The organism is Nesterenkonia marinintestina (assembly GCF_025420485.1).
GTDB classification, from domain to species: domain Bacteria; phylum Actinomycetota; class Actinomycetes; order Actinomycetales; family Micrococcaceae; genus Nesterenkonia; species Nesterenkonia marinintestina.
Genome location: NZ_JAOEFD010000005.1, coordinates 113,111 through 169,045, shown reverse-complemented (window position 1 = coordinate 169,045; position 55,935 = coordinate 113,111). Strand labels below are relative to the sequence as shown.

Sequence of the window (55,935 nt, the reverse complement as noted above, 5' to 3'; positions counted from 1 at the left end):
CAGCATCGAGTCGAAGTGGGGGCTGATCTCGGCGCCGGTGTAGACGGTGCCGCCGTCCAGGCGGATGCCCGAGCCGCCGGCCGAGCGGTAGACGGTGACGGTCCCGACGTCGGGGCGGAACTCGTTGGCCGGGTCCTCGGTGGTGATGCGGCACTGCATCGCCGAGCCGCGCACCGAGAGCTCGTCCTGTCGGATGCCGAGGTCCTCGAGGGTCTCGCCGGCGGCGATGCGCATCTGCGCGGAGACCAGGTCGATGTCGGTGATCTCCTCGGTCACGGTGTGCTCGACCTGGATGCGGGGGTTCATCTCGATGAACACGTGCTGGCCCTCCCGCTCGCCGGCGGTGTCCACCAGGAACTCGACGGTGCCGGCGTTGCGGTAGTCCATGGCCTTCGCGAAGGCGACGGCGTCGCGGTAGAGGGCCTGACGGATGTCCTCGTCGAGGTTCGGGGCAGGGGCGATCTCCACGACCTTCTGGTGGCGGCGCTGGATCGAGCAGTCCCGCTCGAAGAGGTGGACGACGTCCCCCGCACCGTCGGCGAGGATCTGGACCTCGATGTGCCGGGGACGGACCACCGCCTGCTCGAGGAAGACCGTGGGGTTGCCGAATGCGGTGTCGGCCTCGCGCATCGCCGCGTCGAGCGCGTCGGGGAGGTCCTCGCGGCGCTCGACGCGGCGCATGCCGCGTCCGCCGCCGCCGGCCACGGCCTTGACGAAGATGGGGAAGCCGATGCGGTCGGCCTCGCCGAGCAGCTGGTCGCGGTCGTCGGAGGGGTCCGAGCTCTCCAGCACCGGCACTCCGGCGGCCTTCGCCGCACGCAGCGCGCGGACCTTGTCTCCGGTGGACTCCAGCACGTCGGCGGGCGGGCCCACGAAGGCGATCCCGGCCTCCTCGGCCGCGCGCGCCAGCCCCGCGTTCTCGGAGAGGAAGCCGTAGCCGGGGTAGATCGCGTCGACCTCGGCCTCCACGGCCACCCGGATGATCTCGTCGACGTCCAGGTAGGCCCGGACGGGGTGCCCCTCCTCGCCGATCCGGTAGGCCTCGTCGGCCTTCTGCCGGTGGAAGGAGTTCCGATCCTCATGCGGGTAGACGGCGACCGTCTTGGCCCCCAGCTCGACGCCGGCGCGGAGCGCCCGGATCGCGATCTCGCCGCGATTGGCGACCAGGATCTTCGAGAACATGCGGGAACGTCCTTCCTCCACTGATCAGGTGGACGGGTCAGGGGATGTCGCTGAGCTGCTCGTCGCGCCAGAATACCCCGCAGCCCACCGGAGCGAGTGCACCGGACCACATACTGAGCATCATACTGAGCATCGTCGTGAGCACCCGCAGAGGGGGAGAATCGCCGAGAATCGGCGGAATCTCAGGGATTCCGGCAGAACTGCGTGGTAGGTTGCCGTTCGAAAGCCCCAGATCACGGGGACTGATACCGATCGACGTCCAGGAGGACATCACCATGGCCATGAACCGCAGCGAACTCGTCGCCGCCGTCGCCGAGAAGTCGGGCAACTCCCAGGCCGCCGTCAACGGCGTGCTGGACGCCGTCTTCCAGGTCTTCACCGAGGAGGTCTCCCGCGGCGAGAAGGTCACCATCCCGGGCTGGCTGGCCGTGGAGCGCACCGAGCGTGCCGCCCGCACCGGTCGCAACCCGCAGACCGGCGAGACCATCCAGATCCCGGCCGGCCACTCGGTCAAGCTGACTGCTGGTTCCAAGCTGAAGAGCGCCGCCACCGGCAAGTGAGCCGACGCCTCCTGCTGAGTCAGGCCCCCGATCCGGACCGCGGGTCGGGGGCCTGACCCGTCTCAGGGGCGTCTCAGGGCTGTGTCAGGGCTCGTGTGAGGTGCGGGTGGGATGATGGAGGCATGAACGACGACGGCCGCTCCCACGGTCACTCCCACGGCCCCTCGCCGGCCGAGGCGGCCGCGGCGCCCGAGCTGCGGCGGCGGTTGGCGATCGCCTGCGGCCTCGTCCTGGGGATCGTGGTGCTGCAGGGCGTCGGCGCGGTGGTCACCGGAAGCCTGGCGCTGCTGGTGGACGTGGTGCATTCGCTCACCGACTCCATCGGACTCTTCGTGGCCCTGATCGCCGCGGTGCTCATGTCCCGCCCGGCGGGGGCGCGCAGCACCTGGGGCTTCCGACGGATCGAAGTCCTGGCGGCCCTCGGCCAGGCGCTGCTGCTGATGGGCATCAGCGTCTACGCGCTGCTGGAGGCCTACAGCCGGTGGGCCGATCCGCCCGAGGTGGCCTCGCTGGAGCTGCTGTTCGTGGCCTCGGCGGCGCTGCTGCTCAACGGTGCGGCGGTGTGGGTGCTCGCCGCGCGCCGCGGGGCGAACCTGAACATGCGGGCCGCCTTCCTGGAGGTGCTGCTGGACGCGTTGGGCACCCTGGCGGTGATCGTCTCGGCGGTGGTGATGATGACCACCGGATACCAGCGAGCCGACGTGCTGGCCGCGGTGGTCATCGCCCTGATGATCGTGCCGCGTGCGGCCCTGCTGATCTCGGAGACCGTGCGGGTGCTCATGGAGTTCGCACCCAGGGGGCTCGACGTGGAGGAGGTCCGCCGCCACCTGCTGGCCCAGGAGCACGTGGTCGACGTGCACGACCTCCACGCCTCCACGGTGGCCACCGGGCTGCCGGTGCTCTCGGCCCACGTGGTGCTCGAGGACGAGTGCTTCCACGACGGCCATGCCATGGAGATCCTGGAGGACGTCCGCCGGTGCACCGCCGAGCACTTCGACGTCGGCGTCGAGCACACCACCTTCCAGCTGGAGAACCGCACTGTGAGTGCGGGAGAGCCGCACCACGTCTCACACCCGTGACGGGACTCCGTGCCGCCCCGCCGACATCCGGGATCCCCGCGCTTCTACGCGGCGTAGAATCGGGGGCGGTCCCCGTACACCGACCAGGAGGTCCCATGCCGCATCCGATCGCCGTTCCGACGTCCGCCCCCGCTCCTTCGGCCCTGCGCCGACTGGCCGCGGCCACCGCCGTCGGGACCCTCACCCTCGGTGCCGGCATGCTCACGGCCTCGCCCGCCTGGGCCCATGACACGCTCATCAGCTCCACCCCCGAGGACGGGGCGGAGGTGACCGAGCCCCTGGATGAGGTCACCCTCGAGTTCTCCGGCGACGGGCTGACCACCGGCGAGGGGATCACCAACGAGATCCGGGTGACCGACGAGGACGGCGACGACCTGGCGACCGAGACCGAGGTGGACGGCGCCACCATGTCCACCACCTTCGACGAGCCTCTGCCCGACGGCGAGTACGACGTCGTCTACCGGGTCGTGTACTCCGACGGCCACGATGAGGAGGGCGAGCTCTCCTTCGCCGTGGACGCCGGCATCGAGGACGGGGCCGACGCCGAGGGCGAGGACGCCGAGGCTGACGAGGCCACTGACGACGACGCGGCTGACGACGACGCGGCGGCCGACGAGGAGGAGGCCGGCGCTGAGGCTGAGGCCGACGAGCTGCAGGACCCCGTCTCCGAGGAGGGCGACGCCTCCGGCTGGATGGTCATCCTGCTCGGGATCGGCGGAGTGCTCATCGTGCTGCTGGCCGTGATCATGATGCGCCGCAAGGTCAACCAGGTGGAGGAGTGGAAGCAGGGCCGCCGGGAGCCGGGAGGCTCGGGCGGACCCGCCGACGGTCGGGACTCCGGTGCGACCGATCCGGATGACCCCGAGGGCCCGGACCGCACCCCGTGACGCAGACCCGCCGAGCCTCCGCCCCCCTGCTGTGGACGGCCGCCGCCCTGGCGGCGGGGCTCGTCGCGCTGGTGGTCGCCGGACTCCTGTCCGGACTCGGCTCCGCGGACCAGATCTCCGACCCCGGCCCCGCCACCCGGTGGGGCCTGCCCGTCGCCCGGTTCCTCCACCACCTGGCGATGGCCACGGCCGTCTCGGCCGCACTGCTCGCCGCCGTGGCGATGCCCCACCGTCGCGGCCCGCGGCGCCGGGTCCGTCGACGCGACGCCGCTGAGGCCGCACCGGAGCCGGAGCACCCCCTCTACACGCAGGCCCTGCGGATCGCCGGCGCGGCCGCGGTGGTCTGGACGCTGGCCGCCCTGGCCGTGCTGGTCCTCACCTACTCGGCGGTGGCCGGACAGCCGATCACCGGGGACGAGGGGTTCACCCAGGGCCTCATCAGCTTCATCGCGTCCATCCCGACCGGTCAGGCCTGGACGGCGATGGTGATCATCTCCGCGGTCTTCGCCACCCTGATCGTCGCCGTGCGCGCACCCGGCGGGGTGTTCGTCCTCACCCTCCTCGGTCTGACCGGGATCATCCCGATGGCGCTGGTCGGACATTCGGCCTCCGGGGACGACCACACCGCCGCGGTCAACTCCCTCGGACTCCACCTGCTCGGCGTCATCGTCTGGGTGGGCGGGCTCATCGTGCTGGCCCTGCTCTTCGGCGAGATCCGACGACGCACCCCCGAGGAGCCGCACCTGGTCGGTACGGTCCTCAGCCGGTACTCCACCCTCGCCGGCATCGCCGTCGTCGTGGTGGCCGGGTCCGGGACGGTGAACGCGGCGCTGCGCATCGAGGCCTGGTCCCAGCTGGTCACCACCGCCTACGGCACCCTGATCCTGCTCAAGGGCTTCGCGATCGTGGCGCTGGGCCTGATCGGGTGGATGCACCGCAGCCTGATCATCCCGCAGCTCACCGCCGAGGAGCCGCCCCCCGGCCGCGACCGCGTCATCGGGCTGCTGCGGCGCCTGGTGCTGGTGGAGGTCGCGATCATGTCCGCTGTGGTCGCACTGTCGGCGATCCTGGGCCGCACCTCGCCGCCGGCCTCGGAGGACCTGCCCCCCGATGCGACCCCGGCGCGCATCCTCACCGGCTACGACCTCCCGCCGGCGCCGGACCTGGCGAACTACTTCGTGCTCTGGCGCCCTGACTGGCTGTGGGTGACGCTCTGCGTGTTCCTTGCGGTCTGGTACGTCCTCGCCGTGGCGCGGGTCAGGCGTCGGGGGATCCGGTGGCCGATCATGCGCGCGGTCAGCTGGCTGTTCGGACTCGCCGGACTCTTCTGGGTGACCTCCGGCGGGCCGGCGATCTACGGGATGGTCCTGTTCTCCGGGCACATGGTCCAGCACATGACCCTGACCATGGTGGTGCCGATCTTCCTGGTGATGGGCTCCCCGGTCACCCTGGCGCTGCGCGCCCTGCCGGTGCGCACCGACGCCAGCCGGGGACCGCGCGAGTGGATCCTGTGGCTGGTGCACTCGCTCTGGTCGAAGATCGTGACCCACCCGCTGGTCGCCGCGGCGAACTTCGCCGGCTCCATCCTGCTGTTCTACTTCACCCCGATCTTCGGGCTCGCCCTGGAGTTCCACATCGGGCACGAGCTGATGATGGTGCACTTCCTGCTCACCGGCTACATCTTCGCGCTGGTGCTCATCGGCGACGACCCGCTGCCGCAGCGGCCCGCCTACCCGATCCGGCTGCTGATGCTGCTGGCGACGATGGCCTTCCACGCCTTCATCGCCATCGCGCTGACGAACATGGAGATCCTCATCGAGGCCTCCTGGTTCGGGAACATGGGCCACGACTACGGATTCACCGCACTGGAGGACCAGCGCTCCGGCGCGGAGATGATGTGGGGGCTCGGTGAGATCCCTGCGATGCTGATGGCCGTGATCGCGGCGATCCAGTGGTCCCGCGACGACACCCGCGAGATGCGGCGCACCGACCGTGAGGCCGACCGGACCGGGGACGCCGAGCTGCAGGACTACAACGAGATGTTCGCCCAGATGGCTGAGAGGGACTCCCGACGATGACCCACCCCCACCGCTCCCGCCCCTCCGCGGTCGGCACCTCTGCGGTCAGCCCCGTGCTCGCTGCCGGCGCCGTCCTCGCTCTGGTGCTGACCTCCTGCGGGGCCTCCGACGAGGACACCGCGCAGAGCGAGCGGGCCGGCGGCGACCGGCTGGTGACCTCGGCGGAGGCCGGGATGGAGCGGGCCTCGAGCTTCGGCTTCGACTCGGCCGGGTTCTTCACCGAGGACGCGGTCCAGGAGTTCCGCACCCAGATGGAGGACTCCATGGCCGAGGGCGCCGACGACGCCGAGGTGGACCCGGCCGAATGCGCCGAGCCGCTGGCCGCCGTGGACTGGGCCCCGCTGCTGCTGGGCACGGACGCGGCCCGGGTGGACTTCGGCTCCGAGACCTTCACCGGCACCGGCTCCATCGAAGTCGCCTCGGTCTCCGACGGGGAGGACTCTGAGCGGGTGGACGAGCACTTCGACCACGTCCGCACCCTGGTGGAGTCCTGTCCGGAGCTCGAGTTCTCCCGGCACGGCTCGGACTACGACCTCGAGGTCTCCGAGGTGGAGCTCGACCAGCTTGAGGCCGCCGAGTCCGGCCATCAGGGCACCATCGCGTACTCCTGGGAGCGCGGGTTCGAGGGCGAGGACCAGGACGGCGACGAGGACGGCGACCAGGACGGGGAGGAGACCGAGGTTCCCGAGGGCGCTCCCGACGACGAGGCGCACCGCGGCGGGGGCGGAACAATCGTGGCCCAGATCCTGTTCACGCGGATGGACGACGACGTGGTCATGGTCTCCTTCATCGGGGAGACCGCGGCCGGGTCGTCGGAGTTCACCGAGATGGCCGAGTCCATCACCGACCACACCCTGGACTCTCTGGAGGAGACCCGATGACGGAGACGATCCGCCGCACCGACAGGATCCGCGCCTCGGAGCTGGTCGGCCGCGGGTGGCTGAACACCGGTGGCCGGGAGGTCACCCTGGAGGACCTGCGCGGCAAGGTCGTCATCCTCGACTTCTGGACCTTCTGCTGCATCAACTGCCTGCACGTGCTCGACGAGCTCCGCCCGCTGGAGGAGCGGTTCGACGACGTGGTGGTCACCGTGGGCGTCCACTCGCCGAAGTTCGAGCACGAGGCGGACCCGGAGGCGCTCGCCGCCGCGGTGGAGCGCTACGAGATCGCCCACCCGGTCCTGGACGACCCCCATCTGACCACCTGGCAGGCCTACTCGGCCCGCGCCTGGCCGACGCTGGTCGTGATCGATCCGGAGGGGTACATCGCCGCCCACCTCTCCGGGGAGGGCCACGTGGCCGGACTGACCTCCCTGGTGGAGGAGCTGGTGGCCGAGCATGAGGCCAAGGGCACCCTGCACCGCGGGGACGGGCCCTACGTCCCGCCGGAGCCGGTGTCCCGGACGCTTCGCTTCCCCGGAAAGGCCGTGCCGATCACCCGCCCGCTCGGCGGGGACGAGTCCTCGGTGGGCCGGTTCCTGGTGGCCGACACCGGTCACCACCGGATCGTGGAGCTGGACCAGGACCTCGAGACCGTCGTGCGCACCTACGGCGGGGGAGCGGCGGAGACCCCGGAGAAGGGCCACCGCGACGGCGACGCCGAGGCCGCCCGCTTCACCGAGCCGCAGGGGCTGGCCGTGATGCCCGCCGAGGTCGCCGAGCAGGTGGGCTTCGACGTCGTCGTCGCCGACACCGTGAACCACCGCCTGCGGGGGATCGACGCCGCCTCCGGGCAGGTCACCACCCTGGCGGGCAACGGCGTGCAGCGCCTCATCGACTCCGAGCGGGTGACCCGGGGGCAGGACGGCCCGGCAACCGGCTCGCTGGGCACCGACCCGCTGGAGGTGTCCCTGTCCTCGCCGTGGGACGTCGTCTGGTCCGAGGCCGCCGACCGTCTGGTCGTCGCCATGGCCGGCACCCACCAGATCTTCACCTTCGACCCGCGGACCTCGGAGCTGGCCGTGTGGGCCGGCACCGGCCTGGAGGGCCTCACCGACGGCGACGCCGAGGAGTCGTGGTTCGCCCAGACCTCGGGGCTCTCCGTCGACGCCGCCGGGGACGTCTGGATCGCCGATTCGGAGACCTCCTCGCTGCGCGTGCTGCGCGTGGCCCAGAACCCGCAGGCCCCGCGTGTGGAGACGATCGTCGGCGAGGGGCTCTACGACTTCGGATTCCGCGACGGCGCTCCGGAGCAGTCCCGCCTGCAGCACCCGCTGGGGGTGGCCGCGCTGCCCGACGGTTCGGTGCTGGTGGCCGACACCTACAACGGTGCGGTGCGGCGCTACCACGGGGAGCACCTGGCCGCAGACGGCACCACGGTCGCCGCGGAGGTCTCCACGGTGGCGCGCGGGCTGAAGGAGCCGGCCGACGTGCTGCTGGACTCCGACGGCGCCACCCTGCTGGTGGTGGAGTCCAACGCGCACCAGCTGGTGCGCATCGCCGTGCCGGAGCAGTACCTCACCGTGGACGAGGGGGCCCTGCAGACCCAGCGGCCCACCACCGCGGTGGCCGCGGGCGACTTCGACCTCACCGTCGGCTTCGCCGCCCCGACCGGGCAGAAGCTCGACGACCGGTGGGGCGACCCGACCCAGCTGAAGGTCTCGGCCTCGCCGGAGGAGCTGATCCTCGACGGCGCCGGCTCCTCGGAGGGACTGCACCGCACCGTGCGGCTGAACCCCGAGGTCGGCGAGGGCGTCCTGCACATCACCGCGCGCGCAGCGGCCTGCGACGGCGCGCCGGGGGAGGAGATCCCGATGCACGCCGCCTGCCACCTCTACCAGCAGGACTGGGGCATCCCGGTCACGGTGGAGTCCGGCGGAGACACCGGCCTGCAGCTGGATCTGCGCGGAGTGAAGTAGGGGCCCGCGGGGTGAAGTGGACGCCCGCCGGGTGAAGTAGGCTCGTGACCAGCAGTCATGTCGCATCGAAAGGCGGAGGACCTATGACCACGATGGTCGTTGTGGCGAGCACCCATGGCTCGACGACGGAGATCGGCGAGCGCATCGCCGCCACGCTCAGCTCACGCGGCGTCCGCGCCCACACCAAGGACGTGTCCGAGGCGGGCCGATGGCTCCACGACGCCTCGAACGTCGTCATCGGCATGCCGGTGTACAAGCAGAAGCTGCTGGCCGACGGCCCCATGTTCCTGGAGTCCCACCGCACCGAGCTGCAGGGCAAGCCGCTGTTCGCCTTCGCCGTCGGCGGCGCCCCACGCCTGGACGGGGAGCTGGCCTCGCAGCTGCGGCGGTACGGCCCCCGCGAGATCGCCTACTTCCGGGGCGCGATCGACTCCGAGAAGCTCGGCTTCGTCGAGAAGCTGATGCTCCGCATCTCCAAGTCCCCGCTCGACGCCGACTGGCGCGACTGGCCCGCCGTCGAGGACTGGGCCCGCGAGCTGGTCTCCTACGGGGTCAGCTGAGCCACTCCTGAAGCCGGTCGACCAGCTCGGGTGCGTCCGGGGCGGTCGTCGGGCCGAAGCGGCGGAACCGGCCGTCGGGGGCTATGAGGAACTTCTCGAAGTTCCACCGGATCCGCCCGCTGCGACCGTCGACGTCCTCGGCGTCTGTGAGCGTGCGGTAGAGCGGGTGCGCCCGCCGGCCGTTGACCCGCACCTTCTCCGTCATCGGGAAGGTCACGCCCCACCGGGACGCGCAGGTCTGCGCGATCGACTCCTCCGAGCCCATCTCCTGGAGGAACTGGTTCGAGGGCAGGCCCAGCACGGTGAACGAGTGGTCCCGGTAGGTGCGCTGGAGCTCCTCGAGCTGTTCGTACTGCGGGGTGAACCCGCAGCGCGAGGCCACGTTGACCACCAGTACCGCCCCGTCTCCTGTGAGGTCTCCGAAGGTGGTGTCCTCACCGGAGAGGGTGCGCAGCGGGACCTTGCGGAGCCTGTCGACGTCGAGCATGGACGCTCCCCTCACATCAGCTTCCGCAGCAGTCCGCGCTTGATCCGGCCCAGCGGCGGCATCGCGAAGGCCAGGGTGTCCGGGGTGTAGGGCTTCTCCACCACCGGCTTGTAGTGGCTGAACCGCCGGAACGACGCCTCGCCGTGGTACGCACCCATCCCGGACTCTCCGACGCCGCCGAAGGGGATGGTCACCGCGCCGGCCTGGATGAGTCCGGCGTCGTGGACCACACCGCCCGAGGAGGTCTCCTCCTCGAAGAGCTCCCGGGTCTCGTCCGAGTCCGAGTACACGTACAGCGCCAGCGGCTTCTCCCCGGACCGGATGAGCTCGACGGCGTCCTCCGGCGACTCGACCGGGACGATGGGCAGCACGGGTCCGAAGATCTCCTGACACATCAGGGCGTCGTCGCCGCGCGGACCGGCGGTCAGGTCCAGTCCCTGCGGTCCGCGGCGCGGGGCGGGGGAGTGGACCACGGTCGGGGCGAAGTACCGCTGCTCCCGATCGTGGTGTCCGCCGAAGGCCACGGCGGCCCCGGCTCCGGCGCGGTTGGGCGCGGTGTGCTCCTCCAGGGCCGCGGAGAGGCGGTCGAAGTGCTTCTCGTCGACGATCCGCCCGTAGTCCGCGCTGGCCTGCGGGTCACGTCCGTACATCTGCCGGCAGGCCTTCTCCAGGGCGTCGGTCAGCGGCTGCACCCGGTCGTGGGTGGTGAGCACGTAGTCCGGAGCCACACAGGTCTGTCCGGCGTTGGTGAACTTGGTCCACGCGATCCGACGGGCGGCGGCCTCGAGGTTCTCGTCGTCGTCGAACCAGGTCGGAGTCTTGCCGCCAAGCTCCAGGGTCACCGGGGTCAGATGCTCGGCGGCGGCGCGCATCACGATCCGACCCACATGGCCGTTTCCGGTGTAGATGATGTGGTCGAAGCGCTGCTCGAGCAGCTCCGTAGTCTCCTCGACCCCGCCCTCCACCACCTGGACGGCGTCCGGGGAGGTGTGGCGGGGCAGCAGCTCGGCCAGCGCCTCGGAGGTGTGCGGAGCGACCTCGCTGGGCTTGACCACCGCGGTGTTGCCGGCGGCCAGGGCACCCACCAGCGGGGACAGGCACAGCTGCACGGGGTAGTTCCAGGGCGAGATGATCAGGACCACGCCGAGCGGCTGGGGCCGAAGCCTGGCCTTGGCCGGACGCAGGAACGTCGGGACCCCGAGCCGCTTCGGAGCCGCCCAGGACTCCAGGTGCTTGAGCATATGGTCGATCTCTGAGACGACCACGCCCATCTCGGTCAGCTGGGACTGCGCCGGGGACTTGCCGAGGTCGGCCTCCAGGGCCTCGGTCAGCCGGTCGGCGTCCTCGGTGAGCATCTCGCGGATCCCGGTGAGCTGCCGGCGACGCCAGTCCAGGCGTCGGGGTTCTCCGGTCTGGGCGAGGCGACGGGCTGCGGTGACGGCTGCTGCGCTCATGGGCACAACATAGCAGTGAGCACCTGTGCAGAGGCACCATCACCCCTGGCCACGCGCCTCCAGGGCGTCTCCGACGTCGTCGGCGTAGTGCAGGGCGAGCACCAGCACCGGCACCACCCACGACCACGGCGGCAGCCGCACTCCGCGGCTGCGCTGGGCGTCGCGGACCTGGGCCACGAAGACGCTGAGCTGCCCGATCGCCGTGAGCACCAGACCCATCGCCAGCCCCACCCGTTCGGGCCGGACGCCGAACCGCCGCAGCGGTCCCAGGAACCGTTCGGCCGTCTCGACCATCGCCGCGATCGGTGTGGTGCGGGTGACGCACTGGGCGAGCAGCACGATCGACACGATGCGCGCGGTGTTCGTCGCCGCGGTCAGCGGATCCAGGAAGATCAGCTGCACCAGGGTGACCGCCAGGAACAGCACCAGCAGCTGCCGGATGTCGGCCAGCACGGTCGAGGGACGCAGCCGGGCGAGGGCGACGACCGCGGCCGGGGCGGCCAGCGCGGCGATGATCGTCCACACCGAGGCCGGCGCGACCGAGAGCGCGAGGGCGACCACAGCAAGCAGTCCCACCTTCGACGCGGGCGGTGCTCGGTGCACCACCGAGGTGCCGGGCACATAGAGGGAGATCACCGCAGCGACATCCGGTACGTCTCGATGACCTCGTCCGGAACGCCGTGGCCGGCCACGCGCCCCTCGGCGATGAGGACGGCCTCGTCGCAGCGGGAGGCCAGCTCCAGATCATGGGTGACCAGTACGACCTGCTCGGCCGCCGGGGCCAGCAGCCGGGAGGCGAGGATCTCCCGGTGCCTCAGGTCCATCAGGCTGGTGGGCTCGTCGGCCAGCACGACCGATGGGCCGCCGACGAGCACCGAGCACAGCGCCAGGCGTTGGGCCTGGCCGGAGGAGAGCGAGGCGCAGGGACGTTCGGCGAGCTCGGTGAGGTGGTGCTCGGCCAGGGCCGCATCCACCCGCGCGGCGATCTCCCGTCGGTTCAGCCCGCGCCCCCGCAGGGTCAGCGCCACATCCTCGCGCACCGTGGGCATGATCGCCTGGGCGCCGGGGTGGGAGAAGACGAATCCGAGGCGTCGGCGCAGCGACTTCACATCCTCGACCGTGTCGAGCCCGTCGACGAGGACGCGGCCGGCGGCGGGGCGGACCAGCCCGGCCACCGCACGCGCCAGGGTGGACTTCCCGGACCCGTTCTCTCCGATGACCGCGGTGCGTGGGGCGTCCAGGCGCAGGGTGACGTCGTCGAGGAGCACTGCGGTGCCCTCAGGCCCGGAGGCCTCCACCCGCAGGGCGTCGATGCTGATGGACATGAGGCTTCCTCAGGCTTCCCAGGCAGACTTCTCAGGCGCGGAAGGCCCGCGGGTAGGCCTTCCAGAGCTGCATGGTGATCACCGCGGCCAGCACACCCTTGATCAGGTCTCCGGGGACGAAGGTCAGGGTCGTGATCATCGCCTCGCGGGCTCCCAGCCCCAGGATCAGAGCCATCACGGGGACGCCGACCGCGTACATGGTCACCATGCCCGCGACCACCGTGGCCAGCAGCGTCCGAGGCCAGGTGGGGAGGACGTCCCGACGGCGCAGCCCTCCGTGGACGATGAGTCCGACGACGAAGGCGGTGAGGACCCAGGACACCAGGAACCCGACCGTGGGCCCGGCGAACACGCCGAGCCCGCCTCGGAACCCGGACAGCAGCGGGAGCCCGAGGGCGACCAGGCCCAGGAACAGGGTCACCGAGGCCGCGCCGCGCAGCGGTCCCAGGACGGCCCCGGCCAGCAGCACGCCGAGGGTCTGCAGCACCACGGCCACCGGCCCGCCCAGCGGGATGCCGGGAATCATGCCGAAGGCGGCGATGACGGCGGCGAACACGGCGATCTGCGCCAGCGTCCGCGCCGACGAGCCCCGGCCCGATGAGCTCCGGCCTGAAGAGCTCCGGCCTGATGAGCGGGGCGCCGGGGCGCGGTGGACGGTCTGCTGGTCCATGGGGTCCTCCCGAAGACGGCGGGGAAACACCTGAACGGCGTTCAGGTGAGCGCTGTGGATATCGTAGACCCATGTCTGCGCACATGCCGAATCCCGGCTCCCCGCAGCCGACGGCGTCGTCGCCGCATGCGCGGAACAGCTACGGCGACGTCGTCGCCGCCGCGCTGGCGATCCTCGACGAGTACGGCCTGGCGGACCTGTCGATGCGCCGGGTCGCGGCCTCCCTCGAGGTGCGGCCCAGCGCCCTGTACTGGCACGTGCCGAACAAGCAGCGGCTGCTCGCCGCGGTGGCCGATCAGATCCTCGACGGCACCGATCGGGTGCCCCTGACCGGAGACCTCCGGCATGACGTGGGCACCCGGGCGGCCGCGCTGCACGAGGCCATGCTGGCCCACCGCGACGGGGCCGAGGTGGTCGCCTCCACGGTGGCCCTCGGCGTCGGCGGGCGCCGGCTCGCCGATTCGATCCGTGAGGCTGCGGCCCAGACCGACGACGGTGCGGCCGACCCCGTCCTCGTCGAATCGGTGTGCTCCCTGCTGCTCGGCGCCACCACGGTGATCCAGCAGCGGCGCCAGGCCGCCGCCCTCGGTGTGGAGCTCGGTGAGGAACCGGCCGTGACCGGCGGCGGCGTCGAGTTCGGGCAGATGCTGGAGATGCTCCTGAGCCGGTCATAGACTGAGCCCGCAGGCTCCAGAGCGGAGGTGCCGCCATGCCGTTCCGATTCGGGACACTGCTTCTCGTCACGCTGGGATTCGTCGCGCTGCTGGTCTTCGGACTCCACCAGGTCGGCACCGTCAACGACGCCGGCCGCAACTATCTGCTCGCCGCCATGGCGCTGATCGCCCTGGGGTACGGGGTGCTGCGCGTGCTGCAGTCCGTCAGCGAGAGGGACTGAGCGGCGCAGCTCCGGCGACCCGCCGTCCCGTCGGCCCGTGGCCCGCTAGAGTGGGCGGCGATGACCGACGTGCTGGTGACGATCGCGCCCCTGACGGCGATGATCGTCCTGGGCTTCGCCGCCGGATGGTCCTCCCGGCTGGCCGCCGCCGAGTCCGGTCTCAACGTCTTCGTCCTGCACATCGCGCTGCCGGCCTTCCTGTTCAGCGCCGTGGCCGGGGCCTCCCTCGAGGGCGGGCTTCCCGTCCCGTTCCTGCTGATCGCGCTGCTGGTGCCCACCGCCGTCTCCGGCGCGGTGCTGGTGGTCGCCCGGGCCGTGCCGGGGCTGCGGGAGCGCCGGCTGGCCGGACCGCTGGCGCTGACCGGCGGCTACGGCAACGTCGGCTACCTCGGGGTGCCTCTGGGGATCAGCCTGCTCGGCGCGGAGGCCGCGCTCGCGGTCGGCATCGGGCAGCTGCTGCACAACCTGGTGTTCATGATCGGATACCCGCTGCTGGCCGAGGCCGGCACGAGCCTCCGGCGCACCCTGGTCTCAGCCCTGCTGCTGAACCCGGTGGCGCTGAGCATCTTCGCCGGTCTCGCGGTCGCCGCCGTGCCGCGGTCCCTCCCGGGGCCCGTCGACGAAGCCGTGGAGCTGCTGGCCGGGGCGGCGGTGCCGGTGGCGCTGTTCGCCGTGGGTCTGGCTCTTCACCAGGCGCTGACGGGTCTGCGCTCCGGGCAGGTGCCGCTGGGCGCTCTGACGGCGGCCACCGCGGTGAAGATGCTGCTGCTGCCCGCGGCGACCTGGGGCGCGGCGATGCTGGTGGGGCTGGAGGCGCAGCCGACCGCCGTGCTGGTCCTGTTGGCGATCATGCCGACCTCGACGACGGCGTACCTCTTCGCCCACGCCTATGACGGTCACGGCCCCTTCGGCGCGGCGACGATCTTCGTGACCACCGTGCTGTCCGTGGGCCTGATCCCGCTGGCTTTCGTGCTGGTGCAGACCTGACGCGCTGACGTGCCCATGGGCCTGACCGTGGGGTCCGGTGCTCGTCAGCGACCAGGTGGGCTGAGGTCGATGGTCGTCGAGTGATCCGATTCCCCGAGCAGCTCGATCATGTCCTCCTGACGTGGCTGTCCCAACGTCATCCGGTAATGGGTGAGGAGGTCGCGCAGGTGTTCGTATCGTGGGACCTCGCGGCTGTGCGGGTAGGCCATGAGGACCCGCTGGATGCGTGCGGGGCCCGGGTAGATCCACCACGGGGAGAAGGCGCCATGCGTGGTCGGAGACCTCTCGGCCTCCTCGAAGGCGGAGTACCAGGGGTTCGTCGGGGACGAGGTGTCGCGCACGAGTGCCTCCGCGCCGTGATGATGCGCGACGTTCTTGCGGACTGCATGACCTCCGAACCGATTGACCCGTCCTTCGCGCTGTTCGAAGTCGACGGGGTTCCACGGGAGGTTCCAATGCACGACGCGGTGACACCACCAGTGGAAATCGATCCCTTCCTGGCCCACCGACGTGCTGGCCAGCACGAACGGCGCGAACGGCGAGTTGAACGAGCTGCGGACCTCGGCGAGGCGGTGGGCCGCACTGTCCGACGTCTCGCTCTGCTGGTGGGAGCCGTATCGCAGCGCGTACCGGACGGAGAAGGGAACCTTGGGGTCCTCTGCGGTGTAGTCGTGCCCCTCGTAGATGGCAGGGCGCAGGCTCATTCCGGTGACGGCGCGCTCAGCCAGGTCGATGACCTGGTCCGCCGCAGTTCCGGTCGGACCTCGGTCGCAGGCGAGTTGGAAGAGGTACTCGTCCAGCACGGATTCCAGGCCGCCGTCTGCGCAGTAGTCCGCCACCTGACGCCAGTACGGGCGCGATGGGTCGGGGGCCCCGTAGAGCGCGGAGAGGATCCGCGCCGTCTCGGGTCGGTTGAAGAGGTTCCGCAGGCCCAAACTGAGCGTCCAGGCGGCTCGTTGGACGACCGTCCCGTCCGTATCGTCGGAAGCCACGCGCGACATGCATCGACGAGCGATGCTGCCGGGGGAGAAGGCGGCGAGCACAGGCAGGTCGTCGTGCCATCCGAGCTGCGAGGTGTCCTCGGCCGCTCGTGCGAGATGTCGCTCCCAGTTCTGACTCGTCTCCCGACCCTGCCGGCCCGCGTCCCTCAGCCAGACCGTGCGTGCTTCGGCCGCTGCGGTCTTCGACGCTCCCAGGAAGGCCTCCCAGGGCTGAGCGACACGGTCGGGCATCGGGTCCAGAAGCTGGTGCAGACGTCGTGTGGTGTAGGCGAGATGCTCGTCGACGCTCGGCTGTGCCCCGGCATGTTCGCGGACCGTCGACAACGGGTCTCCGGCACGGGCGAGCTGGGGTTCGGGCCAGAACAGTGCCAGAGTGTTCATCGCGGAGGGTGAGCCGTCCGGTCGGACTGCCCATCCCAACCGCGAGGTGAAGGCGGTCCCTTCGCCGCGCGACCCGTCGCTGCGCCGGAGTTCGGCGACCGCGCGGCGGTGTGCTTCGTAGCTGAGGAGGCAGGCCACCGCGGTGGGGACGGACCGCCAGGCGGAGAATATGAGGCGCTTCGTGGGGGCCTGCTCGGAGAGGTCGGAGTAGACGCACCCCGGCCGCAAGTAGGGCATCGACGGCGGCAGCCAGAGCATCTTCCACCAGCCGAGGTCCACCGTCTGGTCCACCATGCGTCGCAGGTAGCCGTGACCGAGGTCCACTTCGCCGAAGCTGTCGACCTGTCGACGGGTGATGCGTCTGGAACGTCGGAGGAGGTCGCGCAGCTGCGGCTCTCCGTCGGCGATCCGATCGCGGACTCGGTCACCGAAGGCATACCCCTCCATGAACGTGGGGAAGTGGGGTACCGACTTCCAGTAGTCCGCCGTGATGTGGGTTCCGACGATGTCGCCCAGGCGTCGCAGGACGATCCAATCGTGGAAGTCGGCCGCGTGCGGGGCCTCAGCTTCCTGCCACAGGACCTCGACCATATCCGTCTGTTCGGTCAGAGGCGGACGTTCGGAGCGGGAGATGATGGGAAGCAGTGCCTCCCTGACCTGCTGCGCCGCCTCTCCAGGGTCGGCGTCTGTCGTGGGATCGATCAGCGCACGCCGGAATCGCTCGAGCGTCTGCGTCAGCTCCCGTCGTGGTGCAGGCTGATGCCGATTCAGGAAGTCGATGGTCCGGAGGAAGTCCGACTGGTGGGAATCGTCTCCTCCCGAACGGGTGAACGGCGTGTAGGGCGTCGCCGAGAGCAGCAGGATCTTCGCATGGGGGTGGTTGAACAGTGTGTGGGCGAGCTCCAGGTCTTCACCGCTTCCCGGTTCGTCCTCCGCGGCGAGGAGGTCCCGGAAGCGTTGGAACTCGTCGAGCACGATCAGATCAGGCTCCAGAACCTTCGCCCCGGCGCGGGCGAGCTCTCGACGGAGGTGCGCGATCAGGTTCCACAGTGCGTGCCACGCCTCGGGGCTTGGGTCCCGTGCTCCGGAGCGCAGCACATCCGTACGCATGCGGACGAAGTCGCTCTGCAGCCCGGAGGCGCGGACGGCCTCGGCGAACTCGTCGATGATCCGCCGGTCCAACGGTTTGTCACGTGTGCTCTGCCGCATGTGCTCGACCTCGCGGGAGAAACTCTCCTCGCCGGCTGCCCCGCGCAGCAGGGTGAGACCGGCCCGACGTTCCGTCTCGTCTGCATCGGTCAGTCGCTCGAGGATCACGGCGAGCAGAGCACGCTCCTCCTTCCGGCCGCTGCGCCAGGCTCCCTTCGTCGGTTGGAGTGATGTGGCAGGAGTCAGGGGGATGAGGTTGAGAGAGGCGGAACCCACTGCGACGCCGCCGTCCAGGAGATCACCCTGAGTGGCGAGCATCGAGAGCCTGGTGTTCAGCTCGGCCTGCGGCTCACCGGTGATGTTGAGGCGTCTGATGTTCTGCTGGGCCAAGTCCCGATTGCTGCACACGTAGAGGACGGTGATCCGTCGGCGGCCGGCGGCCTCCAGATGCTCGACGGTTCGGGCGATCACCCCGCGGGCCACGATGCTCTTGCCCAGTCCGGTCTCATCTGCGACGAGGAACCGGCCGCTGCGTCCGCTGCCGTCCTGGTCCCCGTAGAACCGATCGAAGACATGGTGCACCGTGCGCAGCTGGAACTCCTTGAGACCACGGAGATGCGGTGCGGCTCGGAACGTCACGTGGTCTCCTCCGATTCGGAGTGCTGCCGGTGGGCCTGCCACGCGGCTTCCCAGAGGGCCAGGAAGTTCGGAGGAAGGTGCGGAGGCTCGTCGTCGGCCATGACATACTCCACGAGCTTCTTGGCTTCGTCGAGGCCCTCAGCATCGGCGGCCAACGCCTGCAGCAGGGTCTCGAGGAGACCCGGGAACGTCGGTGCTGCCGAGGCCGGACCCTGCGCGCCGGTGCTGCCGAGGGGGCCTGCGGGCAGAAGTCCTGCAGTGTTGATGTCGAGCAGGACCATCAGCAGTTCGATGAGCTTCGAGGGGTCCCGGAGCTGCCGCGCGACGACGGCATGGCGTCGGCCGGGTGGATCGCCCATGAGGTCGGCCATGAGGACCGTCGACCGTCGTTCTCCTTCGGGAGACTCCACAGTCAGTCGGACGAAGGCTGTGATGTCGGTGAGTTCGACGCCGTCGAACACTGTGGCGTCGTCGCCGTCGCCGGGAAGCTGATCAGCCCCCAGGTCCTCTGCTGAGCAGGTGCCAGGTGAGCTTTCCGATCTCCGGTGTCGATGCCACCGGGGGATCGTCCCGGGTGACCGTCAGGCGGTACGGCCCCTCGCCGGTGATCGCGATGCCGAAGGGGACTGCTGCGAGTCTGTGGAGTCGGTGTTCGAGAGCGCTGAGCCCATCCTCCTCTACCTCCGGGGTCGGTTCCTCCGACAATGGGTATTCCACCAGCATGGAAGCCAGGGATCGGCGGATGGCATCGGGTCCCAGCTCGTGGCGGCGCCCCTCGAGCTCGACCATGACTTCGACGTTCCGGTTCCAGGCCGCCTCGGTGGCGTTGGCAGATCCGATGAACAGACGTGCTCGATGGTCGAAGGCGCACGAGATGACCTTGGCGTGAAGGCCCGTCAGTGTGACCTCGTCGGACTCGGCTTCGCCGTCGTCGTCGGCCTGGCCGTCCATGACCCATGAGCGGAATGCGGACCGGCGCAGAGACGACGTGGTCGAGAGCCCGTCCAGCGTCGTGGTCCGGGAGATCAGGTCCACCTGATGCGTTCGGTCGGTGATGGTCCGCAGCCCCTGTTCGGTCACGAAGGGCGACGCGACCAGAGTGTGCGTCGCCGTGAAGTCCGGTGTCGTCGAACCGGGGAGGCCCAGCACGTGGAACGTCAGGTCGAAGTGTTGGTCGACGTCCCAGACGGTGTGACGGAGTCTGGTCGCGAAGTCGAGGAGGTGCCGTCTGCGCCCCTCGGGCAGTCCGGGGCGGGAGCGCCCGATCATGTACTCCACCAGCTCGGCGAGGGGATCGGCGATCCGCTGGTCCGCCGGCTCCACGCCGGAGGCGGGAGCTCCGTCGATGCTGATGAGAGTGTCCCAGCTGTGATCGAAGGTCAGGTTCCGACTCGAGGAGATCATCCGGTACCGATGTGCCTCTCCATCGGTGAATTCCATGAGCCAGATCTTGGGGTGGAAGATCCCTCGGATGGGGTTGACCGGGTGGAGGGCGGGTTCGAGGAGCGTGACCAGGTCTGTGGGCCCGGTGAGGCTCCACGCCCCGGACTGGGCGAAGATGTCGATCCTCTCGCTCACGCCCATGAGAGCACCGATGATGCCGGCCTTCTCGGGTTCCTCCTCGAGCCCCGCCGCGGTGAAGGCCATGGGGATCGACAGCGCGGCCGTCAGGTCGAGCGTGAACGAGGTTCCGACAGCGCGGGAGAGGCGGAATCCTCTGGGCGGCGTGAGTTCGTCGGCGAGGAGGATGCGGGATGTCGGGTCAAGCACCGTCGTCCACCCCGTCCCAGATGTCGCCGATGATCGTGCGCACCGTGTTCCAGCGCATGACCATGCGCGCGCTGCCGGAGGCGCCGGACCACTGAGACAGCAGCCGTCTGTTCTCAAGCCGAGACTGTGGTCCTTTCAGGAGCTGCTCGCGCGCGGCGACGAGTCGACGGGCGTCGGATGAGGTGGCGACTCCATGAGGTCCGTCGATCGCCAGATGCCGCGACCATCGATGGACGAATCGCCTCACTCCAGGAGGCAGCCCACGACGCCGACGGGATTCGACCAGGTGGAACAGCTCCTCGACGTCCCAGGCAGGAGCCTGCTCAGCCTCGTCGGCCCATCGGTGGATCCTCTCCCGATAGTCGAGAATCAGGTCATCGGTGCCCGTCTCCGGCTCTGGGCCGTTCTTCTCCTCAGTGAGCCGACGATGGGTCTCGGCGAGCAGCAGGTTATAGAGCAGCTGCGCTCCATGGATGAACAGGCTGAACGCTTCTGCGATCCGCATGTGGTCTCGGGCGATCTGAGGCATGGACACCACCGAGGGATCCTCCCACGGAGCCCGGCTCGTCAGATCGGGACGACGCCTCAGGAGGTGCGCCAGGACGCTGTGCGGTTCGGCCATCTGGAGCGTGTCCTGCAGCCAGCGGGCCTGATCGGCGTCCAGGGAGAATCCGCCGGGGACATTCCGGGGGAAGCCCTCGGGCGCCGCGGGAAGCCCTCGGGCCATGAGCAGCGGTGGAAGACTGTCCGCGTCTGCTTCCGCGAGGATTCGCCGGGCAGTAGGGCTCTGTGGCGGGATGACGATTCGATGGACCGTCAGCATGCGCCAGTAGAGGCTCGAGGGGAGGCTCTTGACCTGTGCCCCGGCCTGCGCCCCGATCAGGCCCATCCGATCGGAGTCCTGAGGGAAGTGCCGGATGAGCTCGCGCTCCAGTCTCCGGGCCGTGTCGTGCAGAGCATCGGGGGAGGCTCGCTGCATGGCGATCTGGTAGCACCAGGGGACGAACAGCAGGTACTTCGCTCGGGTGTGCAGAGTCGACGTGCCGGGGAACAGGATGTCGGCGAGGTCGTCGCGCAACGATGCGAGACCCAGCTCCTCCCGCGATTCGCGCTCGCTGAACAGAGCGGCGATCTCCCGCATGCGACGCTGCTGCTCCGGTGAGGAGTCGGCCCATGCGATCTTCACACCCATAGGACCACCCTAGCGAGGACCGGACACAGACCGGCGCGGCATCGCCGCGCCGCGGACATGGGAACATCGTGTCCATGGACGCATCACAGAACAGCACCCCGGAGCCGGTCAGGGGCCCCACCGAGATCTCGTCCCATCGCGTCGACATGACCCGCGTCGGACCGCACCACTACCGTGCGCGCAATGCGGCCGGCGCGGAGCTGGACTTCGGGCGGGGGGAGGGACTCCTGACCCCCGTGGAGCTGCTGCTCGCCGCCATCGCCGGATGCTCCTCGGTCGATGTGGACACGGTCGTGTCACGCCGCAGCGAGTTCACCGGCTACGACGTCTCGGCCGAGGGGACGAAGGTCCAGGAGGACGGTGCCTCCAGGCTGACCGGCATCCGGCTGCACTTCGATCTGAGCTTCCCCGACGACGAGTCGGGACGCCGGGCCGCGGGCATGGTGGACCGCGTGGTCCAGCTCTCCCACGACAAGAACTGCACCGTCTCGCGCACCGTCGAGCTGGGTGAGCCGGTCGCGTTCACCACCGACGTCACCCTTGACACCGCCGACGACACCACCGACGACGGCACCGACGACTGAGTCCATGGGAGTCCCAGGCTCGGCGGAGGAGGCCAGGGGCGAACTCGTGTTCGCAGCCCTGGTCCTCGCGCTGCTCGTCGGAGTGGTGATCGTGCTGGCGAACGTGTTCACCAGTGACGAGGGTCGGAAGCCCCATGAGCTGCGCGCCAATTCGCAGGAGCGATGGGTCCGCAGCCTGCCTGCGTGGCAGGCCTCGGACGCAGAGCACGGCCAGGCGGCGTCGACGATCAGCCGGTCCGCGATGACCTGTGACTCTCTGGCGGACTACGGCGGCGGTGTGCGCGACTACGCCACCGGCACCGGAGCTGCGGAGGAGCCCGAGGACTTCGTGCTCATGCAGGTGGGCATCTACATCCACTGTCCTGAGCATGTGGACGAGCTCGAGGACTGGGTCAGCTCCCAGCGGCGGGAGACGCCGTACTGGGTGACGAATCCTCGGACCAACCTCGCGGACTGACCACTCGTCGCTCCGTGCTGGTGCACCTCAGTCGGCCGGGCACTTCGCCACGATCCGACGCACCGTGTTCCACGTGCGGGTGGTGATGTCCCGGCCGAAGTGACGTTCCAACCAGCGCATGTGATCGAGGGTCTCGGTCCCGGTGGTGTCGACGACGCTGAGCAGGGCCCCGGCCTCGTCGTCCCACCCGAGGAGTTCGACGGCCGAGGACTCCGGGACGGGAAGCGGATCCGGCATCTCCGCCGGAGGCTCCTTGAGGAACGTGACGGTCAGGTAGGTGGCCTTCCCATGCTCCCGGTCCCCGAAGGGCCTGCGTGCGGCGAGACCGGACAGGGCCTCCCGCGTCCGCAGCACGGTACCACCGCCGATGCCCAGCTGATCGTGCAGCGCGGCCTGGATCCGCGCCTCCTGCTCTGCGGCCGAGGCAGTGCCCTCGGCGCGGAACACGACGTTCCCGCTGCCGAGAACGGTCGCCACGTCGGAGAATCCGAGGTCGACGAAGACCCCGCGCAGCCGCTCACCGCGCATCGCCGGATTGCTCGGGGTGATGCCCCGCAGCAGCGCACACCAGACCGTCATCGCGCGGTGCCCGGATCAGCCCGCGAAGCGGGAGGGGATGGTCGCCGACCAGGCCTGGCGGACCTCGTCGATGCCGAGGGTGAAGCCCGAGCCCTCCACCGGCCCCGAGACCTCGATCGCACCGGACTGCGCGTCGACGACGCCCAGGCGGATCGCTGGGAACCGGCGGGCCGTGGTCATGTCGGTGAACCGCACCTCCTCCGAGCGCGGCAGGGCCACCAGGGCGCGGGCCTGCGACTCGCTGAACAGCGCGGTGAACATGTCGACGCCGTCGCGTTCACACACCCCGTCCAGCGCGGTCCGCGACCCGACGCCGAAGCGCAGGCTCATCTCGACCAGCGCCGCCGCCAGGCCCCCTTCGGAGAGGTCGTGGGCGGCGTCGATCATCCCGTCGCGGGAGGCGTTGATCAGGATTTCGCCGAGGGTCTTCTCCGCCGCGAGGTCCACCTGCGGCGGCACCCCGCCGAGGTGTCCGCGCCCACGGGCGAACTCAGAACCGTCCAGCTCGTCACCGGTGACGCCCAGCAGGTAGACCGCCTGCCCGTCGGCCCAGCGCTCGAACCCGGAGGGCGTCCGGCGGCCGACGTCGTCGAACGCGCCCAGCACGCCCACCACCGGGGTGGGGTGGATGGCCCGGCCCGCGGTCTGGTTGTACAGGGAGACGTTGCCGCCGGTGACGGGGATGCCCAGCTGCTGACACCCGTCGGCCAGGCCGCGCACCGCCTCGGCGAACTGCCACATGATCTCGGGATCCTCGGGGGAACCGAAGTTCAGACAGTCGGAGACGGCCTTCGGGACAGCACCGGAGGTCGCGACGTTCCTGTAGGCCTCGGCCAGGGCCAGCTGTGCGCCGGCGTAGGGGTCCAGGTAGGCGTAGCGGTCGTTGCAGTCGGTCGCCAGCCCCACGCCGAGCCCGGTGGACTCGTCGACTCGGATCACCCCGGCGTCGTCGGGCTGGGACAGCGCGGTGTTCCCTCCGACGAAGCGGTCGTACTGGTCGGTGATCCAGGAGACGTCGGCCATGTTCGGGGAGGCCATCAGCTCGACGACGGCGGCGCCCAGCTCCTCCCCGGTCGCCGGCAGGCTCTGCGCGGCCGGCGAGGCGCGGAACGTGTCGGCCTGCAGCTCGTCCTGCCCGGCGGGCCGGTGGTGGGGCCGCTCATAGACGGGACCGTCGTGGGCGACGGTGCGCGGGTCGACGTCGACGATGGTCTCGCCGTCCCAGTCGATGATCAGCCGGCCGGTGTCGGTGACCTCGCCCAGCCAGGAGAACTCGACGCCCCACTTCTGCAGCACCTCTTCGAAGCGCGCCGCATCCTCCGGGGTGACCACCGCCATCATGCGTTCCTGCGACTCGGACATCAGGATCTCACCCGGGGTGAGCGACGGGTCGCGCAGCAGCACGTCGGTCAGCTCCACGTGCATCCCGCCCTCCCCGTTGGAGGCCAGCTCGGAGGTCGCACAGGAGATCCCCGCCGCACCCAGGTCCTGGATGCCCTCGACCAGTTCGGCGTGGAACAGCTCGAGGCAGCATTCGATGAGCACCTTCTCGGAGAACGGGTCCCCGACCTGCACGGCCGGGCGCTTCGACGGCTTGGTGTCGTCGAAGGACTCGGAGGCCAGCACGGAGGCGCCGCCGATCCCGTCGCCGCCGGTGCGCGCACCGAAGAGCACCACCCGGTTGCCCACGCCGGAGGCGTTGGCCAGGCGGAGGTCCTCATGGCGCATCACACCCACGGCGAGCGCGTTGACCAGCGGATTCTGCTGGTAGACGGAGTCGAAGACGACCTCGCCGCCGATGTTCGGCAGGCCCAGCGAGTTGCCGTAGCCGCCGATGCCGGACACCACTCCGGGCAGCACCCGGGCGGTGTCGGGGTGGTCGATGTCGCCGAAGCGCAGCGGGTCCATGACCGCGACCGGCCGGGCCCCCATGGAGATGATGTCCCGGACGATGCCGCCGATCCCGGTGGCCGCACCCTGGTAGGGCTCCACGTAGGACGGGTGGTTGTGGGACTCGATCTTGAAGGTCACCGCCCACCCGTCGCCGAGGTCGGTGACCCCGGCGTTCTCACCGATGCCGACCATCAGGTCCTTCTCCATCTCCTCGGTGACCTTCTCGCCGAACTGACGCAGATGGACCTTGGAGGACTTGTAGGAGCAGTGCTCGGACCACATGACCGAGTACATGGCCAGTTCGGCGGCGGTGGGCCGGCGACCCAGGATCTCGACGATCCGGTCGAACTCGTCGGTCTTCAGGCCCAGCTCGGCCCAGGGCAGCTCGGTGTCCGGGGTGTCCGAGGCGTGGGAGACGGTGTCGAGGTTGAACGCAGTGCTGGTCTCATGGGTGCTCACAGGGCGGCTCCGGACGAGGTCAGGGAGGAGATCACGGAGGTGAAGACGGTCAGTCCGTCGGTGCCGGCGCGCATGCCGACGGCGTCGTCGGGACCATAGCCGGCCTCGACGGCGTGCTCGGGGTGCGGCATCAGACCGACGATGTTGCCGGCGGCGTTGGTGATGCCGGCGATGTCGTTCCGTGAGCCGTTCGGGTTGGAGCCGACGTAGCGGAAGACCACGCGGCCCTCCTCCTCGAGCCTAGTCAGGGTCTCCTCGTCGGCGACGTACCGGCCGTCCTGGTTCTTCAGCACCACGGTGATGAGCTCGTCGTCGGTGTACTGGGAGGTCCAGGCCGTGGAGGTGTTCTCCACGCGCAGCACCTGGTCGGCGCAGCGGAACTTCAGGTGGTCGTTCCGGATCATGGAGCCGGGCAGCAGGTGGGCCTCGGTGAGGATCTGGAAGCCGTTGCAGATGCCCAGCACCGGCAGCGTGCCGGTCTGCGCCTCACGGGCGATCGAGGTCATCATCGGGGCGAACCGGGAGATCGCACCGGCGCGCAGGTAGTCGCCGTAGGAGAAGCCGCCGGGGACGATGACGGCGTCGACGTCGCCGAGGTCGTCGTCGGCGTGCCAGAGGGCGACGGCGGTGCCGCCGGCCAGACGCACCGCGCGGGCGGCGTCGCGGTCGTCGAGGGTCCCGGGGAACGTGACCACGCCGATGCGAGCACCGGTCAGTGCGGCGGAGCTCTCGGCGTAGTCGCCGATCAGCGGAGTCTCTGCGGGTGTCGGGGGAGTCTGTGGGGACATGGTCAGGCGTCACCCTCGACGCGCACGTCGACGACGTCCTCGATCACAGGGTTGGAGAGCAGGTCCTCGGCCGCGCGGCGGGCCTGCTCCAGGATCCCCTCGGTGACCTCACCCTCGACGGTGAGCTCGAAGCGGCGTCCCTGCCGGACACCGGAGAACCCGTCGAATCCGAGGTGGGGGAGGGCCGAGGCGATGGCCTTGCCCTGCGGGTCGAGGATCTCTGGCTTGGGCATGACCTCGACGACGATGCGCGGCATGGGGACTCCTGTGCTGTTCTGCTGGTGCCTGACTGCACGGGGAGCGGCGGCGCGCGCGATGGGTGCCGTCTCACGCCGGTGCCCGGCGCTCCGCGTGCTTGCGCGGTTCAGTCTAGCCGTCAGGGGCTGAGGCGTCCGCATCGTGAAACTCCCCACGATCGGTTGGGTGCGTACGCGCGCGATGACATACTCAACTCCCGTGGAGATGACTGCGTACCTGAGCTTCCTGCTGATCGCCGCCGTGGTGGTGATCACCCCCGGTTCGGACACCGCCGTGGTGCTGAAGAACTCGCTGATGTCCGGACGCCGCGGAGGGGTGGCCACGGCATTCGGCGTCACCTCGGCGGCCGCCGTGCAGGGTGTGCTCACCGCCGCGGGTCTTGGGATCCTGATCGCCCAGTCCCAGCCCGTGCTGCAGACGATCCGCTGGATCGGCGTGGCCTACCTGACGTTCCTGGCGCTGCAGGCGCTGCGCTCGGCCTGGAAGGGCGAGTACACCGCCCAGCTGCGCAGCACGAAGGCCGGGGCGCGCGGCTTCCGGCAGGGCTTCATCACCAACATCACCAACCCCGCGGTGCTGATGTTCTATCTCGCCCTCTTCCCGCAGTTCATGACCCCGACCATGCCCTTCTGGGCCCTCGGCCTCCTCGCTCTGACGCTGCCGGTCCTGGGCCTGGCCCAGCAGACGCTGCTCGCCCTGCTGGTCGACAGCGCCTCGAAGTGGCTGCAGCGACGGCGGGTCCGCCGCTTCCTCGACACCTTCACCGGAGTCGCCCTGGGCGGGCTGAGCCTGCGCGTCGCCCTGCAGTGATCCCGCGACCCTGACCCGGCGGGAACAAATCCCCTCGGAGGCCTGTTGTTTCAAAATTGAAAGGACTAGGCAGCAGCAGGACCGCAGGAGGGACCGATGGACTTCACCACAGGACACGACGGCGAGCAGAGCCGCACCGGTCGGGGACTGACGATCGGGGTGCTCGGCGCCGGACGCGTGGGCACCGCCGTGGCGCGCCAGGCGGTGCGCGCGGGGCACAGCGTGACGATCGCCACGGCCCGGCCGGCGGCTGAGATCCGCCTGCTCACCGAGGTCATCGTGCCCGGCGCCCGCGCGGTGGACAGCCACGAGCTGCGCGGAGCCGATCTCATCGTGCTCGCCGCCCCGCTGCACCGGTACCGGAGCTTCGACGTCGAGACGCTCCGCGGCCACATCGTGGTCGACGTGAGCAACTACTGGAGTGAGGTCGACGGCCGTCTCGACGAGTTCGAGGGTGCCCTGTCGACCTCTGAGGTGCTGGCGGACTTCCTCGGCGACGAGGTCACGCTGGTCAAGACCCTGAACCACATCGGCTACGGGTTCATCGAGACGGATGCTCGTCCCGCGGGAGCCGACGGTCGCCGGGCTCTGGCCATGGCCGGCGACGACGCCGACGCCAAGGCGGCGGTCGCGGACTTCGTCGACAGCCTTGGCTTCGACGTCGTCGACGCCGGACCGCTGGCGGCCGGACGGGCGTTCGAGAACGGCACCCCCATCTTCGACGACGAGTTCACCGCACCTGAGATCGAACGGCTCCTGCACGAGGCGCGCCTGCCCGCAGGCGTCTGAGCCTCACGGTCAGTCTCACGGACCAGCATCACGGATCAGCATCATGAGGCACGGCGGGATCGACGATCGTGCGGCGGTACGGCCCAGATCAGATCGACCGCTCCATGACGCCGGCCGGGCAGCATCGACCGAGGTGGGTGCTGCGATGACGACGATTCTGGAGTCGGTTCGTCCGGGGGCGGTGCCGGATCCGGCGGTGTGAGGTAGCCGTGGGACTTCATCCGGTGGTGCCGCCGGCACAGTGCCCAGAGATTGTGGGCTGCGGTGGGACCCTCGGGATGGGGGATCTGGTGGTCGAGGTCGCATCGCTCCGCCGTGACGCCGCAGCCGGGGGCTCGGCAGGTCCCGTCTCAGAAGATCAGGGCGTCCCTGACGCGCTTCGAGGGCGCCCGTCCGGTGGAGACCACGGAGAGCAGATCCACCTCCGTCCCCGTCGGGCCGAGGCCGTCGGACGCCGGCCCGGACACGGTGCGCGGGCGGCATCGCGCTTCGTACCAGTCGTGACCCCCGGTGAGACCCCGCAGGGCCAGTCGGCGAGCGTCCTCCGCCGGGACGGTGAACGAGCCGTCGGCGGCGATGCCGGGTGCCTGCGAATCGCCGATCAGCGTGGCCTCCGGGATCATCACGGCGATCTTCGCGTCCACCTCGACCCCGTCGATCCGTCCCGACAGCAGCCAGGCGCCGAGCAGGTCCGCCTCCCTCTGATCCAGAGTGCGCGGGTCACCGTCGGCACGGGTCTCGGGCACGTCGGCCGGGTCCTGCGCCCCGTCGAGGGCGCGACCGCGTTCGTCCTGATGGGGCACAGGGGAGTCCGCCGACCGGGCCACCGCCGAGAGTCGGCGCGCGATGGCCGCGGCGGTCAGAGTGGGCAGACGCGCCTCGAGGAGGCTCATCCCGTCGTCGTCATGGGTCACCCTGACCCACCTGTCGGCCCGTGACCGGCGCGCCCGACGATCGGCGGCCTCCGGGGCCGCCCGGGCGATGTACCGCCTCATCCAGGGGCCGAGACGGCTCAGCGGCATCCGGGCCGCAGCGGCCGAGGCCTCGGCGTCGAAGGCGGCGAGGACCTCGAGGTCCGTCACGCCCGCGTCCGCGGTCAGCAGCGCGGCGGCCTCGGCGATCCGGGTGACGGCGATACGCTCCACCAGGCCGCGGCGGAAGGCGCACCAGGTGTCCGGGAGGTCACGGCGCACCTGCCGAGCGGTGGAGAGGGTCGATGCGGCGAACCTCTCCGAACAGTTCAGGACCCGGGCGACGTCACCGGCCACGGTGGACCGGGCGACCGCCAAGGCCGGGCCCGTGAGACCGTCGGCGGCGAAGCGGCGCTCCTGTGCGTCCTGGTGGGCGACCATCGCCGACCAGCTGCGTGCCTCGGCCCGACGAGCTTCGACGGCCGCCGCACGCAGCGCGTCGAGGTGAGGTGCGTTCCGGTCCGGCAGGCCCGCCCGCCGGTCCTCCGACTGTGCCATGGGTTCCGCACCCCCTCGTCGCGTCCGAGCTGATCGTCTCCTCCGATCACCCACCACGCTACGAGGGACCTATGACATGTCCGCGCCGAGGTCCTTCAGACCCGCCGACTCGACGGAATCCGCCAGCTCCTCAATCAGGTCCAGCTGCGCCAGGATCCTGCCGCGCAGCACCTGCGCCTCCTCCGAGAAGCCCATCTGCGCGCGGACGTACTCGGCCCGCCCGGCGGGCTCCTCGATCCGCACGGGTTCGTAGCCCCAGTCGGCGAGGTCGTACGGGGAGGCGCGCATGTCCAGCACGCGGATGCGCCAGGCCAGGTCGAAGCAGTCCATCAGCAGGTCCGAGCCCACGCCCGGCACGAGCTTGTACGCCCACTTGTACAGGTCCATATTGGCGTGAAGGCACCCCGGCTGCTCCATCTCCGCCTGGTCCTCCCGGGTCGGCCGCAGCGAGTTCAGCGGGCGTGCCGAGGGTGTGTAGAAGCGGTAGGCGTCGAAGTGTGTGCAGCGGATGTCGAGGGACTCCACGACCTCGTCGGTGCCGTCGGCGCCCAGGCGCAGGGGCACCTGATCGTGCCGCTGCCCATGCTGCTCCGACCGGTACACCATCGCCCACTCATGCAGACCGAAGCACCCGAGCGCGGCAGGCCGTGCCGCCGTCGAGGACAGCAGCCGCCGTGCGAAGCCGATCATCGACCCGCGTTCGGCCACGAACTCCTCGACGTCGACCGTCGCTCCGCCGGCCGCGGTGCCGTCGTCGACCGTGGTGTAGAACCGGCGGCGCACGGGCTCCTCGTCCCCGGCGCCGGCGAGCACGACGCCGGCGCCCGGATGCCACCGGGCCAGCTGGCCGGGGGAGTGGGAGTAGTAGGTGAACAGGAAGTCCTCCACCGGGTGCTTCCGCCCCTGGTGTCGTCGGGCGAGGAAGTCCTCGGTGTATCTGTTCACCCGCTGGTGGTGTGCGGTACGCCGAATGTCATGCTCGCGCTCAGACAACACCGCGAAACCGTGGGCTTCCTGAAATCCACCTGAGATCTGGGTTACACTCATCACGTATCTCGCACCGTACGCACAGGCGGCAGGACCTCTGATCAGTCAGAGAACCTGCCGCCTGTGTGTATGTCGTGGCCTCGTCAGCGGCCGGAGCCGGCGTAGACGGTGGCCTCCTCGTCGCTGTCCAGACCGAAGGCGGTGTGCAGCGCCTCCACGGCACGGTCCATGTCCTCGATCTTGGTGATCACCGAGACGCGGATCTCCGAGGTGGAGATCAGGGTGATGTTGATGCCGGCGTCGCGCAGCGCGGAGAAGAACTTCGCCGAGACGCCCGGGTGATGGCGCATGCCGCCGCCGACCAGCGAGACCTTGCCCACCTCGGGGGTGTAGACCAGGTCCTCGAACCCGATGGAGTCCCGCTGGGCCTCCAGGGCGTCCGACGTCTTCTTCCCGTCAGCACCGGGGAGGGTGAAGGAGATGTTGGTCATCTTCGTCTCGTCGGAGACGTCCTGGACGATCATGTCGATGTTGGTGCCGACCTCGGCCACCACGTTGAAGATCGCGGCAGCCCGTCCCGGCTCGTCCGGGATGCCGGTGATGGTCATCCGCGCCTCCGCGGCGTGGGCAAGTCCGGTGATGATGGGCTGTTCCAAGGGTTCGCCTTCCTGGATGGTGATCTTGTCTTCGGGGTCCGGGATGACCCAGGTTCCCTCCTTGTCGCTGAAGGAGGAGCGGACGTGCAGCTTCACGCCGAAGCGGCGGGCGTACTCCACCGAGCGCAGGTGCAGGACCTTCGAGCCGTTGGCCGCCATCTCGAGCATGTCCTCGCTGCTGGCGACGTCGATCTTCCGTGCGCGCTTGACCACCCGCGGATCGGCGGTGAAGACGCCGTCCACGTCGGTGTAGATCTCGCAGACGTCGGCGTTCATCGCCGCGGCGAGGGCCACCGCGGTGGTGTCCGAGCCGCCCCGGCCCATGGTGGTGATGTCCCGGGACTCGCGGCTCATGCCCTGGAAGCCGGCGACGATGCCGATGTGGCCGGTGTCCAGGGACTCGTGGACGCGGTTCGGATTGACCTCGATGAGGCGGGCCTTGCCGTGGATGGCGTCGGTGATCATCCCGGCCTGGGACCCGGTGAAGGACTGTGCGGTCTCGCCCAGCTCGTTGATCGCCATGGCGAGCAGCGCCATGGACATGCGCTCGCCGGAGGACAGCAGGATGTCCATCTCACGGTCCTGCGGACGGTCGGTGATGTCGGCGGCCAGGTCGAGGAGGTCGTCGGTGGTGTCACCCATGGCGGAGACGACGACGACGACCTGGTTGCCCTCCCGCTTGGTCTCGACCACGCGTCGGGCCACCCGCTTGATGCTCTCGGCATCGGCCACGGAGGACCCGCCGTATTTCTGGACGATGAGGCTCATCGGCTCTGACTCACTCCTGTGATGGTTGGTGTGCGGTCCAAGTCTATGCGTCCGTGCCGCGGCGGTCACCGTCGTCCGAGCCAGGCCCATGCCGCGGCGGTCATGGCGGTGACTCCGGTGCGAAGGCTGACCTCGGGCACAGGGGCGAAGGCAGGGGAATGGTTGTCGGGGAACTCGCCGTGGGGATCCTCCGAGGCGAGCCAGGACTCCCGGTCGAAGGCGCCGAAGTTCCAGTAGGCGTAGGGGGTCCCGAAGGCGTCGGGGAGCACGGAGAAGTCCTCGGAGCCTGAGGCCCGAGGCATCTCGGCGACGCGGTCCTCGCCGAGCGCCTCACGGAGGGCCCCTCGCACCGTGTCCACGACGCCGGGGTCGTTGTCGGTGACCGGCAGCCGGTCGAAGAACCTGACCTCGGGCTCCGGGGCTCCGTGGGCGTCGGCCTCGGCGTGGGCCATCCGGACGATGAGCTCACAGCACCGGCGGCTGACCTCGGGGTCGAAGCTGCGGACGGTGCCCTCGACCACCGCATGCTCGGGGATGATGTTGTTCTTCGTGCCGCCCTCGATCCGTCCCACGCTGAGCACTGCCGCGTCCTCCGGGTCGGTGTGGCGGGAGACCACGGTCTGCAGGCGCATCACGAGCGAGGCGGCCATCACCACCGGGTCGAGCCCGAGGTGCGGTGATGCGCCGTGTGCGCCCCGGCCGCGCAGGGTGATGCGGAAGTCGTCGCAGGCGGCCATGATCGGGCCGGCGGCGATCTCCACCGCGTCGGCCGGCCCCGGCATCACATGCTGGCCCAGGGCCACGTCCGCCGTGGGGATCCGCCCGACGAGTCCGTCGGCGACCATCTTCTCGGCGCCGTTGTGCTGCTCCTCGGCCGGCTGGAACACCGCGACCACCGTGCCCGACCAGCCGTCCCGCGCGTCCAGCAGGAGGCGCAGGCTCCCCAACAGGGACGCGACGTGGGTGTCATGGCCGCATGCGTGCATGACCGGGACCGGCCCGTCTCCGTCGTAGGTGATGCCGGTGTCGACGGAGGCCCACTCCAGTCCGGTCTCCTCCCGCACCGGCAGGCCGTCCATGTCGGCCCGCAGCAGGACCGTGGGTCCGTCGCCGCCTCGCAGCACGGCGATCACCCCGGTGCCCCCGACGCCCTCGATGATCTCGAATCCGCCGGACGGGTGGTCGACGGCTCCGACGGCCGCCTCCATGGCCCGCAGCTCCTCCACCACGCGCCCGGCGGTGCGGTGCTCACGCAGCGAGAGCTCCGGGTGGCGGTGGAGGTCCCGGTACGTGTCGAGGACCCACGGCAGGTGCTCGTCGAGGGTGCTCAGGGCGTGGGGGAGCGTGGTCATGGGCGGGTGTCCTTGTCGTGGGAAGAACGGGGTCGAGGATCAGGATCCGGGCCAGATCCACAGGTGTGCGGCCAGCACGAAGCCGAGGGCGATGACGGCGTGCACGAGGATCAGCGGCCAGATGAAGCGCGCCCAGGTGAACCAGGAGATCTTCGCCAGGGCCAGGGCTGCGAGCAGCAGCCCGTTCGTCGGGGTGAGTATGTTGGTGAGCCCGTCGCCGAGCTGGAACGCCAGCACCGCGGTCTGCCGGTCGACTCCGACGAGGTCCGCCAGAGGGGTCATGATGGGCATGGTCAGCGCGGCCTGTCCCGATCCGGAGGGGATGACGATGTTCATCAGCGCCTGGACCCCCAGCATGCCGCCCGCGGCGACCGCCGCGCCGGCGCCGGCGACCCACGAGGAGACGCCGTGCAGGATGGTGTCGATCACGGCGGCGTCGGAGAGGACCTGGAGCACGGCGTAGGCGAAGCCGACCACCAGGGCTCCGACGACCATCTCGCGGCACCCCTCGCCGAACGCCTCGACCGTGCCGTTGAGGCCGAGGCCCCCGATGAGTCCGCAGGCCAGGCCGAAGGCCACGAACAGCGCGGCGATCTCCGTCATGAACCAGCCCTGTGCGAGGACTCCCCACACCATCACCACCAGGCTCAGGCCCAGGAGCAGCAGCACCGCGGCCTGGCGCATGCTCAGCCGCGGGTCCTCCTCGTCGACTCCGGCCTCCTCATCGGCTCGGACGGCGCGCGCGTCGGCCGCGCGGGTCAGGCTCCGGGCCGGGTCCCGCCGGACGCGCGAGGCGTAGACCATGACGAAGGCGATGGAGACGGCCATCATTGTCACCCACATCACCGCGCGCAGCTCGATGCCCGAGAACAGGGGGACCTCGGCGATCCCCTGGGCGACGCCGACGGTGAAGGGGTTGGTCATCGCGGCCATGAACCCGGTGGCCACGCCGACCAGCACGACGGCTGTCCCCGTCATGGAGTCGTAGCCCAGTCGGACGGCGATCGGCGCCAGGAGGAGGACGAAGGGCAGAGCCTCCTCGAACATGCCGAAGGAGGCGCCGGCGATGCCGAAGACGAGCATCAGGATGGGGATGATGAGGATCTGGGAGCGGCGCATCCGTCCGGCGAGGGCGGTGATGCCGACCTCCACCGCCTGGGTGCGGCGCATGACGCCGAACGCCCCGCCGACGACGAAGATGAAGAAGATGATGGCCGCCGCCTCGACCATCCCGAGGTGGATCGAGGTGAAGACGTCGGTCAGGCCGGCCGGTGCCTCGTCGACCGCCTGGTAGGACCCCTCGACGACGACCTCCTGGCCGTCGACCTCCTCCCTGTCGAATGCACCGGCGGGGATGAGCCAGGTGCTGATCGCGGCCACGACGATGACCGCGCCGAGTACGAGGAACGGGTGGATCCCGGTGGTCGGCGCTTCGGCGTCGGGCTCGTCGTGGGTGGTGCGCTCTGAGGGCTCGGACATCCGGGATCGCCTCAGTTGTCGCCGAGCACGGCCGAGAGGAACGACTTGGTGCGCTCGTGGTCCGGGTCGGTGAAGATCTTCTCGGGGGGACCGGACTCCACGACGTGGCCGCCGTCGAACATCATGACCTTGTGCGAGACGTCGCGGGCGAAGCCCATCTCATGGGTGACGATCAGCATGGTCACGTTCGTCGTCTCGGCCACGGTGCGCAGGATGTTCAGCACCTCCCCGACGACCTCCGGGTCGAGGGCCGAGGTGACCTCGTCGAGCAGGAGGATCTCCGGGTCCATGGCCAGTGCGCGGGCGATCGCCACACGCTGCTGCTGTCCGCCGGAGAGCGAGGTCGGATGGGCGTCGGCCTTGTCGGAGAGCCCCACCTGGCCCAGCAGGTCGTGCGCCTTGGCGACGGCCTCCTTCTTCGGCCGGCCCAGCACATGGACCGGCGCTTCGATGATGTTCTCCAGCACGGTCATGTTCGGGAACAGATTGAACTGCTGAAACACCATGCCGATGCGGGTGCGCAGCCGCTTCTGCTCCTTCTTCGAGACCGGGACCCGTCTGCCGTCCTTCTCGCGGTGGGTCAGCGGCTCGCCGTCGATGTAGATGTAGCCGCCGGTCAGCTCCTCCAGGGTCATCACCAGCCGCAGGATGGTCGTCTTCCCGGACCCGGAGGGGCCGACCAGGGTGACGCGCTCGCCGCGCTCGACGGTGAAGTTCAGGTTCTTCAGCACGACGTTGTCGCCGAATCGCTTCTCCACGTCGACGAACTCGATCACCGGGGCGCCGCTTGTCTCCTCGGTGTCGGGTGCCGGGGCGGACGCCGGCTCAGTGGGCGTAGGCAAGGCGCTTCTCCAATCGGTTGATCAGCACGGCTGTGGGGTAGCTCGCGGCGAGGAAGATCAGACCCGCGATGGTGATCGGCTCGTTGTAGCGGAACGTCTGGGCCCCGATGGTCTGGGCGACGGTGACCATCTCCGCGACCGAGATGACGAACAGGAAGGGCGTGTCCTTGAACATCGAGATCGCGTAGTTCCCGAGCGACGGGACCGTGGAGCGCAGGGCCTGGGGGATGACGACGCGGCGCCAGGTGCGCATCGCCGACATCGACAGGGCGGTGGTCGCCTCCCACTGGCCCTTGGGCACGGATTCGATCCCGGCGCGGTACACCTCGGACATGTAGGTCGCGTAGTGGACCCCGAACACGATGATGCCGATGGTCATCGGATCCATCCACAGGAACGTCCAGAACAGGAAGATCAGCTGGACCACGATCGGCGTCATGCGGATGAAGTTCGCCGCCCAGCGGACGATCCACGCCAGCGGACCGGGCAGCACCATGATCAGGATCGCGATGACCAGGCCCAGCACCGCGGCGATGAGCGTGCCCACCAGAGTCACCACGAGGGTGACCTGGAGGAACGCCATGAGCATGTCGGGGAGGATGTCGACGGCGAAGCCCCAGTCGAAGATGGGGCCGGAGTCGTCGATGATGGTCGGCTCGTCGACCTCCTGCGCCAGCACGGCGGCTGTGCTCAGCGTGCTCATCGCTCCTCACCTCCTGCGCGTGCTCCGGCCTTCGGCTCGACCGTCTCGTCCTCGCCCATCGCCGACCCTCCGGCGCCGTCGGGGCTGACCGGACGCAGCCGCAGCGAGAACACCTCGCGCAGACCGGGGCCGCGGCCCAGCCGGTACTTCGCCCGGGCCTCGAGGGCCTGCATGACGAACAGCAGGACCAGGGCCAGCAGGAAGTAGGTGATCAGTCCGACCAGGGCGTGGGAGAACCAGATGTCGGTGGGACGACGCAGATTGTTCAGCTCGAAGGTCAGGTCGTTGACCCGCGGCAGGATGTAGACGATGGCGCTGCCCTTGAGCAGGTGGATCCACAGGTTCGCCAGCGAGGGGATCATCAGCGCCCAGGCCTGGGGGAAGATGATCCGTCGCATCCTGTGCTGCCAGGACATCGACAGTGCGGTGGTCGCCTCCCACTGGCCCTTGGGGACGGTGGTCAGCGAGGCGCGCACGGCCTCGGCGGCGTAGGCGCCGTAGTTGATCCCCAGCGCCGCCACACCGACGGCGAAGGTGTGGTCCTGCGGTCCGGGGATGGGGATGTCGTAGCGGATGATGAAGATCGGAAGCACGTAGACGAGCCAGAACAGCAGCACCAGCAGCGAGATGCCGCGGAAGAATTCGATGAGGACGCGGGCCGGGCCGCGCAGCCAGAGGCTCGGGCTGCCGGCCATCAGTCCCAGCACGACGGCGACGAGGAAGGCGACCGCACCGCCGAGCACGGTGAGCTGGACCGTGGTCACCAGACCGTCGATCAGTCGCTCCGAGAAGTTGCTCAGGACCTGGAAGTTGTCCCTCTGCGTGTCCAGCCAGTCCATAGTCTGCGAACGGTCCCCTCATCAGTCGGATCCGGCCGATGCCGCGGCCGGTCCGCCATGGGCGGACCGACCACCGCATCGACCGGTGTGGCCGCGGCTCAGGAGCCGATCACTCGTCCTCGAGGTACTCCTCGTTGAGCGCTTCGATGTCGCCCTCGCAGAGCTCGTCGGCAGTCATCTCCGCCGGGGGCACCTCAGCCTCGGTGAAGCCGAAGGGCTCGATCAGATCCAGCAGCTCCTCGTCCTCCTTGAGCTCGGCGAGGTGCTCGTTGTACTCGTCGAGCATCTCGGTGTCGCCCTGCGGGAACACGGTGGAGCCGGCGCCGACCTCGTGGACGAAGGCGTCGGTGACCTCGACGCCCTCCATCTCGTCGGTCATGGCGTTCAGGGAGATGGCGGTCAGTGCGAAGACGTCGGCACGGCCGCCCTCGACGAACTCGACGCCGTCCTCGGCGCTGCCCACACCCTCGTAGTCGACGCCGATGTCGTCGGAGAACCCGGCCTCGACGCCGGCGGTCAGGGTCACCACGGAGATGTCCTCGCCGTCGTCCTGGGCCTCCTTGACGTCGTCGAGGGTCTCCACGTCGTACGGGTTGCCCTCTTCGACCAGCAGAGCGGTGGTGTACATGATCTCCGGCTCGGAGAAGTCGGCCTGCTCGCAGCGCTCCGGGGTGATGGACATACCGGCCGAGACCACGTCCCAGTTGTCGGCGTTGAGGCCCGGGATCAGCGAGTCCCAGTCGGTGAGCTCAGCCTCGACCTCGTAGCCCATCCGCTCCCCGAGGATCTCCTCGGCGATGGCGATGGTCGCACCCTCCGGCTCACCCTCGTCGTTGAGGTACGAGTAGGGCTCCTCGCCGGCGATCGCGACGGTGATGGTCTCTCCGTCGCCCCCGGCCTCGCCGTTGTCCTCGTCGCCGTTGCCGTTCCCGTCTCCGTTGCCGCAGGCGGTCAGCGCCAGCAGCCCGACCGCCGTGACCGCGGTCAGCGGCATGGCCTTGGACGTCCTCCGGATGCGCATGATGTCTGTCCCCTCACGTCGTGGTGCGAATGATCCTGATGCATCAGGTGTGCACCGCTGTCGGGACGCGGCGAGTGGTCGCGAACACAACGGTGCTGTACGCCACAGTAATGAGTGGAACCCGGCAATGACAGTCTGTCCGGTCTCCCGCTGCGCCCGGGGCGTACGGAAAGCGGGAAAAGTGGCCCCTTCATCACGGACCTTCGTAATCCACGGTGAACCGTGATTCTCCATGCAGATCGCGGTGAGACCACGGACTTAGCCGGGGGAGCGGATTCGTGAAAATCACCTGAAATACCATCACGTATGAATGGGATCACATTATGATAAAGATATTGCGCGGGGTCATGACTCCGAGGTCATCGACCGGCGGCCCTCGAAGGCCCGGCCCAGGGTGACGTCGTCGGCGTACTCCAGGTCGCCGCCCACCGGCAGCCCTGACGCGAGGCGGGTGAGCCGGACCCCGACTGAGCCGAGCATCCGGACCAGATAGGTGGCCGTGGCCTCGCCCTCCAGGTTCGGGTCCGTGGCCACGATGACCTCCTGGACGACGTCGTCGGAGAGGCGTGTGAGCAGCTCGCGGATATGCAGCTGCTCCGGGCCCACGCCGGCGATCGGATTGATGGACCCTCCGAGCACGTGGTACCTGCCCCGGAACGAGCGGGTGCGCTCGATGGCCATCACGTCCTTGGACTCCTCGACGACGCATATCACCGAGGGGTCGCGCCGCTCATCGAGGCAGATCTGGCACCGGGCGCCCTCCGAGACGTTGAAGCAGATCTCGCAGAACTTCACCCGCTCCTTGACGGTCACGATCGCATCGGCCAGGCGCCGCATGTCCTCGGTGTCCGCCTCGAGGATGTGGAAGGCCACGCGCTGGGCGGACTTCGGGCCGATGCCCGGCAGCCGTCCCAGCTCGTCGATGAGGTCCTGGACTGCGCCTTCGTACACGGTGTGGGGAGACCTTTCTGAGCAGGTGCGAGGTCAGAGCGGCTCGCCGGTCAGCGAACGCTCCTCGACGAGGGTACCCCCGAGGAGCCGCTCGACGGCCCGACGCCCGAAGACCGCGGAGTCCTCCACCGCGATGTCGTCGTCGCTGGGGACCTCGTCCTCGGGAGGGGGCGGCTCGGCGGGGTCCGGAGGAGGGGGAGGCGGCTCCGAGGGGGCCTCCGGCTCCTGGCGGCGCGCCATCCGTTCCCGGATCGCGGCGATCTTCGAGGAGGCGGGCGATGAGTCGGGCGATGAGTCGGGCGATGAGGACGACGGCGCCGGGGTGCCTGCATGGTCTGCCGAGTCTGACGGGCCTGCCGGGCCTGGGGCGCGGGGGGAGTCCTGCGTCGGGGTGGGAGCCGCCTGACTGGGCCGGGCGAACGCCGGAACCTGTGGTGCGGAGGTGCGGCGATAGGCGTCGGCCGGCCCGTCCGGGTGGTCGGGCTCCTCGGCCTCCTTGGACTCCCCAGGCTCCTCAGGCTCGTCGGCGGGGTCCGTCCAGGGCTCCTCCGCCTGCGCCGGGTGAGGAGAGGGCGGCAGATCGTGGGGGTCCTCCGGCGGGGGCTCGTCGTCCGGGGGCGGCTGCTCCTCGGGGGATTCCTCGCGCACCCAGGCCGGGGCGGCGTCATCCTCAGCCGGCGTCGACCGGCTAGGGCCTTTTGGGTCCTGATCAGCCGCCGGCGGAGCGCCTCCTGTGATCAGATCGAACCCGACCTCCATGCCCAGGACCTGGTGGATCGCCGCACCCAGGGCGCGCTCCCCGTTCCTGTTGGCGAAGGTGCCGCGGGCGCCGTCGTTGGCGAAGGACAGGGTCAGGGTCCGGCCGTCGAAGCCGGCGACCGAGGTGTTGTCCTTCACCAGCATCCACACCAGACGGGACTGCGAGGCCAGGGCATGGACGACGTCGGGCCATGCGCGCTGCATCATCTCCGCGCGCGAGGACTCACCGGAGGGCGCCGCAGGCTGCGAGGACTCCGGGTGCTCCGGGTGCTCGGCCTCGGGCCGCTCCGGCTGCGGGGGCTCCGGACGCTCGGCCTCGGCCTCTGACTCCGACGCGGCCTCGCGGGCCTGAGTGGTGGTGGTCGCCGGGGCCGGAACCGGCTCGGGGCTCGGAGCGGGCTGCGGTGCGCCGCCGCCGGAGAGGAACTCCAGACGACGCTCCATCTGGTCCAACCGTGCGGCCAGGCTGGAGGTGCCCTCGTCGGCGTGGGGCAGCAGGAGCCGGGCCATCAGCAGCTCCAGGTGCAGACGCGGGGAGGTCGCCCCCACCATGTCCGTCAGCGCCTGGGCGGTGACGTCGGCCGAGCGTGAGAGTTCGCCGGAGCCGACCGTGCCGGCCTGCTCCTGCATCTTCGCGATCTGGTCCGCCGCGACGCCGCGGAGGATGGCCTCCGGGTTCTCCGGGACCGACTTCACGATGATCAGATCCCGCATCCGCTCCAGCAGGTCCTCGACGAACCGCCGCGGATCCTGCCCGGACTGGACCACCCGGTCCACCACGTCGAAGGCCTGGGCGCCGTCGCGGGAGGCCAGGGAGTCGACGACGTCGTCGAGCAGCGCAGAGTGGGTGAACCCGAGCAGCGCGACCGCCCGGTCGTAGGCGATGCCCTCGGCCGAGGACCCGGCGATGAGCTGGTCCAGCACCGAGAGCGTGTCACGCACCGACCCGCCGCCGGCGCGCAGCACCAGGGGCAGCACTCCCGGTGCGACCGAGACGCCCTCCTCCCCGGAGAGCCGATCCAGGTAGTCCAGCAGCGGCTCCGGAGGGACCAGGCGGAAGGGGTAGTGGTGCGTGCGGGAGCGGATGGTGCCGATGACCTTGTCCGGCTCCGTGGTGGCGAAGATGAACTTGATGTGCTCCGGCGGCTCCTCCACGATCTTCAGCAGCGCGTTGAAGCCTGCCGCCGTGACCATATGGGCCTCGTCGATGATGAAGATCTTGTACCGGTCCCGCACCGGGGCGAAGGTGGCGCGCTCGCGCAGATCACGGGCGTCGTCGACGCCGCCGTGGCTGGCCGCGTCGATCTCGATCACGTCCAGGGAGCCCGGGCCGCCGGTGGCCAGATCCGCGCAGGAGTCACAGGTGCCGCAGGGCGTCGGCGTCGGACCCTCGGCGCAGTTCAGGCAGCGCGCCAGGATGCGGGCGGAGGTGGTCTTCCCGCAGCCGCGCGGACCGGAGAAGAGGTAGGCGTGGGAGACCGCGTCCTTGTCCAGGGCGGTCATCAGCGGGGCGGTGACGTGCTCCTGCCCGATGACGTCGGCGAAGGTGTCCGGACGATAGCGGCGGTACAGGGCGGTGCTCACCCCAGAAACCCTACCGCCTGCCGCTGACGGGTGCATCGGGGCCTGTGGAGGGGTTCCCCCGGCGCCACCGGGCCGGGGTCCACCGCCGGGGGAACTGATACAGCCAGGGCGTCCGCGGGCGCAGAAGCACCATCCCCACGGTGAGCCCCAGGCCCAACAGCGTGGTCACCGTGACGTGGACCAGCGGGTCGGCGTCGAGGCTGTCCATCGTGCGGTGGACGACCACCAGGATCGGGAAGTGGGCGACGTAGACGACCAGGGAGTGGCGTCCCATCCACTCCAGGAACCGCGTGTGCGCGTTCGAGGGGATCTTGGGGGCGAACCACATCACCAGCGCCAGGCACACCATGGATATCGCCGCGGCCTGCCAGTTCCCTCCGCGCAGCGAGCCGTCCTGGACCGCCAGGTGCGAGAGGACGGCGGCCGGGACGAGAAGCAGCAGCGGGACCGCCCGAGGCAGCCGCGACCAGGCGAGCACCCACCGGCCCAGCCAGGCGCCGAGGAAGAAGAACGTGCCGTAGTAGAGGATCCGGTCCGGCAGGATCGTCAGAGAGACCACGCTGGTCACGGTGATCATCACCGCGGCGGTGACCCCCGGATGGACGGCCCGAGTGATCAGGGCGATCACGTAGCAGCCGAGCAGGGCCAGCAGGAACCACAGGTAGTCCCCGGTGGCCCAGTAGGCGGCGTCGAAGGGACCGTTCCGGAACACCAGGACCCCGTAGAGCACCATCCACACCAGAGCCGGCCATCCCACGGCGGCGAACTTTCCCCACAGGTACTCGCCCGACGACTTCTTCAGGGCCCGGGGCAGCAGCATGCCGGAGAGGAACATCAGCAGCGGCATGCGCACCGGTTCGAGGTACTGGTTGACCACGACCCACTCGCGGAACCCCGAGTCGGTGGACAGGGGGATCGTCGCTCCGTGCATGATGACCACGAGCACGACGGCGAGCCCGCGCAGCAGGTCCATCCAGCGCATGCGGCGCGACGGATCGGACGGCGGGACGGCAGGGGTGTCCGAGGGGTGCGAGTGCGGGGTGGACATCGACTCCGAGTGTACGCGCGGACGCGCACGCGCGGGACGAGCTCCGTCCCCCACGCATCGAGTCCCCGATCTCCGACGCACTTCAGGCCGTTCTCGGCCCGACACGCCGCGGGGATCGGGGACTCGATGGAGGGTGGGGTCAGCTCACTCGGACCGGAGCGAGAACTCCCAGGCCTGCTGGTCCAGGGTCTCGTCGGTGCCCAGGATCTCGGTCTCCGGGCGGACGACCCCGAGGTTGTACTCATCGGCCTGGTCGTCGACGACGAAGGCCACCCAGCCCGGCTGGTCGTCGTCGACGTAGCCGTCGTACGGGGTCAGCCCGGCGGCCTCCATCTCCGAGTCCATCAGCAGCGAGTTCCGCTGCTCCTGCCCGATCGGGCCGAGGAAGAAGAGCTTGTTGATCGAGGTGTACCGTTCGCCGCCGACGTCGGGCTCGACGTAGAGGAGGATGGCCTCGCCGCCGTTCTGCAGCCGCCACGCGTTGCTGGGGGAGGGGAAGTTCCGGATCACCTTGGTGACCTTCACGGAGTTGTCCATCTCCGCGTCGTAGATCTCGACGCCGGAGACCTCACCCTCCTCGAAATCCCCCTCGTCCAGGGCGTCCTGGACCGACTGGCGGAAGTCCGCCGAGCTGGTGCCGGAGCTTCCGGAGAGGGGGTCCGGCGCATCGGTCTCGTAGTCCTCGGCCTGGTCCGAGGACCCGCCGTCGCCGTCCTCGGATCCGCCGAAGGAGTCCGACTCGGTGGAGCTTTCGAACGTGTCCGAGCCGGAGGCCTCGGACGTCTCGTCGCCCGTCGCCTCATCAGTGGGATCGTCGGTCGGCTCGTCGGTCGACTCTTCGGCGGGCTCGTCCTCCGAGTCCTCGGTCGCCTCATCAGTCGCCTCATCAGTCGCTCCGTCGGCCGACTCGTCGGAGTCCTCCTCCGAGGACTCGTCCTCGCCGGTGTCGTCGGCAGTGTCCTCGCCGGCGTCGTCCTCGGGTTCGCTGGTCTGCTGGTCGTCGTCGTCAGCGCCGTCGCCTCCGTCGAGCAGGTCGCACGCCGACAGGGAGAAGGCCAGCAGCCCGATGGTGAGGGCCCCGGCCGCACGCCGGACGATCCGTGGGGAGCGTTCGGCCGCGGCCTCGACGCCGAACAGCTCGGCCTCGGTCGGTCCGACTGTGGTCTGTGAGATGGGGTTCGACTGTCGCATGATCCGTTCCGTCCTGTGATGCTCGGCGCCGTCGGAGCGCCTGTGGGCTGTGACGGATTCAGTCGAGCACGCAGACTGAGATGATTGCAATCTTTGCAGTCGAGAATTAAGCGAATCGTGACCTGATCGTGATCTATCGCCGGGTCACTCGGCGCGCAGGGAGAACTCCCAGACCTTCTTGTCGAGCATCTCGTCGGAGTCCGGCACGTCGATCTCCGGGCGAACGATGCCGAGCTCGTACTCGTCGGCGCGCTCCTCCACCACGAATGCGATCCACCCGGCGCTGGGATCCTCGCTGGAGCCGTCGTAGGGCACCAGGTCGGCGCGCTCCATCTCCGAGTCCAGCAGCAGGGTGTTGCGTCGCTCCTCGCCCTCGGGGCCGAGGAAGAACAGCTTGTGCATCATCGGGTAGCGGTCCGAATCACGGGTCGGCTCCACGAAGAGCAGGACGATCTCGCCTCCGTAGGACAGCAGGCCGGACTTCCGCGGCGACGGGAAGTCGCGGATCACGCGGGTGATCTCGACGCCGTTGTCCATCTCCTCGTCCTCGACGGAGACCCCGCTGACCGTGCCGCGCTGGAACTCCCCGCGCTCGCGAGCTTCGTAGACGGAGTCCCGGAACTCGGCCGAGCTGGAGCCTGCGGTGTCTGCGGCGGGGTCCGGGGCGTCGGTCGCGTAGGTGTCGGCCTCGGGGCCGGTCACACCGCCCTCTTCGACGCCCTCGAACGACATCGGCCCGGGGCTGCTCTCGAACACCTCGAGCTGCGTGGGGTCGTCCGCGGCCTCGGTGTCCTCCTCCTCAGGGTCCTCGACGTCCTGGTCCTCGATCGGCTCGTCGCCGCCGGCGGCCTCCTCGGCGTCCTGCTCGTCCTCCTGCTCCTCGTCCTGGGCGCTCTCGGTCTCCTCCGACTGCTGGTCCTCCTGGTCCTCATCGGAGTCCTCGGGGCGTTCGCAGGCGGTCAGCGTGAAGGCGAGCAGTCCGGCGGTCAGGGCGCCGACGGTGCGGCGGACTGCCGGGTGCGGGGCGGCCTCGGGGGCGGCCTCAGGAGCGGTCTCGGCGGAGCAGGTCGTCTCGGGCATCAGGCCGTATCCGTCCTCTTCGGGGCGTCGTGGAGGACGCCGATGGTCTCTGTCTGTGATCTGCGCGTTCGGAGAGTCGAGCATAGCCGACCGTCTGCGGAGGACGACGATGCCCCGCCGCCGAAGAACGGCGACGGGGCATCGATGTCGGCGGAGGATGGGGGATTTGAACCCCCGAGGGCGTGAACCCAACACGCGTTCCAAGCGTGCGCCATAGGCCGCTAGGCGAATCCTCCCGGCTGTCCCCGGTGACGCGGCGCAGCGCCCCGCGTCATCAGAACGCATATCATCCTAGCCGAGGATCCCGGGGGAACGCACATCGGCGGGCATGGGCCGCGGCACGGAGCGCGGCCGGGGCCGGTTGGCGTCAGCTCAGACTCGGGCACTACGATGGAGGGCGGCCCCACGTGTGGTGCCATCCTGCTGAACTCCCCCAGGACCGGAAGGTAGCAAGGGTAGGTGGGCTCTGGCAGGTGCACGTGGGGCTCTTACGTACCCAGAGGCGGCGTGCAACGGAGAGGTCCTGTATGACTGACACCGCATCGCAGCTCGACGGCGCCCCCAGGATCGACAGCGTCCGCGCACTGGTCCGCAGGATCGCCCGTTCTCCCCGCGCGACGGGGGCGGCGGTCGGCCTGCTCAACGGAGCTGCGGTCCTCGTTCCGATGCGCCGATGGCCGCGCCCGCTGCGGGAGGGTGTGCTGTGGGGCCTCCCCATACTGGTGGGCCTCGGCGCCGCGTCCGTCGTCCTGCGCGAGTCCGCAGGTCGCCGCGAACGACCCTCCGCCGGCGGGGTGTTCGCCGTCTCCGCCGGACCGGCGGCCGTGGTGTTCGCAGTAGGGCACCTCTCGTTCCGGCTCGACCATGCCGCAGAGGCCGGAATGCGCCGCCTCGGCGTCCCAGCTCCGCGCCTGGCCCTCGCGGTGCTCGCCGGAGCGGTGACCGGACTCCAGGCCGCCTCCGATGCGCGGCGCGGCACTCCGTCTCCCGCGCCGGATCGGACCCCGCAGCAGATCTGGGGCTGAGTCCACAGGATCCGGCGGACGCGGCATGCCCGTCACAGGGCCCGGCTACACTCATGGACATGTCCAGTCAGCAGTTCGGTCGTTTCGCCCGCCGGGGAGCCCGCAGCATCGCCCGACAGGGGATGCGCCGTACGCGCCGACGCGGCAGCGGCGGCGGCACGAGTCGGTCGGGACGCACGGACGGGCGCCGGGAGCCCATCCGTGCCGGACGGCGCGGCCCCCGCGGCGCCAACCGAGCGGTGCTGCCGTGGATCGCCCTGCTCATCGGCATCGTGCTGCTGATCGGTCTGCTGATCGAGGTCTTCGGCCTCAGCGACGACGCGGACGGCGCCGAGGGGAGCGTCGAGGGTGAGCACGCCGTCGTCGAGAGGGTCGTCGACGGAGACACCATCGTCGTCACCTACGAGGGTGACCAGGAGCGGGTCCGGCTGCTCAACATCGACACTCCGGAGACCGTGCACCCCGAGCGTCCCACCGAATGCCTCGGCCCCGAGGCCTCCGAACGGATGGAGGAGCTGCTGGCCCCCGGTGATGAGGTGCGGCTCGCGTTCGACCAGGAGCGCACCGACAGGTATGACCGCCTGCTCGCCGGGGTGTACCTCGAGGACACCCTCATCAACGCCCAGATGGCTCGCGACGGGTACGGAGCTCCGGTGCACTTCCCACCAAACGACCGGTTCCTCGCCGAGGTCGAGGAGGCCTGGGAGCAGGCCGAGGCCGACGGCGTCGGAATGTTCGCCGAGGATCTGCACTGCACCCCGGCGATCCCCTGAGCCCGGCGCCCGAGCGACGCCCTAGAATCGACGCATGACCGACGAATCCCGTGCGCCGCTGCGCCGTCGGATCCTCGTCGGGCTCGGTTCGGGGGCGGCCCTAGCGGCCGTCACGGCCCTCAGCTGGCTGATGATCGACGGGACCCTCGAGGTCGACATCTTCTCCCAGGACATCCCCGCCGGAGAGGACTGTCCCACCGTGACCCTCTCCCCGGTCACCACCGACCGGGTCACCGTGGACGTCTACAACGTGACCAACCGCCCGGGGCTCGCCGGGGGCGTCGCCGAGGACCTCTCCGACCGCGGCTACCGGGTCGGCCAGGTCGACAGCGACTACGCCGGGGACACCGGCTTCGATGTGATCATCCGCGCCGGAGACCGGGGGCTGCGCCAGGCCTACACCCTCCAGCAGGAGTACTCGCGGACCTACCTCGACGTCGACGACCGCGACGGCTTCACCGTCGACCTCGTCATCGGTGACGAGTACGAGGGCATGGTGCCCACCGAGGACGTGGTCCTCGAGCAGGGCCGCCTGCAGTGCCGCTGACTCCGATCACGTCGTGATGCTGAACAGGCCCAGCGCCATGCCGGCCAGCAGCATCAGAAGCGAGAAGCCCCACACGATGAAGAACGAGTAGCGCAGGTGCGTGCCGAGGTTCGCCCCGGAGAGGCCGAGCGCGAGCCACAGGGCCGGTGAGAACGGGCTGACGAATGTGCCGATGATGTTGCCGATCAGCATCGCGTGCGCGGTCTCAGCCGTACCCACGCCGAACTGGGAGGAGGTGGCCTCCACCAGCGGCAGCACGGAGAAGTAGTAGGCGTCGGTGGAGGTCAGCAGGTCCATCGGCACGCCGAAGGACGCCATCACCAGATGCAGGTTCGGTCCGAGCCCCTCGGGTACGACCGTCAGGGCGGAGAGGGCGACCGACTCCAGCATCCCGGACTCGTTGAGCACGCCGAGGAAGACCGCCGCGCCGAGGATCACCGCGCCCATCATCAGCGCGTTGGGCGCGTGGGCGCGGACCCTCTCCATCTGGAGGTCGGCGCCGCGGAAGTTCAGCGGCAGGGCGATCGCGACGCCGATGAGGAACGCCATCGCCGGAGGCAGGATGTCGGCGAGCATGACGGCGATGACGCTCAGCGCCAACACGACGTTGGCCCAGTAGACCAGGCGCGAGCTGTTCATCTTCGCGGCGATCTCGGTGCGCTGTTCCACCTGGCGGGAGGCGAAGTCGTCGGCGAACCGACGCACGTCGACGTCGGCCGAGGCCTCGACCTCACCGGCCGCGACCTTCTTCGCGATCCGGGACTTCTCCCGCAGGCCCAGCAGCACCGCCAGGGTCACGATCAGCACGATGCCCACGACCTGCAGCGGGATCAGCGGCCGGTACAGCTCGCCCGGGTCGATGCCGGTGACGCTGGCCGCACGGCCCAGCGGCCCGCCCCAGGGGACCATGTTGATGATTCCGGCGGAGAGCGCGAGCAGCAGCAGGAGCAGGTACCTGCTCATGTTCAGCGCCTGATAGAGCGGGAGCAGCGCCGGAATGGTGAGGAGGAACGTGGTCGCGCCGGCACCGTCGATGTGGGCCACCACGCCCATCAGCGCGGTGCCGACGGCGACGAGGACGACCTTCCCCCGCGTGAGCAGGATCAGCCCCCGCACCACCGGGTCGAAGAGCCCGGCGTCGGAGAGTATTCCGAAGAAGAGGATCGCGAAGATGAACATCACCACGACGCTCATCACCTGCTCCACGCCGGAGTCGAAGAACTCCACGAGCTGGCCCGGGCCGAAGCCGACCAGCAGGGCGCCCAGCAGCGGGACCAGGGCCATCACCACGATGGGCGAGAACCTGTTCCACATCAGCAGGCCGACGGTGACCGCGATGATCGCGAGCCCTCCGAGGGTCAGTAGGGTCGAAGGCTCGTCCATCGTGTGCTCCCTCATGCGTGGTGCGAGTTCGGTGCTCCGCATCATAGCCGGGGCCCGACCCGCCGCATGGGACCTCCGTCCCGGCGCGAGAGGCCCGACGTCAGCGGCCTCTGCGGCGTGTCCTCATGAGCGGATCGTCCGAAATCCCCGAGGGATTCTTCGCCGCAGCCCGCGAGAATCGGAGCGGGTCGGCGACGGTCCGACCAGCGACGCCATCACGTCGATGTCGAGTGGGAACAGCCGTGATCCGCCCCATGGCGAGGTGCGGTCCCGATGCTCAGTTCGTAGCACGACTGTCATCCGATCTATCACATTTCGCTAATTTCATTCGATGTCATCTTTCCTGAGTTTCCTGGTCAGGCTTGCTACTCTGATAGCGGAACGACCGATTTCCTCCTCGTGTGACGCGGCCGACCCCTTCGACGATCGGGTGTGGAGGCCGCCGAGGCGTCGTCGTCCAATATGTTCTCCCGCACGGTCTCCATGTCCACTCCGAGGAAGGTCCCCAGGTGAGCCCAGACGGCGATGCGCCGACGCTGAGCGTCCAACACGTGTTCAAGGCCTTCGGGCGCAGGCCTCAGGAGATCGTGCGCCGGGTGAGGTCCGGTGAGGACCGCGCCGACCTGAAGGCGCTGGGCACCGCCGCGGTCATCGACGCCACCTTCGACGTGCACCCCGGTGAGATCTTCGTCGTCATGGGTCTCTCCGGATCCGGGAAGTCGACCCTGATCCGCACGCTCAACGGTCTGCAGCCGGCCACCGAGGGCGTAGTGGAGGTCAAGGGCCGCGACATCAGCACGCTGTCGAAGAAGCGCCTGCGGCGGCTCCGTGCCGAGGATATGGCGATGGTGTTCCAGCACTTCGCCCTGTTCCCGCACCGCACGGTCCTGGAGAACGCGGCCTACGGCCTGGAGATCCAGGGGGTCGAGACAAGGTCGCGGAGGGAACGTGCGCTGGAGGTCCTCGACCGCGTCGGCCTCGACGGGTGGCACGACCACTATCCGGGGGAGCTCTCCGGCGGCATGCAGCAGCGTGTGGGACTCGCCCGCGCGCTGGCCTCCGAGACCGACATCCTCCTGATGGACGAGGCCTTCAGCGCCCTGGACCCGCTCATCCGTCGGGAGATGCAGCAGCAGCTGATCGCCCTGCAGCGGGAGCTCGGCAAGACCATCGTCTTCATCACCCACGACCTCAACGAGGCCATGTACATCGGCGACCGCATCGCCGTGATGAAGGACGGACGGATCGTACAGATCGGCACTCCGCAGGACATCCTCACCCGCCCGGCCGACGACTACGTCGCCCAGTTCATCGCCGACGTCGACCGCGGCCGTGTGCTCACCGCCGGCTCGGTGATGGTCGGCCCCGACGGGCTCAGCGCGGAGGAGCAGAGCCGACTCTCCGCCGAGGCCGTCGTCTCCGAAGGGGCCACGCTCCAGGAGATCGTGCCTGCGGCCTCCCGTGCGGACGGGCCGCTGACCGTCACCGCCGACGGCACGGACGGGGAGCCGCTGGGATACGTGAGGGTCGCGGATCTGCTGGCCTCACTGAACACCCCGGAGGAGTACGCGGCGCCGGTGCCCGGCGACCACCAGGAGGGAGGACGCTGATGGACGACTTCCGCATCCCCCTCGGACGCTGGGGCGAGCAGGTCCTGTCATGGATGCTCGACGTCTTCGGCGGACTCTTCGGTCTGCTCCGCACCATCATGCTGGAGGCCAACGACGCGCTCATCTGGCTCCTGAGCACTCCGCCGTGGTGGGCGATAGCCCTCGCCTTCGCAGCTCTGGCCTGGTGGGTCCGCACGTGGAAGCTCGCCGTCGGCACCCTGCTCGGATTCCTGCTCATCTTCGGCATGAACCAGTGGGACAACGCGATGGCCACCCTCTCCCTGGTCGTGGTGGCCACCCTCATCGCCGTGATCATCTCCGTCCCGCTGGGGATCCTCGCGGCCTCGTCCCGCACGTTCTCGACCCTGATCCGCCCGGTGCTGGACTTCCTCCAGACCATGCCGCCCATGGTCTATCTCATCCCGGCGCTGGCCATCTTCCGCGTGGGCGTGGTCCCGGGGATGGTCGCCACCATCCTCTTCGCCCTGGCGCCCGGAGTGCGGTTCACCGAGTTGGGCATTCGTCGAGTGGACCACGAGGTGGTCGAGGCCGGCGAAGCCTTCGGCGCCTCCCGCTGGCGGATCCTCCGCCAGATCCAGCTGCCCCTGGCGCTGCCCACCATCATGGCCGGCATCAACCAGGTCATCATGCTGGCGCTGTCCATGGTGGTCATCGCCGGCATGGTCGGGGCGGGCGGCCTCGGCGGCGATGTCGTGGCCGCACTCAACCGACTCGACCTCGCCCTCGGTTTCGAGGCCGGAGTCTCAGTGGTGATCCTGGCGATCTTCCTCGACCGGCTCACCAGCTTCGCCGGCAAGGCGCGGACCACCTGACTCCGGCCCCCACACACGTTCCCGGCCGGTCCCGCACCGCCGGGCCACAACCGAAGACGCGTCATCTAAGAAGGGAATCACTCATGCGCACCACATCGACGTTCATGAAGTCAGCCGCAGTCCTGTCAGCGGCCGGTCTGGCCCTGACGGCCTGCGGAGACGGGGACGAGGCGGGCACCGACGCCGTGGAGGAGCACTGCTCCGGCGACGGCGACCAGGGCGAAGTCACCATCGGCGTCTTCTCCGGCTGGGAGGAGGGCATCGCCGTCTCCGAGCTGTGGAACTGCGTGCTGACGGTGGAGGGCTACGACGTCACCCTCGAGGAGGCGGAGGCCGGTCCCGTCTTCTCCGGCCTGGCCAGCGGTGACTACGACCTCAACCTCGACGTGTGGCAGCCGGTCACCCACGAGAGCTACATCGAGGACTACGGGGACACCCTGGAGGACTACGGACCCTGGTACGACGAGGCCCAGCTGACCATCGCAGTCAACGAGGACGCCCCGATCGACTCCCTGGAGGAGCTGGCCGACAGCGCCGACGAGTTCGGCGACACCATCGTCGGCATCGAGTCCGGCGCCGGCCTGACCGGTGTGACGGAGGACGAGGTCATCCCGACCTACGGCCTCGAGGACATGGAGTTCAACACCTCCTCCACCCCGGCGATGCTCTCCGAGCTGGAGACGGCCACCGACAACGACGAGAACATCGTCGTCACCCTCTGGCACCCGCACTGGGCCTACGAGGCCTACCCGATCAAGGACCTCGAGGACCCGGAGGGCACCCTCGGCGATGCTGAGACCATCAGCGCCTTCGGCCGTGAGGGCTTCTCCGACGACAACCCTGACGTCGCCGGGTGGATGGAGGACTTCGAGATGGAGCCCGACCTGCTCTACGACCTGGAGAACGACATGTTCAACGAGGCCGAGGAGGACGCCGACTATGAGGAGATCGTCGCCGAGTGGATCGACGAGAACCAGGACTACGTCGACGGTCTGACCGACGGCGGAGGCGACGGCGAGGACGACGAGGAAGAGGACGACGCCTGATCGGCTGACGCCCGTCCCGCAGCTCTCCCCGCCCCGGAGCATCGGCCTCCGGCGGCGGGGAGAGCTGTGTCGGAGGGTGTCTCAGTCCTCACGGGGGCGCCGCGGTGTGCCCTGGCGGACGTCGAAGCGCCCGTGCAGCAGCCAGTACAGGCCGGAGGCGAGGAGCACCACCGCGGTGCAGACCCCGAACATCTCCCGGTATCCGAAGGCCTCGACCAGGGCTCCCAGCAGCAGCGGGGCCACGCCGAATCCGAGGTCCAGGAGGATGAAGAACGTCGAGACGGCGATGCTGACCTGGCCCCGGCCGGCCTGGGTGGCCACCACCGCCTGCAGGACCGGCAGCAGCGAACCGAAGCCGAATCCGGTCAGCACTCCCGCGGCGATGATCGCCGCCGGATGCGGCGACCAGGTCAGCAGACCCATGCCGATCAGGTAGAGCACCAGGCAGGGGTACATCGCCGCGTTGTCCCCGAAGCGGTCCTGGATCCGTCCGGTGAGGATGCGGGCGATGAGCATGGCCACCGCGTAGACCAGGAAGAAGGCCGAAGCCGCCTCGAGCATGCCCTCCGCACGCCCGAAACCGTGGAGGAAGGCGATCACCGAGGCGAAGGCCATACCCAGCAGCATCATGACCAGGGCGATCGGGAAGGCCCGCGGGTAGAGGATCTCGCGGGGGCGCAGCACCAGGCGCTGCCGCCACGTCATCGGCGTGGGCGCACCCTCCGGCGGGCGCAGGAACAGGGCCCCCAGCAGCGCCAGGCCCGAGAACACGGTGGCCGCGACGAACATGGCCCAGAAGCCCACGGCCGCGGAGAGTTGGATCGCGATGGCCGGGCCGATCGCCGGCGCCAGGGCGATCGGCATGGTGTAGTACCCCGAGCCCTCACCGCGGCGGGAGGCCGGGATCATTGCAAACACGGCGGCGGTCAGCGCAGTCTGCCCGAAGCCGAAGGCCGCACCGTGGACGATGCGCAGCGCGACCAGCAGGCCGTAGGAGTCGGCGACCATGTACAGGGCGGAGGCGGCGGTGAAGACCACCAGGCAGATCAGGATCGAGCGCCGTCGCCCGACGTGCTCGGAGTACTTCCCCGAGAGGATGCGCCCGATGAGCGCGCCCACCACGAAGGCCGAGGCGGCGAATCCGGCGGCGGTGTCTCCGGCGCCGAACTGCTCGGCCGCGTAGACGGCCATCCCGGTGATCAGCATGTAGAACACCAGGGCGAAGCCGAAGTTCACCGCCGTGGCGAGGACGAACCGACCCGTCAGCAGGGGAGGACGCGCGGGGGAGGGGTCGTCGTGGGGGTCGGTCACGCCGTCGATTCTTCCACGGACTCCGCCGTTCCCCATCGACCCGAGATTGTTGAACAATCACAGATGGTGAGGCATGATGGGGCTCACACTCCACGACAGCCGAGACGACGCAGGACGGAGCCGCACCATGGCACGGATCGACATGAACTCCGACGTCGGAGAGTCCTTCGGGAACTGGAGGATGGGCGACGACGCCGCCATCCTGAGCACCGTGTCCTCGGCGAACATCGCCTGCGGCTTCCACGCCGGCGACCCCGGCACGATCCGTGAGACCTCGCGCCTCGCCGTGGAGAACGACGTCGCCGTCGGCGCCCACATCGGCTACCGGGATCTCGCCGGCTTCGGCCGACGCTTCCTCGACTGCTCCTACGACGAGCTCGCCGCCGACGTCCTCTACCAGCTGGGCGCCCTCCAGGCGATGGCCGGATCGGTCGGCGGTCGGATCAGCTACGTCAAGCCCCACGGGGCGCTGTATCACTCCATGATCCGGCACGAGGACCACGCCCGCGCCGTGGTGGACACCGTCACCGCCTACGACGACTCGCTGCCGATGCTCCTGCTCCCGGGATCTGTGGCCCTCGAGATCTCCGCGGAGAACGGGCTGCGCGGGGTCGCCGAGGCCTTCGCGGATCGGAACTACGATCCGGACGGCACCCTGGTCTCGCGCCGCGAGCCCGATGCGGTGCTCCACGACGTCGACGTCGTGGTGGAGAACATGCGGCGTCTGGCCCAGGACCGGGAGATCATCGCCCGCGACGGCACCCGCATCCCCATGGAGGCCGAGTCGATCTGCGTCCACGGCGACACCGAAGGCTCGGTGGACATGGCCGCCGCCGTGCGGAGGGCCCTCGAGGCGGACGGCGTCGAGATCCGCAGCTTCGTCGAGGGACCGGCCTGAGCCGGGGCCCGACGTCCATGACCCTGGAACCCCCCCCGGCGGGCCCCACCGATCTGCGGCTCGCCGGCCCGCGCGCCCTGCTGGTCGAGTTCGACGCGCTCTCCGACGTCGTCGCGCATCACCAGCACCTGGTCGAACACCCCCTCGACGGTCAGATCGACGTGGTCGCCGCTGCCCGCACCCTGCTGCTGCGGTTCGACTCCCGCTCCGCCGCCCGCGCGGCGGAATCGGCCCTGGACGGGCTCAGCGTCGGCGCCTTCTCCGCCGGCGACGCCCGGACCGTGGAGATCGAGGTCGTCTACGACGGGGAGGACCTCGACGACGTCGCCGAGCACCTGGGGCTGAGTGCCGAGGCGCTGATCGACCGACACACCTCACGTGACTGGATCGGCGCGTTCGGCGGCTTCGCCCCCGGCTTCACCTACTGCGTGCCGGACCGGGACCCGGACCAGGTGCCCCGCCGCAGCAGCCCCCGCACCCAGGTGCCGGCCGGCTCGGTGGCGCTGGCCGGCGAGTTCTCGGCCGTGTACCCGCGGGAGTCCCCGGGCGGCTGGCAGCTCATCGGCCGCACCGGTGCCGCACTGTGGGACGTCTCCCGCGACTCTCCCGCGCTGGTCCGGCCCGGAGACACGGTCCGCTACCGCGCGGTGAGCGCCGAGGCGCTGACCTCCTCCCACACGGCTGAGGCGCCGGACGCGCCTCAGGAACCCGACCGTCCGGACGAGCAGGGAGAGCGGGACGCACCGGACGACCGCGCCGTGCTGGAGGTCGTGGCCCCCGGGATGCGCACGCTGATCCAGGACTTCGGCCGCGCCGGCCTGTCCGACCTCGGGGTCTCCCGCGCCGGGGTCGCCGACGAGGCGGCCATGCGGCAGGCCAACCGGCTCGTCGGCAACGCGCCCGGAGCGCCCGTGCTCGAGGTCCTCCACGGCGGTCTGACCCTGCAGGCCCGCGGCACGGCCGTGGTCGCCGTGGCCGGGGCCGAGTCGCCCCTGACCGTGACCGCGGAGGACGGCTCCGTGAGGCGACCGCGGCTGCGGTCCCCGTTCACGCTCACCGTCGGAGATCGGCTCGAACTCGGCGCCCCCACCGCCGGACTGCGCTCCGTGCTCGCCCTGCGCGGCGGACTCTCCGCAGAGGCCGTCCTCGGGAGCACCTCGACCGACACCATGTCCGGACTCGGACCCGCACCCCTGGACGCCGGGGACCTCCTGCGGCCTGCGGCGACGGCCCCGCACCCGGTCGGGACCGGGGAGCCGAGCACCCTGGCCGCCCGCGACGACGACGGCGCCGTGGTCCTGCGCTTCACGCTCGGACCCCGCGACGACTGGTTCGGCGAGGACGAGGTCCGCAGACTCTCCGACCAGCGCTGGGAGGCCACCCAGGAGTCCGACCGCATCGGCATCCGCCTCACCCCCGCGGACGAGGACGGAGGCCCTCTGGAACGGTCCCGCGACGGCGAGCTGCCCTCCGAGGGGGTGGTCCGCGGCGCGCTGCAGATGCCGCCGGCCGGCACCCCCGTCCTGTTCCTCAACGACCACCCCGTGACCGGCGGGTATCCGGTGATCGGCGTCGTCGTGGCCGAAGACATGCACCACGCCGCCCAGCTGGCGCCCGGGGACCTCATCCGACTGGCCCCCGTCGACCCGGACACCCTCCGCCCCACTTCAAGTTCCAGCACCCGGACCGCCGAGGACCGCCCATGAAGAGACTGCTCATCGCCAACCGCTCCGAGATCGCGGTCCGCGTCATCCGCACCGCACGAGAACTCGGGATCGAGACCGTCGCCGTCTACGCCGACCAGGACGCCGCATCCATGCACGTGGAGCTCGCCGACGTCGCCGTCGCGCTGCACGGCACCGGGCCCGACGAGACCTACCTCGACGTCGAGAAGATCCTGGCCGCGGCCCGGGAGACCGAAGCCGACGCCGTGCACCCCGGATACGGTTTCCTCTCCGAGAACGCCGACTTCGCGCAGGCCGTCGTCGATGCCGGACTCCTCTGGGTGGG

54 protein-coding genes, 1 tRNA gene and 1 other RNA gene (2 of these 56 only partly in view) are annotated in these 55,935 nt (G+C 69.8%); 24 read left to right on the top strand and 32 right to left on the bottom strand.

The features are described from left to right. On the bottom strand, positions 1–1,182 hold the 5' end (the start) of the coding sequence (locus N7E59_RS06035; protein ID WP_261624015.1) for a pyruvate carboxylase. It extends 2,271 nt beyond the left edge of the window; only the first 1,182 of its 3,453 coding nucleotides appear in the window; the start codon lies at positions 1,180–1,182; its stop codon lies off the left edge, out of view. A 37-nt stretch (positions 1,183–1,219) separates the two neighbouring features. Beyond that, positions 1,220–1,465, bottom strand: coding sequence for a hypothetical protein (locus N7E59_RS06030; protein WP_261624014.1), 246 nt, complete (start codon positions 1,463–1,465; stop codon positions 1,220–1,222). Between N7E59_RS06030 and N7E59_RS06025 the strand changes: the two genes are divergently transcribed. From N7E59_RS06025 to N7E59_RS05995, 7 genes are all read left to right on the top strand, one after another. Next, a complete protein-coding gene (locus N7E59_RS06025) occupies positions 1,458–1,742 on the top strand; it encodes an HU family DNA-binding protein (RefSeq protein WP_315942991.1) in 285 nt (94 codons plus the stop codon). The two genes, N7E59_RS06030 and N7E59_RS06025, sit on opposite strands and share 8 nt — an antisense overlap. 122 nt (positions 1,743–1,864) lie before the next feature. Then, entirely contained in the window at positions 1,865–2,821 is a 957-nt protein-coding gene (locus tag N7E59_RS06020; RefSeq protein ID WP_261624013.1) for a cation diffusion facilitator family transporter, read from the top strand. A gap of 95 nt (positions 2,822–2,916) precedes the next feature. After that, positions 2,917–3,708 carry a copper resistance CopC family protein gene (locus N7E59_RS06015; protein ID WP_261624012.1) on the top strand — a complete coding sequence of 264 codons (792 nt, stop codon included), beginning with the start codon at positions 2,917–2,919 and terminating at the stop codon, positions 3,706–3,708. Next, a complete protein-coding gene (locus N7E59_RS06010; protein WP_261624011.1) occupies positions 3,705–5,786 on the top strand; it encodes a bifunctional copper resistance protein CopD/cytochrome c oxidase assembly protein in 2,082 nt (693 codons plus the stop codon). The genes N7E59_RS06015 and N7E59_RS06010 overlap by 4 nt, the downstream gene beginning before the upstream one ends. Continuing rightward, positions 5,783–6,667: a hypothetical protein gene (locus N7E59_RS06005; protein WP_261624010.1), complete on the top strand. Its 885-nt coding sequence runs from the start codon at positions 5,783–5,785 to the stop codon at positions 6,665–6,667. The genes N7E59_RS06010 and N7E59_RS06005 overlap by 4 nt, the downstream gene beginning before the upstream one ends. After that, positions 6,664–8,643 (top strand): NHL domain-containing thioredoxin family protein, encoded by a 1,980-nt coding sequence (locus tag N7E59_RS06000; RefSeq protein WP_261624009.1) that lies wholly within the window; start codon positions 6,664–6,666, stop codon positions 8,641–8,643. Before N7E59_RS06005 ends, N7E59_RS06000 begins: the two co-directional genes overlap by 4 nt. Positions 8,644–8,726: 83 nt before the next feature. Further along, positions 8,727–9,203, top strand: a complete 477-nt coding sequence (locus N7E59_RS05995; protein WP_261624008.1) for a flavodoxin domain-containing protein — start codon at positions 8,727–8,729, stop codon at positions 9,201–9,203. Here N7E59_RS05995 and N7E59_RS05990 read toward each other — a convergent pair. The 5 genes from N7E59_RS05990 to N7E59_RS05970 are packed head-to-tail and all read right to left on the bottom strand — an operon-like array spanning position 9,196 to position 13,139. Next, positions 9,196–9,690: a glutathione peroxidase gene (locus tag N7E59_RS05990; protein ID WP_261624007.1), complete on the bottom strand. Its 495-nt coding sequence runs from the start codon at positions 9,688–9,690 to the stop codon at positions 9,196–9,198. The genes N7E59_RS05995 and N7E59_RS05990 overlap by 8 nt on opposite strands. A gap of 11 nt (positions 9,691–9,701) precedes the next feature. Further along, the gene (locus N7E59_RS05985; protein WP_261624006.1) at positions 9,702–11,144 is read right to left on the bottom strand and encodes an aldehyde dehydrogenase family protein; all 1,443 of its coding nucleotides are present in this window, start codon (positions 11,142–11,144) and stop codon (positions 9,702–9,704) included. 39 nt (positions 11,145–11,183) lie between these two features. Then, positions 11,184–11,780: an energy-coupling factor transporter transmembrane component T family protein gene (locus N7E59_RS05980; protein WP_261624005.1), complete on the bottom strand. Its 597-nt coding sequence runs from the start codon at positions 11,778–11,780 to the stop codon at positions 11,184–11,186. After that, positions 11,777–12,469 (bottom strand): energy-coupling factor ABC transporter ATP-binding protein, encoded by a 693-nt coding sequence (locus tag N7E59_RS05975; protein ID WP_261624004.1) that lies wholly within the window; start codon positions 12,467–12,469, stop codon positions 11,777–11,779. Before N7E59_RS05975 ends, N7E59_RS05980 begins: the two co-directional genes overlap by 4 nt. Positions 12,470–12,500: 31 nt before the next feature. Further along, positions 12,501–13,139 (bottom strand): biotin transporter BioY, encoded by a 639-nt coding sequence (locus tag N7E59_RS05970; protein WP_261624003.1) that lies wholly within the window; start codon positions 13,137–13,139, stop codon positions 12,501–12,503. Between the two features lie 71 nt (positions 13,140–13,210). Here N7E59_RS05970 and N7E59_RS05965 point away from each other — a divergent pair, with 71 nt between their 5' ends. From N7E59_RS05965 to N7E59_RS05955, 3 genes are read left to right on the top strand one after another with little or no spacing between them, the layout of a single operon-like run. Beyond that, positions 13,211–13,813: a TetR family transcriptional regulator gene (locus N7E59_RS05965; RefSeq protein WP_261624002.1), complete on the top strand. Its 603-nt coding sequence runs from the start codon at positions 13,211–13,213 to the stop codon at positions 13,811–13,813. Positions 13,814–13,848: 35 nt separating this feature from the next. Next, the gene (locus N7E59_RS05960; RefSeq protein ID WP_261624001.1) at positions 13,849–14,034 is read left to right on the top strand and encodes a hypothetical protein; all 186 of its coding nucleotides are present in this window, start codon (positions 13,849–13,851) and stop codon (positions 14,032–14,034) included. Between the two features lie 60 nt (positions 14,035–14,094). After that, positions 14,095–15,021, top strand: a complete 927-nt coding sequence (locus N7E59_RS05955; RefSeq protein ID WP_261624000.1) for an AEC family transporter — start codon at positions 14,095–14,097, stop codon at positions 15,019–15,021. A 44-nt stretch (positions 15,022–15,065) separates the two neighbouring features. Here N7E59_RS05955 and N7E59_RS05950 read toward each other — a convergent pair whose 3' ends face one another. The 4 genes from N7E59_RS05950 to N7E59_RS05935 form a co-directional block, all read right to left on the bottom strand. Next, positions 15,066–18,191 (bottom strand): helicase-related protein, encoded by a 3,126-nt coding sequence (locus tag N7E59_RS05950; RefSeq protein ID WP_261623999.1) that lies wholly within the window; start codon positions 18,189–18,191, stop codon positions 15,066–15,068. After that, positions 18,188–18,550, bottom strand: coding sequence for a hypothetical protein (locus tag N7E59_RS05945; protein WP_261623998.1), 363 nt, complete (start codon positions 18,548–18,550; stop codon positions 18,188–18,190). The genes N7E59_RS05950 and N7E59_RS05945 overlap by 4 nt, the downstream gene beginning before the upstream one ends. Positions 18,551–18,683: 133 nt before the next feature. Continuing rightward, on the bottom strand, positions 18,684–19,961 hold the full coding sequence (locus N7E59_RS05940) for a phospholipase D family protein (RefSeq protein ID WP_261623997.1): 1,278 nt from the start codon (positions 19,959–19,961) through the stop codon (positions 18,684–18,686). Next, entirely contained in the window at positions 19,954–21,153 is a 1,200-nt protein-coding gene (locus N7E59_RS05935) for a DUF6361 family protein (RefSeq protein ID WP_261623996.1), read from the bottom strand. Before N7E59_RS05935 ends, N7E59_RS05940 begins: the two co-directional genes overlap by 8 nt. 74 nt (positions 21,154–21,227) lie before the next feature. Between N7E59_RS05935 and N7E59_RS05930 the strand changes: the two genes are divergently transcribed. Then, positions 21,228–21,737 (top strand): OsmC family protein, encoded by a 510-nt coding sequence (locus N7E59_RS05930; RefSeq protein WP_390905016.1) that lies wholly within the window; start codon positions 21,228–21,230, stop codon positions 21,735–21,737. Positions 21,738–21,741: 4 nt separating this feature from the next. Beyond that, the gene (locus tag N7E59_RS05925) at positions 21,742–22,194 is read left to right on the top strand and encodes a hypothetical protein (protein ID WP_261623995.1); all 453 of its coding nucleotides are present in this window, start codon (positions 21,742–21,744) and stop codon (positions 22,192–22,194) included. Positions 22,195–22,221: 27 nt separating this feature from the next. Here the strand turns inward: N7E59_RS05925 and N7E59_RS05920 are convergent, their stop codons facing one another. Genes N7E59_RS05920 through purS form a run of 4 tightly spaced genes read right to left on the bottom strand, consistent with a single transcriptional unit; the run spans position 22,222 to position 26,170 of the window. Then, on the bottom strand, positions 22,222–22,773 hold the full coding sequence (locus N7E59_RS05920) for a DUF1697 domain-containing protein (RefSeq protein ID WP_261623994.1): 552 nt from the start codon (positions 22,771–22,773) through the stop codon (positions 22,222–22,224). Between the two features lie 15 nt (positions 22,774–22,788). Beyond that, positions 22,789–25,125, bottom strand: a complete 2,337-nt coding sequence (gene purL / locus N7E59_RS05915; protein ID WP_261623993.1) for a phosphoribosylformylglycinamidine synthase subunit PurL — start codon at positions 25,123–25,125, stop codon at positions 22,789–22,791. After that, positions 25,122–25,913 carry a phosphoribosylformylglycinamidine synthase subunit PurQ gene (purQ, locus tag N7E59_RS05910; protein WP_261623992.1) on the bottom strand — a complete coding sequence of 264 codons (792 nt, stop codon included), beginning with the start codon at positions 25,911–25,913 and terminating at the stop codon, positions 25,122–25,124. Before purQ ends, purL begins: the two co-directional genes overlap by 4 nt. Positions 25,914–25,915: 2 nt before the next feature. Continuing rightward, entirely contained in the window at positions 25,916–26,170 is a 255-nt protein-coding gene (purS, locus tag N7E59_RS05905; RefSeq protein ID WP_261623991.1) for a phosphoribosylformylglycinamidine synthase subunit PurS, read from the bottom strand. A 205-nt stretch (positions 26,171–26,375) separates the two neighbouring features. On the opposite strand from purS, the gene N7E59_RS05900 reads away from it, so the two are divergent. Further along, complete coding sequence (locus tag N7E59_RS05900; protein ID WP_261623990.1) at positions 26,376–26,981, top strand: LysE family translocator; 606 nt, start codon at positions 26,376–26,378, stop codon at positions 26,979–26,981. 96 nt (positions 26,982–27,077) lie between these two features. Beyond that, entirely contained in the window at positions 27,078–27,770 is a 693-nt protein-coding gene (locus N7E59_RS05895; protein ID WP_261623989.1) for an NADPH-dependent F420 reductase, read from the top strand. Positions 27,771–28,120: 350 nt separating this feature from the next. On the opposite strand, the gene N7E59_RS05890 is transcribed toward N7E59_RS05895, so the two are convergent. From N7E59_RS05890 to N7E59_RS05820, 15 genes are all read right to left on the bottom strand, one after another. Further along, complete coding sequence (locus tag N7E59_RS05890) at positions 28,121–29,239, bottom strand: 13E12 repeat family protein (RefSeq protein ID WP_261623988.1); 1,119 nt, start codon at positions 29,237–29,239, stop codon at positions 28,121–28,123. Between the two features lie 69 nt (positions 29,240–29,308). Then, a complete protein-coding gene (locus N7E59_RS05885; RefSeq protein WP_390905015.1) occupies positions 29,309–30,286 on the bottom strand; it encodes a 3-methyladenine DNA glycosylase in 978 nt (325 codons plus the stop codon). 83 nt (positions 30,287–30,369) lie between these two features. Next, complete coding sequence (locus tag N7E59_RS05880; protein WP_261623986.1) at positions 30,370–31,650, bottom strand: aspartate kinase; 1,281 nt, start codon at positions 31,648–31,650, stop codon at positions 30,370–30,372. A gap of 65 nt (positions 31,651–31,715) precedes the next feature. Beyond that, positions 31,716–33,002, bottom strand: a complete 1,287-nt coding sequence (locus tag N7E59_RS05875; RefSeq protein WP_261623985.1) for an amidohydrolase — start codon at positions 33,000–33,002, stop codon at positions 31,716–31,718. Positions 33,003–33,041: 39 nt separating this feature from the next. After that, a complete protein-coding gene (locus N7E59_RS05870; protein WP_261623984.1) occupies positions 33,042–34,481 on the bottom strand; it encodes a YfcC family protein in 1,440 nt (479 codons plus the stop codon). Positions 34,482–34,492: 11 nt separating this feature from the next. Next, positions 34,493–35,323 carry an ectoine/hydroxyectoine ABC transporter ATP-binding protein EhuA gene (ehuA, locus tag N7E59_RS05865; RefSeq protein ID WP_315942990.1) on the bottom strand — a complete coding sequence of 277 codons (831 nt, stop codon included), beginning with the start codon at positions 35,321–35,323 and terminating at the stop codon, positions 34,493–34,495. Continuing rightward, a complete protein-coding gene (gene ehuD, locus N7E59_RS05860) occupies positions 35,307–36,026 on the bottom strand; it encodes an ectoine/hydroxyectoine ABC transporter permease subunit EhuD (RefSeq protein WP_261623983.1) in 720 nt (239 codons plus the stop codon). Before ehuD ends, ehuA begins: the two co-directional genes overlap by 17 nt. Next, complete coding sequence (locus tag N7E59_RS05855) at positions 36,023–36,865, bottom strand: amino acid ABC transporter permease (RefSeq protein ID WP_261623982.1); 843 nt, start codon at positions 36,863–36,865, stop codon at positions 36,023–36,025. The genes ehuD and N7E59_RS05855 overlap by 4 nt, the downstream gene beginning before the upstream one ends. Before the next feature lie 109 nt (positions 36,866–36,974). Further along, entirely contained in the window at positions 36,975–37,886 is a 912-nt protein-coding gene (locus N7E59_RS05850) for a transporter substrate-binding domain-containing protein (RefSeq protein ID WP_261623981.1), read from the bottom strand. 345 nt (positions 37,887–38,231) lie between these two features. After that, a complete protein-coding gene (gene recR, locus N7E59_RS05845; RefSeq protein WP_261623980.1) occupies positions 38,232–38,837 on the bottom strand; it encodes a recombination mediator RecR in 606 nt (201 codons plus the stop codon). 33 nt (positions 38,838–38,870) lie between these two features. After that, the gene (locus N7E59_RS05840; protein WP_261623979.1) at positions 38,871–41,180 is read right to left on the bottom strand and encodes a DNA polymerase III subunit gamma and tau; all 2,310 of its coding nucleotides are present in this window, start codon (positions 41,178–41,180) and stop codon (positions 38,871–38,873) included. Positions 41,181–41,190: 10 nt separating this feature from the next. Beyond that, entirely contained in the window at positions 41,191–42,228 is a 1,038-nt protein-coding gene (locus tag N7E59_RS05835) for an acyltransferase family protein (RefSeq protein WP_261623978.1), read from the bottom strand. A 144-nt stretch (positions 42,229–42,372) separates the two neighbouring features. Continuing rightward, positions 42,373–43,419: a hypothetical protein gene (locus tag N7E59_RS05830; protein ID WP_261623977.1), complete on the bottom strand. Its 1,047-nt coding sequence runs from the start codon at positions 43,417–43,419 to the stop codon at positions 42,373–42,375. A gap of 144 nt (positions 43,420–43,563) precedes the next feature. Then, positions 43,564–44,499 (bottom strand): hypothetical protein, encoded by a 936-nt coding sequence (locus N7E59_RS05825; protein ID WP_261623976.1) that lies wholly within the window; start codon positions 44,497–44,499, stop codon positions 43,564–43,566. A gap of 151 nt (positions 44,500–44,650) precedes the next feature. Then, positions 44,651–44,735: transfer RNA gene (locus tag N7E59_RS05820), tRNA-Ser, on the bottom strand. 160 nt (positions 44,736–44,895) lie between these two features. On the opposite strand from N7E59_RS05820, the gene ffs reads away from it, so the two are divergent. The 4 genes from ffs to N7E59_RS05800 all read left to right on the top strand — a co-directional run bounded on the left by ffs (position 44,896) and on the right by N7E59_RS05800 (position 46,844). Beyond that, positions 44,896–44,992, top strand: an RNA gene (ffs, locus tag N7E59_RS05815) — signal recognition particle sRNA small type. Between the two features lie 34 nt (positions 44,993–45,026). Continuing rightward, positions 45,027–45,524, top strand: a complete 498-nt coding sequence (locus tag N7E59_RS05810) for a hypothetical protein (RefSeq protein WP_261623975.1) — start codon at positions 45,027–45,029, stop codon at positions 45,522–45,524. Between the two features lie 59 nt (positions 45,525–45,583). Further along, on the top strand, positions 45,584–46,297 hold the full coding sequence (locus tag N7E59_RS05805; protein WP_261623974.1) for a thermonuclease family protein: 714 nt from the start codon (positions 45,584–45,586) through the stop codon (positions 46,295–46,297). Positions 46,298–46,331: 34 nt separating this feature from the next. Then, positions 46,332–46,844 carry a LytR C-terminal domain-containing protein gene (locus tag N7E59_RS05800; protein WP_261623973.1) on the top strand — a complete coding sequence of 171 codons (513 nt, stop codon included), beginning with the start codon at positions 46,332–46,334 and terminating at the stop codon, positions 46,842–46,844. 6 nt (positions 46,845–46,850) lie between these two features. Here the strand turns inward: N7E59_RS05800 and N7E59_RS05795 are convergent, their stop codons facing one another. Continuing rightward, positions 46,851–48,227, bottom strand: coding sequence for a CitMHS family transporter (locus tag N7E59_RS05795; RefSeq protein ID WP_261623972.1), 1,377 nt, complete (start codon positions 48,225–48,227; stop codon positions 46,851–46,853). 509 nt (positions 48,228–48,736) lie between these two features. Here N7E59_RS05795 and N7E59_RS05790 point away from each other — a divergent pair. The 3 genes from N7E59_RS05790 (at position 48,737) to N7E59_RS05780 (ending at position 51,716) form a co-directional block, all read left to right on the top strand. Further along, on the top strand, positions 48,737–49,837 hold the full coding sequence (locus N7E59_RS05790; RefSeq protein ID WP_261623971.1) for a quaternary amine ABC transporter ATP-binding protein: 1,101 nt from the start codon (positions 48,737–48,739) through the stop codon (positions 49,835–49,837). Continuing rightward, positions 49,837–50,670, top strand: coding sequence for an ABC transporter permease (locus N7E59_RS05785; RefSeq protein ID WP_261623970.1), 834 nt, complete (start codon positions 49,837–49,839; stop codon positions 50,668–50,670). Before N7E59_RS05790 ends, N7E59_RS05785 begins: the two co-directional genes overlap by 1 nt. Before the next feature lie 83 nt (positions 50,671–50,753). Next, positions 50,754–51,716, top strand: coding sequence for a glycine betaine ABC transporter substrate-binding protein (locus tag N7E59_RS05780; RefSeq protein ID WP_261623969.1), 963 nt, complete (start codon positions 50,754–50,756; stop codon positions 51,714–51,716). 81 nt (positions 51,717–51,797) lie between these two features. On the opposite strand, the gene N7E59_RS05775 is transcribed toward N7E59_RS05780, so the two are convergent. Next, positions 51,798–53,027: an MFS transporter gene (locus tag N7E59_RS05775; RefSeq protein WP_261623968.1), complete on the bottom strand. Its 1,230-nt coding sequence runs from the start codon at positions 53,025–53,027 to the stop codon at positions 51,798–51,800. A 127-nt stretch (positions 53,028–53,154) separates the two neighbouring features. On the opposite strand from N7E59_RS05775, the gene N7E59_RS05770 reads away from it, so the two are divergent. The 3 genes in view from N7E59_RS05770 to N7E59_RS05760 are tightly spaced (at most 17 nt apart) and all read left to right on the top strand, a layout consistent with a single transcriptional unit that may run on beyond the window. Beyond that, positions 53,155–53,925 (top strand): LamB/YcsF family protein, encoded by a 771-nt coding sequence (locus N7E59_RS05770; RefSeq protein ID WP_261623967.1) that lies wholly within the window; start codon positions 53,155–53,157, stop codon positions 53,923–53,925. Positions 53,926–53,942: 17 nt separating this feature from the next. Further along, positions 53,943–55,631, top strand: coding sequence for a 5-oxoprolinase subunit B/C family protein (locus N7E59_RS05765; protein ID WP_261623966.1), 1,689 nt, complete (start codon positions 53,943–53,945; stop codon positions 55,629–55,631). Beyond that, positions 55,628–55,935, top strand: the 5' portion of a protein-coding gene (locus N7E59_RS05760; protein WP_261623965.1) for an acetyl/propionyl/methylcrotonyl-CoA carboxylase subunit alpha. Its footprint extends 1,432 nt past the window's final position; only the first 308 of its 1,740 coding nucleotides appear in the window; it begins with the start codon at positions 55,628–55,630; the stop codon falls past the right edge of the window. Before N7E59_RS05765 ends, N7E59_RS05760 begins: the two co-directional genes overlap by 4 nt.

What these genes read in the sequence shown, in the direction of transcription:
- N7E59_RS05890 (WP_261623988.1), bottom strand. Translation starts at nt 29,239, where the DNA reads ATGGCACAGTCGGAGGACCGGCGGGCGGGCCTGCCGGACCGGAACGCA.
- N7E59_RS05870 (WP_261623984.1), bottom strand. Translation starts at nt 34,481, where the DNA reads ATGTCCGAGCCCTCAGAGCGCACCACCCACGACGAGCCCGACGCCGAA.
- N7E59_RS06000 (WP_261624009.1), top strand. Translation starts at nt 6,664, where the DNA reads ATGACGGAGACGATCCGCCGCACCGACAGGATCCGCGCCTCGGAGCTG.
- N7E59_RS05875 (WP_261623985.1), bottom strand. Translation starts at nt 33,002, where the DNA reads ATGACCACGCTCCCCCACGCCCTGAGCACCCTCGACGAGCACCTGCCG.
- N7E59_RS06030 (WP_261624014.1), bottom strand. Translation starts at nt 1,465, where the DNA reads ATGGCCATGGTGATGTCCTCCTGGACGTCGATCGGTATCAGTCCCCGT.
- ehuD (WP_261623983.1), bottom strand. Translation starts at nt 36,026, where the DNA reads ATGAGCACGCTGAGCACAGCCGCCGTGCTGGCGCAGGAGGTCGACGAG.
- N7E59_RS05970 (WP_261624003.1), bottom strand. Translation starts at nt 13,139, where the DNA reads ATGGACCAGCAGACCGTCCACCGCGCCCCGGCGCCCCGCTCATCAGGC.
- N7E59_RS05885 (WP_390905015.1), bottom strand. Translation starts at nt 30,286, where the DNA reads ATGAGTGTAACCCAGATCTCAGGTGGATTTCAGGAAGCCCACGGTTTC.
- N7E59_RS05955 (WP_261624000.1), top strand. Translation starts at nt 14,095, where the DNA reads ATGACCGACGTGCTGGTGACGATCGCGCCCCTGACGGCGATGATCGTC.
- N7E59_RS05900 (WP_261623990.1), top strand. Translation starts at nt 26,376, where the DNA reads ATGACTGCGTACCTGAGCTTCCTGCTGATCGCCGCCGTGGTGGTGATC.
- N7E59_RS06025 (WP_315942991.1), top strand. Translation starts at nt 1,458, where the DNA reads ATGGCCATGAACCGCAGCGAACTCGTCGCCGCCGTCGCCGAGAAGTCG.
- N7E59_RS05795 (WP_261623972.1), bottom strand. Translation starts at nt 48,227, where the DNA reads ATGGACGAGCCTTCGACCCTACTGACCCTCGGAGGGCTCGCGATCATC.
- N7E59_RS05995 (WP_261624008.1), top strand. Translation starts at nt 8,727, where the DNA reads ATGACCACGATGGTCGTTGTGGCGAGCACCCATGGCTCGACGACGGAG.
- N7E59_RS05945 (WP_261623998.1), bottom strand. Translation starts at nt 18,550, where the DNA reads ATGGGCGATCCACCCGGCCGACGCCATGCCGTCGTCGCGCGGCAGCTC.
- N7E59_RS05835 (WP_261623978.1), bottom strand. Translation starts at nt 42,228, where the DNA reads ATGTCCACCCCGCACTCGCACCCCTCGGACACCCCTGCCGTCCCGCCG.
- N7E59_RS05925 (WP_261623995.1), top strand. Translation starts at nt 21,742, where the DNA reads ATGGGAGTCCCAGGCTCGGCGGAGGAGGCCAGGGGCGAACTCGTGTTC.
- N7E59_RS05770 (WP_261623967.1), top strand. Translation starts at nt 53,155, where the DNA reads ATGGCACGGATCGACATGAACTCCGACGTCGGAGAGTCCTTCGGGAAC.
- purQ (WP_261623992.1), bottom strand. Translation starts at nt 25,913, where the DNA reads ATGTCCCCACAGACTCCCCCGACACCCGCAGAGACTCCGCTGATCGGC.
- N7E59_RS05895 (WP_261623989.1), top strand. Translation starts at nt 27,078, where the DNA reads ATGGACTTCACCACAGGACACGACGGCGAGCAGAGCCGCACCGGTCGG.
- N7E59_RS05810 (WP_261623975.1), top strand. Translation starts at nt 45,027, where the DNA reads ATGACTGACACCGCATCGCAGCTCGACGGCGCCCCCAGGATCGACAGC.
- N7E59_RS05935 (WP_261623996.1), bottom strand. Translation starts at nt 21,153, where the DNA reads ATGGGTGTGAAGATCGCATGGGCCGACTCCTCACCGGAGCAGCAGCGT.
- N7E59_RS05765 (WP_261623966.1), top strand. Translation starts at nt 53,943, where the DNA reads ATGACCCTGGAACCCCCCCCGGCGGGCCCCACCGATCTGCGGCTCGCC.
- N7E59_RS06020 (WP_261624013.1), top strand. Translation starts at nt 1,865, where the DNA reads ATGAACGACGACGGCCGCTCCCACGGTCACTCCCACGGCCCCTCGCCG.
- N7E59_RS05965 (WP_261624002.1), top strand. Translation starts at nt 13,211, where the DNA reads ATGTCTGCGCACATGCCGAATCCCGGCTCCCCGCAGCCGACGGCGTCG.
- N7E59_RS06005 (WP_261624010.1), top strand. Translation starts at nt 5,783, where the DNA reads ATGACCCACCCCCACCGCTCCCGCCCCTCCGCGGTCGGCACCTCTGCG.
- purS (WP_261623991.1), bottom strand. Translation starts at nt 26,170, where the DNA reads ATGCCGCGCATCGTCGTCGAGGTCATGCCCAAGCCAGAGATCCTCGAC.
- N7E59_RS05830 (WP_261623977.1), bottom strand. Translation starts at nt 43,419, where the DNA reads ATGCGACAGTCGAACCCCATCTCACAGACCACAGTCGGACCGACCGAG.
- N7E59_RS05855 (WP_261623982.1), bottom strand. Translation starts at nt 36,865, where the DNA reads ATGGACTGGCTGGACACGCAGAGGGACAACTTCCAGGTCCTGAGCAAC.
- N7E59_RS05800 (WP_261623973.1), top strand. Translation starts at nt 46,332, where the DNA reads ATGACCGACGAATCCCGTGCGCCGCTGCGCCGTCGGATCCTCGTCGGG.
- N7E59_RS05930 (WP_390905016.1), top strand. Translation starts at nt 21,228, where the DNA reads ATGGACGCATCACAGAACAGCACCCCGGAGCCGGTCAGGGGCCCCACC.
- N7E59_RS05880 (WP_261623986.1), bottom strand. Translation starts at nt 31,650, where the DNA reads ATGAGCCTCATCGTCCAGAAATACGGCGGGTCCTCCGTGGCCGATGCC.
- N7E59_RS05780 (WP_261623969.1), top strand. Translation starts at nt 50,754, where the DNA reads ATGCGCACCACATCGACGTTCATGAAGTCAGCCGCAGTCCTGTCAGCG.
- N7E59_RS05985 (WP_261624006.1), bottom strand. Translation starts at nt 11,144, where the DNA reads ATGAGCGCAGCAGCCGTCACCGCAGCCCGTCGCCTCGCCCAGACCGGA.
- N7E59_RS05960 (WP_261624001.1), top strand. Translation starts at nt 13,849, where the DNA reads ATGCCGTTCCGATTCGGGACACTGCTTCTCGTCACGCTGGGATTCGTC.
- N7E59_RS05850 (WP_261623981.1), bottom strand. Translation starts at nt 37,886, where the DNA reads ATGCGCATCCGGAGGACGTCCAAGGCCATGCCGCTGACCGCGGTCACG.
- N7E59_RS06015 (WP_261624012.1), top strand. Translation starts at nt 2,917, where the DNA reads ATGCCGCATCCGATCGCCGTTCCGACGTCCGCCCCCGCTCCTTCGGCC.
- N7E59_RS05990 (WP_261624007.1), bottom strand. Translation starts at nt 9,690, where the DNA reads ATGCTCGACGTCGACAGGCTCCGCAAGGTCCCGCTGCGCACCCTCTCC.
- N7E59_RS05825 (WP_261623976.1), bottom strand. Translation starts at nt 44,499, where the DNA reads ATGCCCGAGACGACCTGCTCCGCCGAGACCGCTCCTGAGGCCGCCCCC.
- N7E59_RS05975 (WP_261624004.1), bottom strand. Translation starts at nt 12,469, where the DNA reads ATGTCCATCAGCATCGACGCCCTGCGGGTGGAGGCCTCCGGGCCTGAG.
- N7E59_RS05805 (WP_261623974.1), top strand. Translation starts at nt 45,584, where the DNA reads ATGTCCAGTCAGCAGTTCGGTCGTTTCGCCCGCCGGGGAGCCCGCAGC.
- N7E59_RS05785 (WP_261623970.1), top strand. Translation starts at nt 49,837, where the DNA reads ATGGACGACTTCCGCATCCCCCTCGGACGCTGGGGCGAGCAGGTCCTG.
- N7E59_RS05920 (WP_261623994.1), bottom strand. Translation starts at nt 22,773, where the DNA reads ATGACGGTCTGGTGTGCGCTGCTGCGGGGCATCACCCCGAGCAATCCG.